54 protein-coding genes and 2 tRNA genes (2 of these 56 cut by a window edge) are annotated in these 57671 nt (G+C 49.2%); 26 read left to right on the top strand and 30 right to left on the bottom strand.

Annotated features, from left to right (window positions below):
• Nucleotides 1-1247, bottom strand: the 5' portion of a protein-coding gene (locus DQW12_RS08335; protein ID WP_157957883.1) for an FAD-dependent oxidoreductase. Its footprint begins 13 nt before the window's first position; the window shows 1247 of its 1260 coding nt (coding positions 1-1247); its start codon is at nucleotides 1245-1247; its stop codon lies off the left edge, out of view.
• A gap of 98 nt (nucleotides 1248-1345) precedes the next feature.
• Here DQW12_RS08335 and DQW12_RS08330 point away from each other — a divergent pair, with 98 nt between their 5' ends.
• From DQW12_RS08330 to lipA, 22 genes are all read left to right on the top strand, one after another.
• A complete protein-coding gene (locus tag DQW12_RS08330) occupies nucleotides 1346-2275 on the top strand; it encodes a DMT family transporter (protein WP_232819930.1) in 930 nt (309 codons plus the stop codon).
• Between the two features lie 41 nt (nucleotides 2276-2316).
• Nucleotides 2317-3756, top strand: a complete 1440-nt coding sequence (gene miaB, locus DQW12_RS08325) for a tRNA (N6-isopentenyl adenosine(37)-C2)-methylthiotransferase MiaB (RefSeq protein ID WP_113907403.1) — start codon at nucleotides 2317-2319, stop codon at nucleotides 3754-3756.
• A gap of 45 nt (nucleotides 3757-3801) precedes the next feature.
• On the top strand, nucleotides 3802-4818 hold the full coding sequence (locus tag DQW12_RS08320; protein ID WP_113907402.1) for a PhoH family protein: 1017 nt from the start codon (nucleotides 3802-3804) through the stop codon (nucleotides 4816-4818).
• Entirely contained in the window at nucleotides 4808-5299 is a 492-nt protein-coding gene (ybeY, locus tag DQW12_RS08315) for an rRNA maturation RNase YbeY (protein ID WP_113907503.1), read from the top strand. The genes DQW12_RS08320 and ybeY overlap by 11 nt, the downstream gene beginning before the upstream one ends.
• Before the next feature lie 15 nt (nucleotides 5300-5314).
• Nucleotides 5315-6184, top strand: coding sequence for a CNNM family magnesium/cobalt transport protein CorC (gene corC / locus DQW12_RS08310; protein ID WP_113907401.1), 870 nt, complete (start codon nucleotides 5315-5317; stop codon nucleotides 6182-6184).
• The gene (gene lnt / locus DQW12_RS08305) at nucleotides 6171-7706 is read left to right on the top strand and encodes an apolipoprotein N-acyltransferase (protein WP_113907400.1); all 1536 of its coding nucleotides are present in this window, start codon (nucleotides 6171-6173) and stop codon (nucleotides 7704-7706) included. The genes corC and lnt overlap by 14 nt, the downstream gene beginning before the upstream one ends.
• 59 nt (nucleotides 7707-7765) lie before the next feature.
• Entirely contained in the window at nucleotides 7766-7975 is a 210-nt protein-coding gene (locus DQW12_RS08300) for a hypothetical protein (RefSeq protein WP_113907399.1), read from the top strand.
• Nucleotides 7976-8027: 52 nt separating this feature from the next.
• Complete coding sequence (leuS, locus tag DQW12_RS08295; protein WP_113907398.1) at nucleotides 8028-10640, top strand: leucine--tRNA ligase; 2613 nt, start codon at nucleotides 8028-8030, stop codon at nucleotides 10638-10640.
• Nucleotides 10640-11134 carry an LPS-assembly lipoprotein LptE gene (locus tag DQW12_RS08290; protein WP_113907397.1) on the top strand — a complete coding sequence of 165 codons (495 nt, stop codon included), beginning with the start codon at nucleotides 10640-10642 and terminating at the stop codon, nucleotides 11132-11134. The genes leuS and DQW12_RS08290 overlap by 1 nt, the downstream gene beginning before the upstream one ends.
• 1 nt (nucleotide 11135) lies before the next feature.
• Nucleotides 11136-12179, top strand: coding sequence for a DNA polymerase III subunit delta (gene holA, locus DQW12_RS08285; protein ID WP_113907396.1), 1044 nt, complete (start codon nucleotides 11136-11138; stop codon nucleotides 12177-12179).
• Nucleotides 12172-12822: a nicotinate (nicotinamide) nucleotide adenylyltransferase gene (gene nadD, locus DQW12_RS08280; RefSeq protein WP_113907395.1), complete on the top strand. Its 651-nt coding sequence runs from the start codon at nucleotides 12172-12174 to the stop codon at nucleotides 12820-12822. Before holA ends, nadD begins: the two co-directional genes overlap by 8 nt.
• A 52-nt stretch (nucleotides 12823-12874) precedes the next feature.
• Nucleotides 12875-13198: a ribosome silencing factor gene (rsfS, locus tag DQW12_RS08275; protein WP_113907394.1), complete on the top strand. Its 324-nt coding sequence runs from the start codon at nucleotides 12875-12877 to the stop codon at nucleotides 13196-13198.
• A 3-nt stretch (nucleotides 13199-13201) separates the two neighbouring features.
• Nucleotides 13202-13672, top strand: coding sequence for a 23S rRNA (pseudouridine(1915)-N(3))-methyltransferase RlmH (rlmH, locus tag DQW12_RS08270; protein WP_113907393.1), 471 nt, complete (start codon nucleotides 13202-13204; stop codon nucleotides 13670-13672).
• A gap of 2 nt (nucleotides 13673-13674) precedes the next feature.
• Nucleotides 13675-15603: a penicillin-binding protein 2 gene (mrdA, locus tag DQW12_RS08265; RefSeq protein WP_113907392.1), complete on the top strand. Its 1929-nt coding sequence runs from the start codon at nucleotides 13675-13677 to the stop codon at nucleotides 15601-15603.
• Entirely contained in the window at nucleotides 15590-16705 is a 1116-nt protein-coding gene (rodA, locus tag DQW12_RS08260) for a rod shape-determining protein RodA (protein WP_113907391.1), read from the top strand. Before mrdA ends, rodA begins: the two co-directional genes overlap by 14 nt.
• 40 nt (nucleotides 16706-16745) lie before the next feature.
• Nucleotides 16746-17723: a lytic murein transglycosylase B gene (gene mltB, locus DQW12_RS08255; protein ID WP_113907390.1), complete on the top strand. Its 978-nt coding sequence runs from the start codon at nucleotides 16746-16748 to the stop codon at nucleotides 17721-17723.
• Complete coding sequence (locus tag DQW12_RS08250) at nucleotides 17720-18547, top strand: septal ring lytic transglycosylase RlpA family protein (protein ID WP_113907389.1); 828 nt, start codon at nucleotides 17720-17722, stop codon at nucleotides 18545-18547. Before mltB ends, DQW12_RS08250 begins: the two co-directional genes overlap by 4 nt.
• A gap of 52 nt (nucleotides 18548-18599) precedes the next feature.
• Complete coding sequence (locus DQW12_RS08245) at nucleotides 18600-19763, top strand: D-alanyl-D-alanine carboxypeptidase family protein (RefSeq protein ID WP_113907388.1); 1164 nt, start codon at nucleotides 18600-18602, stop codon at nucleotides 19761-19763.
• Nucleotides 19760-20611 carry a D-amino acid aminotransferase gene (locus DQW12_RS08240; protein WP_113907387.1) on the top strand — a complete coding sequence of 284 codons (852 nt, stop codon included), beginning with the start codon at nucleotides 19760-19762 and terminating at the stop codon, nucleotides 20609-20611. The genes DQW12_RS08245 and DQW12_RS08240 overlap by 4 nt, the downstream gene beginning before the upstream one ends.
• A 22-nt stretch (nucleotides 20612-20633) precedes the next feature.
• Nucleotides 20634-20897, top strand: a complete 264-nt coding sequence (ybeD, locus tag DQW12_RS08235; protein ID WP_113907386.1) for a DUF493 family protein YbeD — start codon at nucleotides 20634-20636, stop codon at nucleotides 20895-20897.
• A gap of 62 nt (nucleotides 20898-20959) precedes the next feature.
• Complete coding sequence (gene lipB / locus DQW12_RS08230) at nucleotides 20960-21622, top strand: lipoyl(octanoyl) transferase LipB (protein WP_113907385.1); 663 nt, start codon at nucleotides 20960-20962, stop codon at nucleotides 21620-21622.
• Nucleotides 21606-22571, top strand: coding sequence for a lipoyl synthase (gene lipA / locus DQW12_RS08225; RefSeq protein WP_113907384.1), 966 nt, complete (start codon nucleotides 21606-21608; stop codon nucleotides 22569-22571). The genes lipB and lipA overlap by 17 nt, the downstream gene beginning before the upstream one ends.
• 46 nt (nucleotides 22572-22617) lie before the next feature.
• Here lipA and DQW12_RS08220 read toward each other — a convergent pair whose 3' ends face one another.
• The 19 genes from DQW12_RS08220 to rlmE all read right to left on the bottom strand — a co-directional run bounded on the left by DQW12_RS08220 (nucleotide 22618) and on the right by rlmE (nucleotide 41286).
• Nucleotides 22618-23202 carry a CBS domain-containing protein gene (locus DQW12_RS08220; protein WP_113907383.1) on the bottom strand — a complete coding sequence of 195 codons (585 nt, stop codon included), beginning with the start codon at nucleotides 23200-23202 and terminating at the stop codon, nucleotides 22618-22620.
• Nucleotides 23203-23239: 37 nt separating this feature from the next.
• The gene (locus DQW12_RS08215) at nucleotides 23240-23572 is read right to left on the bottom strand and encodes a hypothetical protein (protein WP_113907382.1); all 333 of its coding nucleotides are present in this window, start codon (nucleotides 23570-23572) and stop codon (nucleotides 23240-23242) included.
• A 91-nt stretch (nucleotides 23573-23663) separates the two neighbouring features.
• Nucleotides 23664-24917 (bottom strand): SEL1-like repeat protein, encoded by a 1254-nt coding sequence (locus DQW12_RS08210; protein ID WP_113907381.1) that lies wholly within the window; start codon nucleotides 24915-24917, stop codon nucleotides 23664-23666.
• Between the two features lie 12 nt (nucleotides 24918-24929).
• On the bottom strand, nucleotides 24930-25868 hold the full coding sequence (gene nlpI / locus DQW12_RS08205) for a lipoprotein NlpI (protein ID WP_157957882.1): 939 nt from the start codon (nucleotides 25866-25868) through the stop codon (nucleotides 24930-24932).
• A gap of 194 nt (nucleotides 25869-26062) precedes the next feature.
• On the bottom strand, nucleotides 26063-28177 hold the full coding sequence (pnp, locus tag DQW12_RS08200; protein ID WP_113907379.1) for a polyribonucleotide nucleotidyltransferase: 2115 nt from the start codon (nucleotides 28175-28177) through the stop codon (nucleotides 26063-26065).
• Between the two features lie 179 nt (nucleotides 28178-28356).
• Complete coding sequence (gene rpsO / locus DQW12_RS08195; protein WP_113907378.1) at nucleotides 28357-28626, bottom strand: 30S ribosomal protein S15; 270 nt, start codon at nucleotides 28624-28626, stop codon at nucleotides 28357-28359.
• Nucleotides 28627-28725: 99 nt separating this feature from the next.
• Nucleotides 28726-29655 (bottom strand): tRNA pseudouridine(55) synthase TruB, encoded by a 930-nt coding sequence (truB, locus tag DQW12_RS08190; RefSeq protein ID WP_113907377.1) that lies wholly within the window; start codon nucleotides 29653-29655, stop codon nucleotides 28726-28728.
• Nucleotides 29656-30060: a 30S ribosome-binding factor RbfA gene (gene rbfA / locus DQW12_RS08185; RefSeq protein ID WP_113907376.1), complete on the bottom strand. Its 405-nt coding sequence runs from the start codon at nucleotides 30058-30060 to the stop codon at nucleotides 29656-29658.
• Between the two features lie 67 nt (nucleotides 30061-30127).
• Nucleotides 30128-32794 (bottom strand): translation initiation factor IF-2, encoded by a 2667-nt coding sequence (gene infB, locus DQW12_RS08180; RefSeq protein ID WP_113907375.1) that lies wholly within the window; start codon nucleotides 32792-32794, stop codon nucleotides 30128-30130.
• Nucleotides 32795-32806: 12 nt separating this feature from the next.
• Nucleotides 32807-34312 (bottom strand): transcription termination factor NusA, encoded by a 1506-nt coding sequence (gene nusA / locus DQW12_RS08175; RefSeq protein WP_113907374.1) that lies wholly within the window; start codon nucleotides 34310-34312, stop codon nucleotides 32807-32809.
• A gap of 24 nt (nucleotides 34313-34336) precedes the next feature.
• On the bottom strand, nucleotides 34337-34795 hold the full coding sequence (rimP, locus tag DQW12_RS08170) for a ribosome maturation factor RimP (RefSeq protein WP_113907502.1): 459 nt from the start codon (nucleotides 34793-34795) through the stop codon (nucleotides 34337-34339).
• Nucleotides 34796-34965: 170 nt separating this feature from the next.
• Nucleotides 34966-35042, bottom strand: a tRNA-Met gene (locus DQW12_RS08165).
• A gap of 92 nt (nucleotides 35043-35134) precedes the next feature.
• Nucleotides 35135-35221: transfer RNA gene (locus DQW12_RS08160), tRNA-Leu, on the bottom strand.
• A gap of 48 nt (nucleotides 35222-35269) precedes the next feature.
• The gene (secG, locus tag DQW12_RS08155; RefSeq protein ID WP_113907373.1) at nucleotides 35270-35575 is read right to left on the bottom strand and encodes a preprotein translocase subunit SecG; all 306 of its coding nucleotides are present in this window, start codon (nucleotides 35573-35575) and stop codon (nucleotides 35270-35272) included.
• 3 nt (nucleotides 35576-35578) lie between these two features.
• Nucleotides 35579-36307 carry a triose-phosphate isomerase gene (gene tpiA / locus DQW12_RS08150; protein ID WP_113907372.1) on the bottom strand — a complete coding sequence of 243 codons (729 nt, stop codon included), beginning with the start codon at nucleotides 36305-36307 and terminating at the stop codon, nucleotides 35579-35581.
• A gap of 103 nt (nucleotides 36308-36410) precedes the next feature.
• Complete coding sequence (gene glmM, locus DQW12_RS08145) at nucleotides 36411-37748, bottom strand: phosphoglucosamine mutase (protein WP_113907371.1); 1338 nt, start codon at nucleotides 37746-37748, stop codon at nucleotides 36411-36413.
• 4 nt (nucleotides 37749-37752) lie between these two features.
• Entirely contained in the window at nucleotides 37753-38565 is an 813-nt protein-coding gene (gene folP / locus DQW12_RS08140) for a dihydropteroate synthase (protein ID WP_157957881.1), read from the bottom strand.
• A 105-nt stretch (nucleotides 38566-38670) separates the two neighbouring features.
• Nucleotides 38671-40617, bottom strand: a complete 1947-nt coding sequence (ftsH, locus tag DQW12_RS08135; protein WP_113907370.1) for an ATP-dependent zinc metalloprotease FtsH — start codon at nucleotides 40615-40617, stop codon at nucleotides 38671-38673.
• A gap of 39 nt (nucleotides 40618-40656) precedes the next feature.
• The gene (rlmE, locus tag DQW12_RS08130) at nucleotides 40657-41286 is read right to left on the bottom strand and encodes a 23S rRNA (uridine(2552)-2'-O)-methyltransferase RlmE (protein WP_113907369.1); all 630 of its coding nucleotides are present in this window, start codon (nucleotides 41284-41286) and stop codon (nucleotides 40657-40659) included.
• Between the two features lie 119 nt (nucleotides 41287-41405).
• Between rlmE and yhbY the strand changes: the two genes are divergently transcribed.
• A complete protein-coding gene (gene yhbY, locus DQW12_RS08125; RefSeq protein WP_113907368.1) occupies nucleotides 41406-41702 on the top strand; it encodes a ribosome assembly RNA-binding protein YhbY in 297 nt (98 codons plus the stop codon).
• Nucleotides 41703-41786: 84 nt separating this feature from the next.
• On the opposite strand, the gene DQW12_RS08120 is transcribed toward yhbY, so the two are convergent.
• Nucleotides 41787-42335, bottom strand: coding sequence for a hypothetical protein (locus DQW12_RS08120; protein WP_113907367.1), 549 nt, complete (start codon nucleotides 42333-42335; stop codon nucleotides 41787-41789).
• A gap of 66 nt (nucleotides 42336-42401) precedes the next feature.
• On the opposite strand from DQW12_RS08120, the gene DQW12_RS08115 reads away from it, so the two are divergent.
• Nucleotides 42402-42686: a helix-turn-helix domain-containing protein gene (locus DQW12_RS08115; RefSeq protein WP_113907366.1), complete on the top strand. Its 285-nt coding sequence runs from the start codon at nucleotides 42402-42404 to the stop codon at nucleotides 42684-42686.
• A gap of 63 nt (nucleotides 42687-42749) precedes the next feature.
• Here DQW12_RS08115 and greA read toward each other — a convergent pair whose 3' ends face one another.
• The 9 genes from greA to grpE form a co-directional block, all read right to left on the bottom strand.
• Nucleotides 42750-43226: a transcription elongation factor GreA gene (gene greA, locus DQW12_RS08110; RefSeq protein WP_113907365.1), complete on the bottom strand. Its 477-nt coding sequence runs from the start codon at nucleotides 43224-43226 to the stop codon at nucleotides 42750-42752.
• The gene (gene carB / locus DQW12_RS08105) at nucleotides 43223-46450 is read right to left on the bottom strand and encodes a carbamoyl-phosphate synthase large subunit (protein ID WP_113907364.1); all 3228 of its coding nucleotides are present in this window, start codon (nucleotides 46448-46450) and stop codon (nucleotides 43223-43225) included. Before carB ends, greA begins: the two co-directional genes overlap by 4 nt.
• 15 nt (nucleotides 46451-46465) lie before the next feature.
• Nucleotides 46466-47653: a glutamine-hydrolyzing carbamoyl-phosphate synthase small subunit gene (carA, locus tag DQW12_RS08100; protein WP_113907363.1), complete on the bottom strand. Its 1188-nt coding sequence runs from the start codon at nucleotides 47651-47653 to the stop codon at nucleotides 46466-46468.
• A gap of 177 nt (nucleotides 47654-47830) precedes the next feature.
• A complete protein-coding gene (gene dapB, locus DQW12_RS08095; protein WP_113907362.1) occupies nucleotides 47831-48694 on the bottom strand; it encodes a 4-hydroxy-tetrahydrodipicolinate reductase in 864 nt (287 codons plus the stop codon).
• Between the two features lie 45 nt (nucleotides 48695-48739).
• The gene (locus DQW12_RS08090) at nucleotides 48740-49966 is read right to left on the bottom strand and encodes a dicarboxylate/amino acid:cation symporter (RefSeq protein WP_113907361.1); all 1227 of its coding nucleotides are present in this window, start codon (nucleotides 49964-49966) and stop codon (nucleotides 48740-48742) included.
• A gap of 119 nt (nucleotides 49967-50085) precedes the next feature.
• On the bottom strand, nucleotides 50086-50916 hold the full coding sequence (locus DQW12_RS08085; RefSeq protein WP_232819929.1) for a M48 family metallopeptidase: 831 nt from the start codon (nucleotides 50914-50916) through the stop codon (nucleotides 50086-50088).
• Between the two features lie 30 nt (nucleotides 50917-50946).
• Nucleotides 50947-52092: a molecular chaperone DnaJ gene (gene dnaJ, locus DQW12_RS08080; protein WP_113907359.1), complete on the bottom strand. Its 1146-nt coding sequence runs from the start codon at nucleotides 52090-52092 to the stop codon at nucleotides 50947-50949.
• Between the two features lie 90 nt (nucleotides 52093-52182).
• Nucleotides 52183-54105: a molecular chaperone DnaK gene (gene dnaK / locus DQW12_RS08075; protein WP_113907358.1), complete on the bottom strand. Its 1923-nt coding sequence runs from the start codon at nucleotides 54103-54105 to the stop codon at nucleotides 52183-52185.
• A 107-nt stretch (nucleotides 54106-54212) separates the two neighbouring features.
• Entirely contained in the window at nucleotides 54213-54839 is a 627-nt protein-coding gene (grpE, locus tag DQW12_RS08070; RefSeq protein ID WP_113907357.1) for a nucleotide exchange factor GrpE, read from the bottom strand.
• Nucleotides 54840-55058: 219 nt separating this feature from the next.
• Here grpE and nadK point away from each other — a divergent pair, with 219 nt between their 5' ends.
• Both nadK and recN read left to right on the top strand, forming a co-directional pair.
• Nucleotides 55059-55979 carry an NAD(+) kinase gene (gene nadK / locus DQW12_RS08065; protein ID WP_113907356.1) on the top strand — a complete coding sequence of 307 codons (921 nt, stop codon included), beginning with the start codon at nucleotides 55059-55061 and terminating at the stop codon, nucleotides 55977-55979.
• Between the two features lie 77 nt (nucleotides 55980-56056).
• Nucleotides 56057-57671, top strand: partial view of a DNA repair protein RecN gene (gene recN, locus DQW12_RS08060; RefSeq protein WP_113907355.1) — the 5' portion only. It continues 47 nt past the right edge of the window; only the first 1615 of its 1662 coding nucleotides appear in the window; it begins with the start codon at nucleotides 56057-56059; its stop codon lies off the right edge, out of view.

Below are 57671 nucleotides of genomic sequence, written 5' to 3'. Positions count from 1 at the left end.
ACGCCACTGGCATAAGCCGTCATAACGCTTTTCCCCAAACTAAATTTTCGCAACGCATTGAGCAACACGCGCCGCGCAGTTGTCACTGCCATGTTTTGGCTATGAAATCCCCAACCAATGGCGTCCATACTGTGGGCCATGAGTTCGTTGTCTGCTCGGCGCTGCATGGTGAATTGTTTCAAGCCGCGCGCAATATCTGGTTCGCTTGCCGTGTTCGCGTGAAAAACCTTGAGCAACGCACGAACGTCGCGAAAACCAAGGTTAACGCCCTGCCCCGCCATGGGGTGAATACTGTGCGCAGCGTCACCGAGTAAAACGGTAGTGCCTCGCACATAGGCGAGCGCGCTTTGCCGAACTAACGGGAAATGCCCAACATTCTCAATTTGAAACGGCCCAACATGGCGCAAGAATCTATGTTCAAGTTCGGTTTGCATTCTGTTGCTATGACTCTTGTCAGCACCTGATTGCCCGACCCAAGCTTTCATTTGGTCTGTTTTGGCATACAAAATAAGGCATGCGTGGCGATTATCTAGCGGCAATAGCGCATGAATTTCGGTTTCGTCGAAGCGCTCCCACGTACGCGCCGCTACTTGTTCTTCAGTTTTCACAATACTGAGTACGCAGCTTTCGCCGTAATCTCGGCCAGCGACCCCGATGCCCGCTTTACTGCGCACCATTGAACGGGCTCCGTCGCAGCCGATAACCCAGCGAAACCCTATTTCGATGCCACTTTGAGTGGTCGCTCGCTGCTCTGCCGGTTCTAGTTCAACAAGAGGTGACTCGATTAAACGTATTGAGGGGTGCGCCTGCAACTGTTCATAAAGCGCATATTGCAGCACTTTATTTTCAATCATATAGCCCAACGGGGCACTACCCGACCGTTCTGACGCCGTACCGAGTTCCAGCCATTGTTCACTACTGTCGGCAACAGCGAGTTGATAAAAAGGGTGCGCGCGCATCGCGCGTATACTCGACCAAACACCGAGTGCTTCTAAAAAGTTAATGTTGTCGGCCGTTACCGCAGAAATGCGCAGGTCGTAGGGCGGCGAGGCGCTATCTATCGCCTCGCCTTTAGAATCTGACCATGGATTGCTGGGCGGATAAGGTTCAATTACCAAAACCTTATAACCGGCTTGCGCAAGGCCTAAAGCACAGGCTCCACCCACCATACCACCACCGACAACCAGAATATCAGCGCTCTGTTCTGGCATTTTTTCTGACATTTTTTTTGATATAGCTAAGCTCATTACACCACTCTTCACTATTCTGCCGCAGCTTTTATGTCGCCTCGACTCTACAGTCTTCATTATGCCGAAAGAAAGCAAGCATGATAAGCTAAGCTTCTGTGAAACGCCTTGAGCAAAAACAACCCATGCCGCATTTCAAGAACCCCATAGTTATTGCCTCTGCTCTGGTGCTTATCGCCGAATTGTGTTTTGCGGGTGTCAGCGCTTTAGTAAAACATGCGTCGCAAACCTTGCCCTATGAGCACCTTGTCTTCTTTCGCAACCTGTTTGCCTTTATTTTACTGCTGCCGTGGCTTTATCGGCGCCGCACTACTGCGTTTAAAACCGAGCAGCTACCACTGCATTTATTGCGCGCTGTGGTGGGCATTGCCGCCATGTACTTATTCTTTCTGGTTATTGCAACCATTCCTCTTGCACAAGCTACACTCGTGCTTTTAATGGCTCCCTTTATTATTCCCATCATTAGTTATTTTTGGCTGAAAGAAAGCATTTCTCAGCGCGTTATATTTTCTATTGCGTTAGGCTTTTCTGGCGCGCTCATCTTCCTTAACCCGCTCGCGCAAAGCATTCACCCCATGGTGGTTGTGGCGCTAGTTGCTGCTGTATTTGCCGCTTGGACAAAAACGATGATTCGAAAGCTTTCAACTACCGAGTCACCGAGTAAAATAGTATTCTATTTTTCATTTTTTGCTTCTGTTCTTTCTGCCTTGCCCATGCTCATTCGTTGGCAGCCTATCGCCCCTTCAGCATGGGGAGCGATCCTCGGTATTGGCTTACTTGCTGTTGTCGGCCAACTTGCCATGACCCGCGCATTTAGCATTGCACCTCCTTCGCAAGTGGGCGTATTTACCTACAGCTCTGTTATTTTTGCTGCACTTTTAGGGTATTTAATTTGGGGCGAAGCCATTACCTTTACCATGGTACTGGGCAGCGCAATTATCTTCGTGGCCGGTTACCTTGCTCTGCGCCGAACACGCAACCCGGTAAACTCATTATCAGGTGTGGTATCGGGGGGTAGAACGCGTTAAAATAACCGCCCTTTTTAGAACCTAGAAGTGAAGTGGAGCGCATGGCGAAGAAGGTTTATATAAAAACGTGGGGCTGCCAAATGAACGAGTACGACTCGGGCAAAATGGCAGATTTACTACACGCACAACTCGGATACGAGCCCGCTGCTGAGGCAGAAGAGGCTGATTTGATCCTGCTCAACACCTGCTCTATTCGCGAAAAGGCCCAAGAAAAAGTTTTCCATCAGCTTGGCCGTTGGAAGTTACTCAAGAACGACAAGCCTGACTTGGTTATTGGTGTTGGTGGCTGCGTGGCCTCGCAAGAAGGTGCGGCTATTCGCGAGCGTGCGCCTTTTGTTGACTTGGTATTTGGCCCGCAAACCCTGCACCGCTTACCTGCAATGCTTGCAGAACTGTCGGCAGGAAAAGGCTCGGTTATTGACATTTCGTTCCCTGAAATTGAGAAATTCGACCGCTTACCAGAACCTGTAGCCGACGGCCCAAGTGCGTTCGTGTCTATTATGGAAGGGTGCAGCAAATATTGTACCTTCTGTGTTGTGCCTTACACCCGTGGCGAAGAAGTAAGCCGCCCCGTCGACGATGTGCTTTTTGAGATTGCCCAATTAGCCGACCAAGGTGTGCGCGAAGTGAACCTGCTTGGCCAAAACGTGAATGCGTTCCGCGGTGAAAACTTTGACGGTAGCGTTTGTTCCTTTGCCGAACTGCTGCACCTTATTGCCGCTATCGACGGTATTGACCGCATTCGCTACACCACATCGCACCCGGTGGAATTTACCGACGACATTATTGCCGCCTACGAAACTATTCCGGAATTGGTTAGCCACCTTCACTTGCCCGTGCAAAGTGGTTCCGACCGCATTCTCGCGTTAATGAAACGGGGCCATACGGCGCTTGAGTATAAGTCGCAAATTCGCAAATTAAAGAAGGTACGCCCCACTATTGCCATGTCTTCCGACTTTATTATTGGGTTTCCGGGTGAAACAGACGACGATTTCCAGAAAACCATGGATTTAATTCAAGCCATCGATTTTGACATGAGCTTTAGCTTTATTTATAGCGCTCGCCCAGGAACCCCAGCGGCAGATTTACCCGACGACGTGAGCGAAGAAACGAAAAAGCAACGCCTGCAAATTTTGCAGCAGCGCATTAATCAACAAGCACAGCGCCATGCGCGGCAAATGCTCAACACGGAACAACGCATTTTGGTTATTGGTCCTTCCAAGAAAAACCCAATGGAACTTGCTGGCCGTACTGAGAATAACCGTGTTGTTAATTTCGAAGGCCGCCCCGACATGATCGGAAAGTTTGTCGACGTTCGTATTACCGAAGCCTTACCAAACTCGCTGCGCGGTGAACTGATACGCGAAGAGAAAGACATGGGCTTGCGGGTGGCGACGTCGCCGCAAGACATTCTTGCTAAGCATCAAGAGCCCGACAACAGCCCAGAAAACAACAAAGGTGTAATGCACTTTGTGCCTTAAAGAACCTATGCCCTCACTCATTGCATTCATATTGTTGGAGCTATTTTGAGTCATTCCCCAGAAACTTTTGAGCTTTATTTGGAGCCAGCCGACAGCAAACGGCTGGCCAACCTTTGTGGCCCGTTCGACGACAACATTCGCCATTTAGAGCGGCGTTTAGGGGTAGAAATTAGCTACCGCGACAACCATTTTCAAATTATTGGGCACCCGGCCGGTATTCTTGCCAGTAGCCAGATTTTGCGTGACCTTTATGTAGATACCGCGCCGGTACGTGGGCGCTTACCCGCTATCGAACCCGACCAAGTGCACATGGCCATTCAAGAGAGCAAAGCGCTCGAAGTAGACGAAGCGCCTGACGACGACAAACATACCACGATTAAAACCAAACGGGGTTTGGTAAAGCCACGCAATAAAAACCAGCAAGACTATGTGCGGGCGATTTTAGGTCACGATATTAATTTTGGTATTGGCCCTGCCGGCACAGGTAAAACCTATCTTGCGGTAGCCGCTGCAGTAGACGCGCTGGAGCGGCAAGAGATTCGCCGCATTCTGCTCACCCGCCCTGCCGTAGAAGCCGGCGAAAAACTTGGCTTTTTACCGGGCGACCTCGCACAAAAAGTAGATCCGTACTTACGCCCGCTCTACGATGCATTATTTGAAATGCTGGGTTTTGAAAAAGTTGAAAAGCTCATTGAACGCAACGTAATTGAAGTGGCGCCGCTCGCCTATATGCGCGGGCGTACGCTGAACGACGCGTTTATAATTTTGGACGAAAGCCAAAACACAACGCCTGAACAAATGAAAATGTTCTTAACGCGTATTGGTTTTAACTCCAAGGCTGTTATTACCGGTGACATTACGCAAGTGGATTTACCCCGAGGCCAGCGCTCTGGACTACGCCAAGCCATTGAAATTTTACACGAAGTGAACGACATAAGTTTCACTTTCTTCAATGCCGCCGACGTTGTACGCCACCCTGTGGTGCAGCGTGTCGTACAAGCCTACGAGGCCTTCGATAAAAAGAAAAAACTACAAAATGGAAGTACCGCCAATGAGGCTTGAACTTGACCTGCAAATTGCAGCCGAAGGCAAGGCTATTCCGGCGCAGTCCGACTTTGAACTTTGGGTAAAAGCGGCGCTTGCCACTAGCACCATGGAGCAAGCTGAACTTACGATTCGTGTTGTTGCACCAGAAGAAAGTCAAAGTTTGAATTTCGATTATCGGCAGAAAGACAAACCAACCAATGTGTTGTCTTTTCCTTACGAGCCTTTTGCGCCGATAGCGAATGAAGCCATGAGCACCGCGCTAGAACTCCCTTTGCTGGGCGATTTAGTGATCTGCGCCGAGATCGTTGAAACCGAAGCGCAACAGCAAAATAAACCGATTCAACATCATTGGGCACATTTGGTGATACATGGAGTATTGCATTTAATCGGCTATGACCATATAACGGACACAGAGGCTGAAGAAATGGAAAATCTAGAACGCGCCATTTTAGCGGGCCTTGGTATTCAAGACCCTTATTTAGAGCAAACTAACTAGGAGCATGATCACCGCATGAGCGATGACAACCCCCCGTCGGGTAATCATAAAAAAACATCTTGGGCAATGCGTTTATTGCAAAATTTTACCGCCGAGCCGAATACCCGTGAAGAATTAGTCGATATGATTCAAGACGCTGAAAGCCGCGACTTGATTGACATTGATACTAAGGAAATGATTGAAGGAGTGCTCGATGTCGCCGAGTTAAAAGTGCGCGACATTATGATTCCGCGCTCACAAATGGTCACTATCGACAAAAACCAGTCTGTTGAAGAATTCCTCCCTATTGTGATTGAAACGCAGCATTCGCGTTATCCGGTGGTAAGCGAAAACAAAGACCATATTGAAGGGATTTTGCTCGCCAAAGATCTACTCGCCTATGGTTTCAAAATGATTGAAGAGCCCTTCTTGCTCGAAAAAGTTATGCGTCCCGCAGTGATAGTGCCGGAAAGTAAACGGGTAGACGCATTACTCAAAGAGTTTCGCTCGAAGCGTTACCACATGGCCATTGTAGTAGACGAATATGGCGGGGTGTCGGGCTTAGTAACAATCGAAGACGTGTTAGAAGAAATTGTTGGGGAAATTGAAGACGAAACCGACGAAGACGAAGTACGCGCGAATATTCGCCGCGTAAGTGCTACCCGTTGCATGGTAAAAGCCCTCACCCCCATCGAAGACTTCAACGAGTTCTTCCACACAGAATTCTCCGACGAAGAAATTGATACTATTGGCGGTATGGTGGCGCAAGCCTTTGGCCATGTTCCAGAAATAGGCGAGTCTGTTGAAATTGGTCAATTCCAGTTTAAAGTAACTGCGGCGGATCGCCGGCGTATACAACAACTACAAGTTACGGAGCTCGCAAAAGCCGAAAATGCGCCGCATTAGTTTTCGTAACCCCACTGTGCGCTATGCTGTGGCCGCCTTAAGCGGCGCAGCTATGGTGCTTGCATACGCGCCCTTTTCACTCGGCGCACTCGCGCCTGTAGCCATAGCACTGCTGCTGTTACTGCTATCCTATAGTCAAACGGGTAAACAGGCCCTGTTCACTGGTTTCTTGTTTGGTTTAGGTTGGTTTGGAACAGGCATTAGCTGGGTTTTCGTGAGCATTGACCGTTTCGGTGGCATGCCCTTTCTCGCTTCGCTCGCCGTAATGTTTATTCTGGTAGCCTATTTAGCGCTGTTTCCAGCGCTTGCGGCCGGTTTATGGTTTCGTTTGCGCCGTTTCAACAAGCGTGCAGCACTGCTCAGCTTCCCAATAATTTGGTTGCTTTGTGAACTTGCGCGCGGTTGGTTCTTAACAGGCTTTCCATGGCTCACCCTCGGTTATACGCAAACCGACACTACCTTGGGTCAACTCGCTCCCCATGTGGGTGAGGTGGGCATTAGTGTGGCCGTGTTACTCACTGCCATTGGCTTTGCCTATACTGTGCTCTCCAAACGTTTAGAATGGCTTAGTTTACCGATCGCGGTTTATGCGCTGGCGTGGTTTAGCCCAATGTTAAATCCAATGCAGCTCACTGGCGAAACGGTTAGCGCAGCGCTTGTTCAGGGCAATATCAAACAAGACTTAAAATGGGACCCAGAGCAAGAGTGGCCCAATTTTATTGCTTATCAAGACTTAAGCCGGCCGCACTATGCCAACCACGACATTGTAATTTGGCCTGAGTCGGCGATTACCTTTATAGAGCCCTTTGCCCAAGGGCCTCTCGCCGACCTCGACCACAGGGCGCGCACGCACAACACAACCATTGTCAGTGGTGTTATTGATTATCAACCCGAAGCGCGTGATTTTTACAACACTATCGCAGTATTTGGTGACACCAACGCACCCTATGCTTGGAACAATAACAATCGCTATCAAAAACATAATTTGTTGCCCATTGGCGAATTCGTGCCCTTTGAGGATCTGCTGCGGCCGCTCGCGCCGCTGTTTAATCTTCCTATGTCGAGCTTTAGCCGCGGCAACGCAGTACAACCGAACTTGCAAGTGAATGGGCACCAGCTTGCTGCTAATATTTGTTACGAGGTGGCCTATTCAGGCTATTTGCGCACGCAAATTAACCCAGAAACAGACCTTTTATTAACGATTAGTAATGACAGTTGGTTTGGTGATTCGCATGGTCCGCATCAACACCTTGAAATAGCGCGCATGCGTGCAATGGAGTTTGGCCGACCTTTATTGCGCGCCACCAATAATGGTATTACCGCAGCAGTAGATGAACGTGGCTATTCACTTGGCCGCATTGCGCAATTTGAACCGGGTGTGCTCAGTGTTGAGGTAGCGTTAGTCGCGGGTACAACCTACTACACCCGTTTAGGTACATGGCCTGCAGCACTTTTTGCTATGCTATTAGCACTGTACGCAGTCAGCCCGCGCTTTGTCACAAGAAAGCCTCCTCAGGCGTAGTCAACAGCACGGAAAGTGGATACACTAAACACTATTCATTGAAGCAAGGAAATGAGCCCATGATCGATCTACTACACGCTATTTTATTTACCGCTATGGTTGCCGCTGGAGGTTTAGGTCTCGCCAGTGTAATCATGACTTTTATACCGGTGATTACCGAGACTATGAGCGCCGATGAAGTGGCGAAGGAGCGCGTTGAATACGCTTTCTTTGGCTTCGCGGGAATTGTGATAGCCTTGGTTATGATCCTTGCCATGGCGCTTTCTTAAGCGCCATTTTTTCCTTTGAATTTTTCTACCGACACCAGCAGGTTGTATGTCGATGACCAAACATAATGAAGCACGCTTTCTCGAAGAACAGTACCAACCAACCGTTGTAGAACAACAAGTTCAGCAACGTTGGGAAAAAGACCACGTATTTAATGTGACCGAAGACTCAAGCAAAGAGAAATTTTATTGCTTGTCTATGTTCCCTTACCCCAGTGGCAAGCTACACATGGGGCATGTTCGTAACTATACGTTGTCTGACGTGGTGTCACGGTATCAGCGTTTGCAAGGCAAAAATGTGCTTCACCCGATTGGCTGGGATGCTTTTGGCTTACCCGCCGAAAACGCCGCTATTCAGAACAATACGGCACCGGCCAACTGGACTTATAAAAATATTTCCGACATGCGTAGCCAGTTAAAAACCCTTGGCTTTGGTTATGATTGGCAACGCGAAATAGCAACCTGCCACCCTGAATATTATCGCTGGGAACAGTGGTTCTTTACTCGCCTTTTCGAAAAAGGCTTGGTTTACAAAAAGAATGCTACGGTGAACTGGGATCCAGTAGACCAAACCGTGTTAGCCAACGAGCAAGTTATCGACGGCCGCGGTTGGCGCTCGGGAGCTCCGGTAGAACAAAGAGAAATTCCCCAGTGGTTTGTTCGCATTACCGCGTATGCGGAAGAATTATTGAACGACTTAGACCAGCTTGAAGGCTGGCCTGAGCAGGTCAAAGCCATGCAGCGAAACTGGATTGGCCGCTCTGAGGGGGTTGAAATTAGCTTCCAAGTGGAAGCCGCCGATTTAAGTAGCATTAACGTTTATACCACCCGCCCAGACACCCTCTATGGGGTGACTTACATGGCGGTTGCGGCACAACATCCATTAGCCTTGCAAGCGGCACAAAATAACTCAGCTGTTGCCGAGTTTGTGGAAAGTTGCAAACAGCAAAAAGTAGCAGAAGCCGACCTTGCAACAATGGAAAAACGCGGCATTGCAACTGGCTTTTCTGCGAAGCACCCATTAACCGGTGAACTCGTTCCAATTTGGATTGCCAACTTTGTACTTATGGATTACGGCACGGGTGCCGTTATGGCGGTTCCTGCTCACGACCAACGCGACTGGGAGTTTGCCAGTACCTACGGTTTACCCATTGTACCGGTGATTAAACCACTCGAAGGCGAGCACGACTTTTCTCTGGCGGCTTACACCGACAATGGCCATTTGGTGAATTCAGGTGACTTCAATGGGCTCGATACTGAGCAAGGCTTTAACGCCATTGCTGACAAGTTGGAAAGCTTAGGGGTTGGCGAACGCCAAGTGAACTATCGCTTACGCGACTGGGGTGTTTCGCGCCAGCGCTATTGGGGCGCGCCTATTCCCATGCTGAACTTGGCCAATGGTGAATCAGTACCAGTACCCGACGACCAATTGCCGGTGCGCTTGCCTGAAGACGTGGTAATGGACGGCGTTACCTCACCGATAAAGTCGAACCCTGAATGGCGAGAAGCGAGCTGGCATGGGCAAGCAGCAGAGCATGAAACCGATACCTTCGACACCTTTATGGAGTCTTCTTGGTACTATGCGCGCTATTGTTCTCCGCGCTATGAAAACGGCATGCTCGACCCTGAAAAGGCAAACTACTGGCTTCCGGTTGATCAGTACATTGGTGGTATTGAACACGCTATTTTGCATTTACTCTATGCGCGGTTCTTCCACAAGCTTTTACGCGACACGGGGTTGGTGGAGTCTGACGAACCCTTTAAGCAATTGCTCTGCCAAGGTATGGTCCTTGCCGACAGCTTTTACCGAGAAGACGAGAAAGGCGGTAAGCAATGGTTTTCACCCCTAGACGTTGAACTACAACGTGACGAAAAAGGTGGTATTAAAAAAGCCATTTTAAAAACCGACGGTAAACCTGTAATTCACGGCGGCACCACCAAAATGTCGAAGTCGAAGAACAATGGTATCGACCCACAAACTATGGTTGACCGCTTCGGTGCCGATACGGTGCGTTTATTTATGATGTTTGCTGCACCACCTGAGCTTACCCTTGAGTGGTCGGACTCGGGTGTGGAAGGTGCGCACCGCTTTTTGAAGCGTTTGTGGCGTTTAGTGTACGAATTCCAAGACCACGCTGGCAAACATACGCTGGATCTAACGCATTTAACGAACGAACAGAAATCATTACGTAGAGAGTTACACCGCACTATTGCCAAAGTAACCGACGACATGGGCCGTCGGCAAAACTTTAACACCGCCATTGCGGCCGTTATGGAGCTGAGTAATCACCTGCAAAAAGCTGCTCTTGAAAACGACAACGATCGGGCCGTAATGCAAGAAGCGCTCAATGCCATAGTGGTGTTGTTATTCCCTATTACACCGCATGTGTGTGAACGGTTATGGCAAGCCTTAGGACACAGCAGCGACATTAACTTTGAGCAATGGCCGAGCGTTGACCAGTCTGCTTTAGTTGAAGACGAAAAGCTCATTGTAGTGCAAGTGAATGGTAAGGTTCGCGCGCGTATTACCGTAGCGGCCGACACCACCAAGGAAGACATTGAGCAAAATGCATTTGCACAAGAAAATGTGGCAAGTCACTTGGACGGCAAAACGGTTCGCAAAGTTATTTACGTACCCGGCAAGCTGCTCAACATTGTGGTGAGTTAATGCACATTAGCCGATGGGTTAAATACATAGTGGTACTGCAGTGCTTGTTTACTTTGCAAGCCTGCGGTTTTCACTTTCGCGGCGACTACCAAGTTCCGGAGCACCTTACCCAAGTGTCTGTGAACGCAAGTTTGCACAATCAAGTAGCAAGTATTTTGCAAGATGCGCTGCATTTACGTAGCGTTGAAGTGGTGCCACAAAACAGGGGTATTCCACACATAGAAATTGGCGAAGATCAACTTGATCGACGCATTCTTAGCCTTCTTCCCAGTGGGCAAGTTGCCGAATATGAACTCATTTATACGCTACCGGTGGCCTTTGTGAATGAACAAGGTGAGCGCACCACACAACGTATTCAATTAACCCGAGATTACCAAGACGATCCGAATTTTGCGCTGGCAAAAACGCGTGAACTCGAGCTTATTGTGAGCGAAATGCGCGACACAGCTGTGCAGCGGCTGCTTATTCTCATGAATCAGTATTTGAGAGAGTAACATGCAGGTTCAAACGAATAAGTTAACCGAGCATTTAAGCCAAGCCCTAAAGCCTTGCTATTTAGTGTTTGGCGACGAGCCCTTCCTCTGCCAACAAGCCTTGGACGAAATTCGCAAAGCAGCTAAGCAACAAGGGTTTGAAGAGCGTATTCAGCTTACCCAAGACAAACAATTTGACTGGAATGAGTTGCATAGCCAAGGCCAAACGCAGTCACTTTTTTCTAGCCAGCAATTAATCGAGCTTGAACTGCCCGACGCAAGCCCTGGGCGCGACGGGGGTGCCGCATTGCAGAGTTTTATCGCCTCTCAGTCACCCGACCAATGCCTGCTTGTTTTTGGACCGCGCATAAATAAAACAACCCAATCCACGAAATGGTTTAAGGCACTCGAAAAGCATGGCGTGTTTGTTCCCATTTACACGCCCGACCGCGATCGCTTACCAAATTATATTCAACAGCGGGCACGGGTTCACAATGTGCAACTTGATAACTCAGCGCTTGCACAATTGAGCCTCTGGTATGAAGGAAACTTACTCGCTCTTGAACAAGCGCTTATGAAGCTAAGTTTACAAGAACCCAACCGCTTAGCACCGTGGACTGCCCACGAGATTGAACAAAACGCTTCCGACCAAAGCCGCTACGACATTTTTATGCTGCGCGACACCTTGGTGACCGGCCAGCTTGAGCGTTATTTACATAGCTTAGAGCGCCTGCATGAAATGGGCACAGAGCCAGTGCTAATGCTGTGGGCCCTGCATAAGTTACAAAGTATTCTTGACCAGCTTGCTCGCACTTTGGCGCATGGTGGCTCGACTAAAACGGTGTTTAATCAGGAACGTATTTGGCAACACCAAGGTGAATTCGAACGGCTGGCCCGCGCCTACACGCCGCAAATGAATATGCACCTCAGCACTTTGCTAGAGCGTGCGGAAATGGCGATAAAAAGAGCGTCGGGTGAAAATATTATGGTACTTTTCGCCCACTTTGGTATTAGTCTATTGCGCAGCCAACAACTTGAAGCGTTAAAGCCATACCGTTATGCCTGATCAGCAAACAACACCGCCGCAGCGCATCGCTATTTTAGGCGGCACTTTTGATCCCGTGCATAAAGGCCACATTCAGCCCCTGCTTGAAATTGCAGCCCAATTTGATTGGCAACACATTCGATTGGTACCCACCTGCACTCCGCCGCATCGCGCGCAGCCGCAAGCGTCGAATGAACATCGCATTGCTATGCTGCAACAAGTTGCGCAGCAAGATCCTCGTTTACAGGTCGACACCTGGGAAATTAAGCAAGGTAAACCTTCGCGAACTTGGCCGACGCTACAGCATTTCCGGCAACAGTTTCCGCACAGTAAGCTCTACTTTGTTATTGGCATGGACAGTTATGTTACCCTCAACCAATGGCTTCATTGGCAGCAGCTCACCGAGCTTGCCGAGCTTGTCGTGCTGCCTAGACCCGGTTATTTAGCCTCACAAGCGCCCGAGCCAGTACAGGACTGGTTTGCCAAACCCGAGCAAAAAGCCAAAATACATTTTGTGTCGCCAACGGCCGTTGCCTGTTCGGCAACGGAGTTGCGTGCCGCTCTCTCAGCGCGGGACCACGAGCGCGCTTTAAGTTTAGGCCTCTTTGATGAAACTTTTCGTTATATTGAGGCACATAACTTATATCCTAAGCTGCCCACGTAGGGAACTCGTGGTAAACTTAGCGGTCATAGCCCCATAACGGAGAACATGTACATTGCAAGCAGAAGCATTACGCGACTTTATTATAGATAAAGCAGATGACCTCAAAGCACGTGACATTCGTGTTATCGATATTCGTGAAAAAACCGATGTAACCGACTTTTTAGTGGTCTGTTCGGGTAATTCGAAAACCCATGTACGCAGTATTGCCAATCATGTGGCAACCGAAGCCAAACATGTTGACAACGCCCCGCTCGGCACCGAAGGCGAAACTGACGGTGAGTGGGTGTTAGTTGATTTTGGCGACGTTGTATTGCATGTAATGCAAGACGATACTCGCGACTTTTATCAACTCGAGAAGCTTTGGGGACACCCGTAACCTATGCGTTTTCAATTGATTGCAGTCGGACAAAAAATGCCCAAATGGGTCACCGAAGGCTTTCAGGAATACAGTAAACGGTTACCACCCGACATGCCGCTTGAACTTGTTGAAATTGCAGCAGGGAAACGCGGCAAAAATGCCGACATACAGCGCATAACAGATAAAGAGGGTGAACAAATGCTCAGCGCAGTAGCGCGTTCTGCTCGTATTGTTACCCTAGAGGTTGAAGGTAAACCCTGGACCACCCACAAACTCGCGCAACGTATGCAAGCATGGCAGCTCGACGGACGCGACGTAGCGTTTCTTGTGGGCGGGCCGGAAGGTTTGTCGCAAGCGTGCCAGCAAGCCAGCGAAGAAAAATGGTCGTTGTCGGCACTTACCTTGCCTCATCCGCTTGTGCGAATTGTTTTAGCAGAGGCCTTATTTAGAGCCTGGAGTTTAAATAACAACCACCCTTACCATCGCGAATAATAATGAGTAGAAAACGCGTTCCAATAAGAAATCATCAGGCAGAAGCTGAACTTTTCTTTCGGCGGGCTGTTTTCTGTGTGGTTGTGGTTGCGCTGGTATTCGTTGTGCTATTGGCGAATCTCTATAATCTTCAGGTGTCTGGGTTTCAAGAATATCAAACACGCTCAAACAGTAACCGTATTATGGTACTGCCCGTCGCCCCAAACCGTGGGCTTATTTACGACCGTAACGGCGAACTCTTAGCTGAGAATATTCCCGTATTCAGCATTGAGGTAGTGCCCGAAGAAAGCACCAACCTGAGAGCCTCACTTGAACACGTTGCCGAGTTGCTTGAGCTGCCCGAAACCGCGGTAGATCGTTTCTACACTCAGCTTCGCCGCTCTCGTCGGTTTCCACAAGTGACCTTTGCCGACAATCTTACGGAAGATCAAGTCGCACGCTTTTCGGTAGCACAGCATCAATTTACAGGGTTTTCGCTCGAGGCTCGTTTACAGCGCAATTATCCGCTTGGAGAGCTCTTCACCCACACTATTGGCTATGTTGGGCGAATTAATCAGCAAGACGTGGACCGCTTACGAGAGCAAGAGCGCTATCAGAACTATGCAGCCACGCGCACCATCGGCAAGCTAGGCATTGAGCGCTATTATGAAGAAATACTGCACGGCGAAGTGGGATACCAAACGGTTGAAGTAAACAATCGTGGACGCGTAGTACGCACCTTAGATTTTCATCCGCCTAAGCCGGGCCGCGACCTCTACTTAGAACTCGATATCGGTTTACAACGCGTAGCGCACCAACAACTTGACGGCCGCCGCGGGGCTATTGTGGTACTCGACGCTAACACGGGTGGCGTGCTCGCTATGGTGTCGAATCCAAGTTACGACCCGAATTGGTTTGTCAGTGGCATTTCGAGCAACCAATATCGCGAATTACTCAATAATACCGACACACCGCTAATTAACCGAGCAACACAGGGCCGCTATCCACCCGCTTCCACGGTGAAACCTCATCTTGGGCTGCTGGGTTTAGAAGACGGAATTGTAACCGCCAGCACGCGTATTTGGGACCCCGGTTGGTTTGAAATTTCAGGTGTAGAGCGCCGGTTTCGCGACTGGCGTCAGCACGGCCACGGCTGGGTTGATATCGATAAAGCGATAGTGGAGTCGTGCAATACCTACTATTACGACTTAGCACTCCAGCTCGGTATTGATCGTATTCATGAGTTTATGAGTGAGTTTGGCTTTGGCCAGCGCACTGGCATTGACTTACATGAAGAGAACACGGCTCTGTTGCCTAGCCGCGACTGGAAACGTGGTCGTTTTGCAGAATCATGGTATGCGGGTGAAACCATTACCGTTGGCATTGGCCAAAGTTATTGGACCACCACCCCACTACAGTTGGCAACCTCTACGCAAACCATTGCCACCAAAGGGCGGCGCATGAATCCGCGATTAATGCGCGCTATCTACGATAACCAAGAGTTCGAATTTAATAATCCGTTAGAAAAGTCACCCTTGTCGGTCAGTGACCCTGAGCACTGGAATACTATTCACACGGCAATGGAGCGCGTGATTACCACCATTCATGGTACGGGACATACTGCTTTCCTTGGCGCACCTTACACCTCAGCGGGCAAAACCGGTACAGCCCAAGTTGCCGGATTGTCAGACGATCCCGAGGCAGAACGCCTTGAGCTAGAAGATATTGCCGAGCACTTACGCGACAACGCCACTTATGTAGGTTACGCGCCGGCCACAGACCCTGAAATAGTGATTGCTCTAGCCATTGAAAATGTGGGGGGCGGCGGCCGCAATGCGGCACCCGTTGCCCGTGCAATTATGGATTACTATTTTTTACTCGGGCGTGAGCAGAATCGGCCGCGAAGCGTTATTCATAATTCAAGCCTAGAGGAGTCGTATGCTAACGAATGAAGAACGCGTTCGCCATCCGTGGTTAGCGAAGCTCCACATTGACGGCCCCCTCTTTCTGGCCTTAATGGCCCTTTCGGTCATAAGCCTCTTCGTCATCTATAGTGCCGGCGGACAAGACAGTGGTCTCGTAATTCGGCAGTTGGTGCGTATTGGTGTTTCTTTTGGGGTTCTGTTTGTGGTTGCCCAAATAAACCCTATGCGCTACCGCGGTTGGGCCGTTTTCATCTACTTGGTGGGTATCGCTTTACTGGTTGCCGTATTGTTTTTCGGCGTGAGTGGTAAAGGTGCGCAGCGCTGGCTCGACATTGGTATAACCCGCATTCAACCCTCGGAAATACTAAAGTTAGCAGTGCCCTTTATGTTGGCGTGGTACTGCGCACGCGGTGCACTACCGATTCGTTTTACTGAAGTGCTCGGTGGTTTGATACTCATTGCCATACCCGTTGCACTCATTGCCCAGCAACCCGACTTAGGTACATCAATACTAGTCGGTGCCTCGGGGATCTTTGTACTCTTTCTGGCGGGTATGAGTTGGCGCGTAGTCACTGCTGGCGGCGTGCTCGCAGCAGCCTCCATTCCCGTTTTATGGTTTTTCGGTCTGCACGACTATCAACGCCAACGTGTGCTTACTTTTCTTAATCCTGAAAGCGATCCCTTGGGTGCCGGTTATCATATTATCCAATCCAAAATAGCCATTGGTTCAGGTGGAATAGAAGGTAAAGGATGGCTACAAGGCACACAATCACAACTTGAGTTTCTGCCGGAGCGCCATACAGATTTTATTTTTTCTGTATTCAGTGAAGAATTCGGTTTATTTGGTGTGGTTCTGCTGTTAGCGCTTTACGGTTTTATTATTGTGCGGGGCTTACTTATTTCAGTGCGCGCGCAAAGTATGTTCGGGCGTTTACTTGGCGGTAGCTTAACCCTCACATTCTTCGTTTATGCACTGGTGAATATTGGCATGGTGTCAGGCTTGCTGCCGGTAGTTGGAGTGCCTTTGCCGCTCATTAGTTATGGCGGAACGTCGATGGTTACGATGATGGCCGGATTTGGTATTTTAATGGCCCTCGCTACCCATCGGCGGTTGGTTGTTAGCCATTAAGTGTTTTGCTACACACGCACCTAAAAATAGAGAGAGCGTTATGAAAATAAGAATGTCCACCTTACTCAGTTCCTTGTTACTCGTGAGTAGCCCTGCATTGCAGGCCTCTGATGGCCCCGACCAAGCTTTTTTTAATGACCTCCAGCAAAAACATAATATTAGCCGTGAACGGGCTGAGGCATTACTCAGCCAAGCACAGAAAAGTAACGACGTATTAGAAGCTATTGCGCGCCCATGGGAGGCGAAACCTTGGCATGAGTATTACCCTATTTTTCTTACTGAACGCCGAGTCGAACAAGGCATAGAGTTTTGGCAAACGCACAAACAAGCGTTGGAGCGGGCAGAAAAAACCTACGGTGTGCCAGCCGAAATCATTGTCGCGATCATTGGTGTGGAAACCTCTTACGGCAACTTCCTTGGGCGCCATCGAGTGCTCGACGCGCTCTACTCTCTGGCATTTTACTACCCGCCTCGCGCTACCTTTTTTAAAAGCGAACTCGGTCATTTTTTAGCCTTGGTGGAAGAAGAACAATTGCCCGCAACAGAATTGATGGGCTCTTATGCCGGTGCCATGGGCTATGGCCAATTTATTTCCTCGAGCTACCGCGCATATGCCGTTGATTTTGACGGTGACGGGGTGCGCGATTTGCTCTCCAACCCAATCGACGCCATTGGTAGCGTTGCCAACTACTTTGCCCGCCACCGCTGGCAAGCTGGTGAGCCGGTGGCTGTGCCCGCTTGGCCTGGTCGTGAAGCAAATCTTACTGAGTTAATTTCTACGCGTGGTCAACAACTCACGCATACGGTTGCGGAACTGCAAAATGCTGGTATTTACTTTGTAACGGAAGCTGCCGGCGATACCCCCGCTCGACTCTTTAAATTCGACGAGCCCGCTGGGAACGCCTCATATTATGTGGCCTTGCCAAATTTTTACAGCATTACTCGTTACAATCATAGCCCACTTTACGCTATGGTTGTGTATCAACTTTCACAACGGTTACAACGTAAAGCACCATGAAAGAAGCGCTCGCTTTAGTCGCCCTCATACTTAGCTTAAGTGCCTGTTCAGGCACGTCTAGCCGTTACAGTATGAAGCACGACGCAACTCCCAGCCGGTCGCCTACCTCCGTGGAAATGCAAGACCCGATTCCACGGTTCGAGCCTTATAGCCGCCAAGGCAACGCGCCTTATCAGCTATTTGGCCAACATTACGACATTATTCGTAACGTTGAAGGCTACCAAGAAACCGGCATCGCCTCTTGGTATGGGCGTAAATTCCATGGCCACCTCACCTCAAACGGCGAGTATTTTGACATGTTTAGCATGACCGCGGCGCACAAAACACTGCCGTTACCAAGCTACGTTCGGGTTACCAATACCGCCAATGGTAAACAAGCGATTGTTCGCGTAAATGACCGCGGTCCCTTCCATCGCGGTCGCATTATAGATCTTTCCTACGCGGCAGCTTACCGCCTTGGCGTTGTAGCAACAGGCACCGCTCCTGTTCATATTGAAGTGATTACTCAAATACAACCGCCACTTTTAGCACGAAGTAACGAAAGCACCCCTGAACAAGAGGCCTCACAACTCTATATTCAATTGGCAGCAGCACAGAGTAGAGAAAATTTGGTCGCCCTTGTGCAACCGTTGAAAGATAATTACCAACTCAATGCAACCCTCGACGAGAGCAATGGTCTACATAGACTATTCGTTGGCCCTTTCGACGAATTAGAGGCAGCACAGTGGTTAAGTACACTCAGAAATAATGGCTACTCAGGTGCATTTCGGGTACAGCGTACTAACGAAGCATCGTCATTTTCTGATACAATAGACGACCGTTAATGATCGCTCCTCAGCCTTCTTTTTTCTTTTTAAACGAGAGAGTTTCTTACCCATGAAAAAGCGCGTATTGAATCAACTTTTCGCCGGTAGTGTATTTGCACTCAGTTTATTTTCCTTTACCGCAACGGCCGTAGTTCCGCCGGCTCCGTCTATAAATGCGCGCAGTTATATTCTAATGGACTACACCACAGGCGAAATTATAGCCGCCAGTAACGAACACGAGCCTCATGGCCCAGCAAGCCTTACCAAAGTAATGACCGGCTACATTATTGGTAAAGAACTCGAGCGCGGCACTATTAGCCTAACCGACCCGGTAACCATCAGCGAACGTGCTTGGGCGCGCAACTTCCCGGGCTCGTCGTTAATGTTTATTGAAGTCGGCCGTGAAGTTCCCGTATCAGAATTGCAAAAGGGCATTATTATTTCCTCAGGTAATGACGCGTCGGTAGCGATGGCTGAGCATATTGCTGGGGGCGAAGGTGCTTTTGCCGACCTTATGAATGCCCATGCGCAAAGTATTGGCATGCAAAACACCCTCTTTCGTAATCCGCATGGTTTACCTGCTGAAGGGCAAGTCACTACCGCATTTGACATGGCGCTGCTTACCCAAGCTCTTATTAAAGAGCTACCGAGTGCTTATGCCTTACACAGCGAACGCGAATACACCTATAACAACATTCGCCAGTACAACCGCAATTCCCTGTTGTGGGACCGCAGCCTGAACGTAGACGGGGTAAAAACGGGCCACACCGCGGAGTCCGGATACAGCCTCATTACTTCGGCAACACAAGACGGTATGCGCTTGATTACCGTGGTTATGGGTACACAAAGCGAAGTCGCGCGCGCTGCTGAATCAAAAAAATTACTCAATTACGGGTTTCGTTTCTATGAAACAGTTACCGCTTACGAAGCGGGCGAGAGCTTTGTGTCGCAGCGCATTTGGGGCGGGAGTATCGATCAAGTCGAACTTGGCGTGCAAGACGCTGTTGTGGTGACTTTACCAAAAGGACAGCGCGATCGCCTAGAAGCGAATTTTGTACTCGACAAACCCCTCGAAGCACCGCTCGCGTTGGGCGAAACCGTTGGTCGTGTTTATTTAACACTTGAAGGTGAAGATATTGCGACCTTCCCCTTGGTTACCCAACAAGCCGTAGAGCGCGGCGGTTTCTTCAAACGTATTATGGACAACATTAAGCAGAGATTTAGCGACGAATGAGTTTAGTTTACCTCAACGGGCAATGGCAGCGCCCTGAAGAAGCCGCGGTTTCAGTGTTCGACCGCGGTTTTTTGTTTGCCGACGGTATTTACGAAGTCGTGCCCTTTTACCAAGGTTACCCGCTCGAATTCGAGGCCCATTTCGCACGGCTCGAGAACAGCCTGCAGGCGATCAATATTCCGAACCCGCACACGCAAACCGAGTGGCTCAGTATTTGCCAAACGCTCGCAGAGGGCATTGCGAATGCGAATGCCATTATTTACATTCAAGTGACTCGCGGCGCTGAATATCCTCGCCAACATTTACCGTCGAACTCGCTCACGCCGACGGTAATGGCCACAGCCTCAGCCTGGACGCCTCCAGAAACCACTGCGCCGCCTGTGCGTGTTGAGCTTATGGACGATATTCGCTGGTTACGCTGCGATATTAAAAGCATTAGCTTACTGGGCAATATTTTGCTTAAGCAGCAAGCTGCTCAGTGTGGTGCCTTTGAGCCTATCTTGCAGCGTGCAGGGCGCATTACCGAAGGTGCGTCATGCAACTACTTTATGGTAAAAAACGGCGTGCTCTTTACCCCACCAAAAGACAATCTCATTCTACCCGGCATCACCCGCGATTGGGTTTTAAGTCTTGCGCATCAATGCGGTATACCGGTTGAAGAGCAGGCGTTCTCTGTCGACGACCTTATGCAAGCCGATGAATGTTTCCTTACCAGCTCTACTCGCGAAGTTCAGCCGGTTGGATTTATTGGGGAAACCGCCATTGCAAATGCTAAACTAGGCCCCATAACTGAGCAGTTGGCGCAAGCTTTTCGCATGAGCCGCCCACAAGGCCCAGCGTTAGCATAGGCCGTAGCAAAGAGATTAAGTAATGAATACTAAATTTGACGAATTACTCGACTTCCCGTGTGAGTTTACCTACAAAATAATGGCAATTGCCCGCCACGACCTTGCAGACGACGTGGTGTCTGTGGTGCAGCAACATGCACCCGGCGATTACACCACTGAAACTAAAGCTTCGAGTAAAGGTAACTACCATAGCGTAACTATTCGCGTGGTCGTGCAAGACAAAGATCACGTAGAAACGCTGTATGCTCGCCTTGCTACCATCGACGGCGTACGTCACGTTTTATAACGCAAATACCCGCACTTTTCGCTGGGTGTTGTTACCGCTTTGTTCAGGTATAATTGCACACTATGAATGAACTCGTTATTCGCCAATTAGGCCGTATGGATTACGTACCTGTATGGGAAGCCATGCAGGGCTTTACCGACACGCGCGACGAACATAGTCAGGATGAACTCTGGATCGTCGAGCACCCGCCGGTATTCACTCAGGGCCAAGCCGGCAAAGCAGAGCATCTCCTAGCGCCAGGCGACATACCAGTGGTTCCGGTAGATAGAGGTGGCCAAGTAACCTACCATGGGCCCGGCCAGCTCGTGGTGTATTTCATGATTGACATTCGCCGTCGTAAACTCGGCGTGCGCGATCTTGTTACCGCGATAGAAGAAACTGTGGTGCGAAGCTTAGCGCCGTACGGTATTCAATCGGCTCCTCGCGCAGACGCGCCGGGAGTTTATATTGGTGAAGAAAAGGTTTGTTCACTCGGTTTACGTATTCGCAAAGGCTGCTCTTTTCATGGCCTCGCCTTAAATGTGAATATGGACTTGTCACCTTTTTTGCGCATTAACCCTTGTGGATATGCAGGCATGGTAATGACGCAAACCAGTGCACACCAAGGTCCCGAACATATTAACGAAGCCGCAGAGCTTATTGTACAGCACTTTGCTGAACAACTCGCTTATGCAAAAACGATCAATCAAACAGGACTCGCATCCGATTATGTCAAAGCCAGTTAGAATTGAACCCGGCGTAAAACTGCGCGACGCAGACAAAATGGCACTTATTCCCGTTCAAGTTGTGCCAACAGAACGCGAAGAAATGCTGCGCAAACCCGAATGGTTGAAAGTGCGCTTACCTGCCTCAACTGAACGTATTGACCACATAAAAAAGGCAATGCGTAAACACGGTTTACATTCAGTATGTGAAGAAGCCTCGTGCCCTAATTTGCCCGAATGTTTTAACCATGGCACTGCTACCTTTATGATCTTAGGCGCTATTTGTACCCGTCGTTGTCCATTCTGCGACGTCGCCCACGGTCGCCCATTGCCAGTTGACCCACAAGAAGCAGTAAAACTCGGTGAAACTATTGCCGACATGGGGGTGAATTATGTAGTGGTCACCTCGGTAGACCGCGACGACTTGCGCGACGGCGGAGCGCAGCACTTTGCCGACTGCATTCGTGAGATTCGTAGCCGCAGTGAAGGGATAAAAATAGAAGTTCTAGTGCCTGATTTTCGCGGCCGCATGCAAATTGCATTGGATATATTGGAAGCCGAGGCGCCGGATGTATTCAATCATAACCTTGAAACGGTTCCGCGTATGTACCGTGCCGCTCGTCCCGGCGCCAACTATCAATGGTCGCTCGATTTGCTCAAGCTCTACAAAGAGCGCCGCCCAGATGTACGCACTAAGTCTGGGTTAATGGTGGGTCTCGGGGAAACCAATGAAGAGATTCTCGAAGTTATGGAAGATCTCCGTAGGCACAATGTCGACATGTTAACCATCGGCCAGTATTTACAGCCGAGCCGCCATCACATTCCAGTAAAACGTTATGTTACCCCCGACGAGTTTGCCATGTTTAAGCGCGAAGCAGACAAAATGGGCTTTACACAAGCCGCGTCAGGTCCTTTAGTGCGCTCTTCGTACCACGCCGACCTACAAGCCGCCGGCATTGAAGTGAAATAAGCTTCACAAAGGCCTCACGGTAAACCGTGAGGCTTTTTTTTGCCCTTCACTCTAACGCTTCGGGGTGACGCACAGCATGCACAATTTCAGCAAACGACTGACCAATTAAGCTGATGTGTATCGACTCTCCGGTTTTTTCCGCTATGGTTAACGCAGCGATAAAACCAACCCACTCGTCGTTTTCGGTAACACCAATAAAATCTGAGTTACAACGCTGCAGGGTAAGTGCAATGTCGCCAATTTTGGCTTGTTCCAAGGCCTTTTTGCTCACCGACGGCAAGCGCGCCAACGGTATCATTAACTGCTCAGCTTCCAATTCGTTATGCGCAACACCCAACTCCTTGGCTAAGCGCACCGTTTTGCCGTTGTAGAGACTGTGCTTATTAACAATCCCGAGCACTTCACCGTTACGGTCCATCACCAAAGCATGGCGCCGCTGTGCCGCAGACAAAAGTGCGTCCAATTCCGGCAACTTCAGGTGGCGCTTTACAAACAAAGCGTCTTTAAAGGTTATGTTTTCTAAAACTACGTTGGCAGGATCACTAAAGCTGAAAAACGATACCGCTTTTACTAAAGGCGATTTGACAGCCGAAGAGCCTAGCTCAACAGCTAAAGAATGAAATTTTGACATGAGAATACTCCTAAGATTAAAAGAAAATGTTTTTCACTTAGAAGTAAATGGGTGGACCTCGAATAAGGTGTGCGGCGAGTGAAACAAACTCCCAGTCTAGCTCTGCAATACTGAAACGAACCGAGTGTTGTATTGCTTGCACTAACAGCTGCAGTGCTGCAGCGGTTGCAGCATTGTCGTTTGCTGGGCTGTCGCCGGAACATGCGCTTACGGCGCTTTCATTAGCAGCCGACTGCGTTGCAGGTAGAAAGTAAGATGTGCGGTCTACATGAGCAAATAACGCCTGTTCATTCGAATGATACGCAGCACTATGGCCGCTAAAAAGCGCCAAGAGTAGCAATAACGTGATCGTGAATGAGCGTAGCACCATAACTTCCTTTCCGTTTCCTTTCCCTTAAAAGAAATACGCCCTCTTGGCGAAAAACTCAATAGCTGGAGAAAAATATAATTGAAATTGGCAACTATGGCATTTGTTCCGCCATACTCTGTAACATCCATTGCAGATATAAATCGGGTACAAAACGACTTTCTGAACGCTCCATAAAGGTAGCTTCGCTGAAAGGTCGCCAGGCTTGCGCACCGGTATTTTCACAGGTACCGGTGGGATATAAACCCACCCGACGCGGCTCTGCAGAACCTAAACGCCAATACGGCACTCCACCAATCAGTATCGGCGACGCTATTGTGGTGTTCAGTTCACTGGCCCAAGGTAAACGCGCTTGAATGCGTTCGAGTTCAGGGCTGCTCACTAAGCTACTCTCTGTCGTGATCACATTCCACGAGGGAAATACAAAGTCATCCGCGCAAAATCGCTCTGCTACGTCACGTTGCATCGGGTATTCGTCTGCCAAGCCTAAGGCATGCCCAAGCTCATGTAACAGCACTCGCCACGTCGCTTTTTCATTCAAGTATATAGTGCGATTTCGCGTGTTTGCACTTCCTTGCTCTGTCACCACAATATTTACATGCGTAGTCGAAAACTCCTCGTGAGCAACACAATAAGCCCTGCCACTACTGGGCTCACAATGGTTTAGCGGCTCTTGCGTCCGAGTGGCGCAGAGTACGAGCCCACGCGCTTGCATAAACCCGCTCATTTCGGCCAACCATTGATAGATAGCCAACAGGCCTTGATTTCGCTCGAACTGAAAATGCAGACGAAAATCGCAATACCCTGCTGTAGCTCGAAAAATATCGGCACCAGCACGGCGTTGAGCCCACTCGCTGGTATTTGGCGCAACACTGCGCCAGTGTGGGAGAAGCGACGGCTCACCCAGCCCTATCAGCAGCTCGGCGAGTTGGCTTTGCTGGGCAGGTGCGAGGGTTTGTTGTAGTTCGTTTACACTATTATCAAAGAAAGGAGCAAGCTCCGCGCGAGCGAGTTGGTACTGTTCAGGAAAGCCATGAGCGAGTTCAATCGTTGCTGCCAAACTCTGTGCAGCAGCGTGTTGTAGCCATTCATAACGGCGCTGAGGCACCAGTTCAATCAGTTCAAACGCAGCGTCACTAAAGCCGCCTTGGAGCGCACGTTGAAACCAAATTACCGCTTCATGATTGTTATTCTGTTGCCGTGCCCTTTTGGCAACGGCGAACATGGCTTGCGTATACCCTTGTTCTGCAGCAATGCGTTTGCTTAACCATGAATGGCCTAACGTTGGACCGCTCGACGTGATCAACAGGCCTAAACCAAGTACAACGAACCACGTTACAACACGCATTGTCACTTTAACTTACGGCACGCTTTTTTGATCCGCTTCCCGCAAACGGTAAAGTTCCGCTCGGGCAACGCGGTGCTCAACGAACGAATACACATTGGTCATGAGCACCAACTTAAAATAATTAAGTGCTTGCTCGGTATCACCCTGCATCGCCGCCTTCTTGCCTAAGTAAAAATAGGCCTCACACAAACGCTCCACTAACTCTTGATGTGTTTCAATGCCCTGAAAGGCAGCAGAAATGAGCTGATTTTCAGATATATCGCCAGCAAGAAAACGCAAAATACCGCCCCCCCAGGTGCGCGCTGGAACGGCTTGCATTTGCTGCCGAAGTTGCTCCGAGGCGCGCCCAGAGTCGAGCTCAAAAGCCGCAAAATATTGCCACGCGATACGGTAAGCGTCGCTCGGATCTTGAAAATAGAAATCCGCAAAATCGGTAAACGCCATGTCGAATTGACCGTCATAATACGAGGTTAAGCCACGGTTCAAATACACAAAATCATGTTCCGGGCTTAATTCAATTACGCTGTCGAATGCCTCATACGCGTTGCTGTAATTACCATTTTGCATGTAATAAATGCCAACATAGTGCCACGCATCTGCCATAGCCGGTTCAAGGGCGAGTGCCTTATTCATCTCTAATAAAGCAAGGGTATTTAGACCTAATGCGTCGTACAGCACACCCCGACGATAATAAAGAGTGGCCCGCTGTTCGTCGTTAACTTCATCGCTTTCCATCAGCTCATTTATTTGTGCAATTTCTGCTTGCTGACTCTGCGACGGCAAGGCCGGTTCGACAATAGCAAGATCCGCTCGCCGCTGAGCTTGCCCTTCTCCCCCCGTTCTGCCCTGTTGGCCTTGCTCCCGGCTACCTTGTTCATTACCGGAATCGGAGGGGGTAAGCTGACAGCCAACAAGGAAACTCAATAAAGCGATGTACACAAATATTTTCAAAACTAAACTCCACCAACAACTGCTCTGCACTTTTCCTATTACACCACAGTGATCGCCGCTTTCCTAGAATCAACTGTTCGGATGCCACAGACTACGTCAAAACCAACAAAAAACGCCCTGAGCTTCTGCAAAGGGCGTTTTTAAAATCACTGCTATTTTTAAACAGCAGCTAAGTGAGCATTAAACGAATGAAATTATTCGCTATCACTCTCTGCTGAGCTTTCAGCCTTAGGTGCAGCTTCTTTCATACTCAAGCGAACGCGACCTTGGCGATCAATCTCAAGAACTTTCACCGCTACGGTTTGGCCTACTTCTAGGTAATCGCTCACATTCTCTACACGCTCTTCAGCGATTTGAGAAATGTGAACTAAGCCGTCTTTACCCGGTAAAATGGTTACAAAGGCACCAAAATCAACAATGCGAGCTACTTTACCTTCGTAAATACGACCCACTTCAACTTCAGCAGTTAAAGCTTCGATTTTCGCAACTGCAGCTTTCGCATCAGCTTCATCTGTGGCGGCAATCTTAATCGTACCGTCGTCGGTAATTTCGATATTGGTGTTGGTCGATTCCGTAAGTTCACGAATGACTGCACCACCTTTACCAATTACGTCACGGATTTTTTCAGGGTTAATTTTCATAATATGGAAGCGCGGTGCAAATGAAGACACTTCTTCGCGTGCGCCGCTAATGGCTTCGTCCATTACCTTAAGAATATGTAAGCGAGCGGCTTTGGCTTGTGCTAATGCTTGCTCCATAATGTCTTTGGTAATCCCTTCGATTTTAATGTCCATTTGCAGAGCAGTAACACCTTCGGTGCTTCCCGCAACTTTAAAGTCCATATCACCGAGGTGATCTTCATCGCCTAAGATGTCAGAAAGAACAACAAACTTATCGCCTTCTTTCACCAAGCCCATGGCAATACCTGCCACTGAAGACTTGATCGGCACACCCGCGTCCATCAGCGCTAACGAGGTACCACAAACAGAAGCCATAGAGCTTGAGCCGTTTGATTCAGTGATTTCTGAAACCACACGAATGGTATACGGGAATTCTTCTGGCGAGGGCATAACTGCCAACACACCGCGCTTAGCTAAACGACCATGACCAATTTCACGACGCTTAGGTGAGCCCACCATGCCGGTTTCGCCTACACAATACGGAGGGAAGTTGTAATGCAGCATGAAGTTGTCTTTACGCGCGCCCATTACTTCGTCGATATTCTGTGCGTCACGCTCAGTACCTAACGTTGCCACCACAAGCGCTTGGGTTTCCCCACGCGTAAACAAAGCTGAACCGTGGGTACGTGGAAGTACGCCCGTAGCAACGTGCAGACCACGAACCATATCCGGTTCACGACCATCGATACGAGGCTCACCGGCAATAATCCGACTGCGCACTACGTCTGACTCGATATCATGGAAAATATCAGAGGCTTCTTTTTCATTGAGCTCTGCATCGTCTGCTTTCAAAGCTTCAAGCATTTCGTTACGAACAACGCTCAGCGCGTCACGGCGTTCTGCTTTATCTGCAATGCTGTATGCCTGACCGATTTTTTCCGCAGCAAAGGCACGAATTTTTTCGATCAAAGGTTCGTTTTTCGCCGCTGCCTGCCAATCCCACTTCGGGGTGTTCACTTCAGCTGCCAATTCGTTAATCGCGCTGATTACGGTTTGCATTTGCTCATGGCCATACATAACCGCGCCAAGCATTACGTCTTCGCTGAGTAGGTTCGCTTCCGACTCAACCATTAATACCGCGGCCTCAGTACCTGCAACCACAAGATCAAGATCTGAACTGGTTAATTCAGTTTGTGACGGGTTGAGCACATATTCATTGTTGATTACACCAACGCGCGCTGCACCAATAGGGCCATTAAATGGAATACCAGAGATAGAAAGCGCAGCCGAAGCACCAATCAGTGCCACGATATCTGGAGAAATTTCTGGGTTGACTGAAACTACAGTTGCAATCACCTGAACTTCGTTAAAGAAACCTTCTGGGAACAGTGGACGAATTGGACGGTCGATTAAACGACTGGTCAGGGTTTCGCCTTCACTTGGGCGGCCTTCACGCTTGAAGAAACCACCTGGAATTTTACCAGCCGCGTAGGTACGCTCTTGGTAGTTCACAGTCAACGGGAAGAAGTCTTGGTCTGGTTTGGCTTCTTTTTTGCCAACCACAGTAACCAGCACCGAGGTGTCACCCATGCTTGCCATAACAGCTGCTGTGGCCTGACGCGCAATTGCACCAGTTTCAAGAGTAACGGTATGTTGACCATACTGAAATTGTTTAATAATAGGATTCACTTTTCTTTTCCTTCACTTACTTACATTCACTTACTTATATTCACTATTGATATAAGTTGCCCACCCGGGCTCACTGACATACTTGCTTATTTTGCCGTTCGCAGTATAACGAATAATCGCGAACAACAGAATCTTAAAAACAAAAAGGGGCCAAAGGCCCCTTCTGTATGAAATGCTTCTTAACGACGCAATTCCAAACGCTTGATCAACTCTAAGTAGCGGTCTTGGTCTTTACGCTTCAAGTAGTCGAGAAGCTTACGACGTTGACTTACCATGCGCAGTAGACCGCGACGTGAGTGGTGGTCGTGCTTGTGCTCTTTGAAGTGATCTTGCAAATGCAAAATCTGAGCAGTTAGCAATGCAACCTGCACTTCAGGTGAACCTGTGTCGCCTTCGGCACGTGCGTAGTCTTGTACGATTTGAGCTTTTTGAGCAGCTGTTAGTGACATAATTGTTACTCCAGTTAAATGAACCTTAGCCGATCACTACTTCAGCCAAAGTAAAGAGGGGCGCATTATACGAGCCCACACCTTTATTTACAAGCACTTCTAGCCATAAATAACAACCCGAGCGGGCCAATATTGGCCGTCTGAGTCACGATATTTCGCCATCCCCCAAAAGCAGTTTGCGTCGTCGTACACACGTAGCCGCTCCGCAGGTGGTGATTCGTTTTCGGCCAGCTGAAAAGGTTGACCATGGCGAAAACCTTTGCACTCTTGTTCTGTCAAGGTTACCGCCGGCAACGACAACGCTGGTGTGTCGAGCGGCAGCAACAGTGCGTCTAGTTCTGTCGGCGCGGCCAACGATTCTACCCGTGCTTCAAGGTCGCTAAGGGTTATCATAGCGTTAGTTGGATAATGGGTCACCGCAGTTCTGCGTAGCACTTTTACATGCGCCCCACACCCCAGCACTTGCCCGAGATCATCCACTAAACTACGAATATAGGTACCTTTTGAGCAATCCACATCAAGGGTTACTTCATCGCCAGAAAAAGCCACCAAGCGCAGGCTGAAAATGGTAATGCTTCGCGCTTCACGCGGAACCGTTTTACCGGCCCGCGCATATTCGTAGAGCGGTTTGCCTTGATACTTTAACGCGGAAAACATCGAAGGAACTTGCTGAATTGGGCCACGAAACTGCTCTAATGCTGCCAACAACTCGGCTTCGGACACAGCCACCGGCCGGGTTTCGACAATGGTTCCGTCGGCGTCACTGGTGTCTGTACGTTGCCCCAACTTAGCGACGACTCGATAGCTCTTGTTAGCGTCGAGCAGCAACTGCGAGAACTTAGTGGCTTCCCCTAAGCAAACGGGCAGCATACCTGTCGCCAGCGGATCGAGCGCACCGGTGTGCCCTGCTCGATTAGCATTGAATAACCGTCGAACCACTTGTACGACTCTGTTCGAGGTTACCCCTTGCGGCTTATCGATTAAAATCATGCCGTGCACGTCACGACCGTTCTTACGCCTACGACCCATTTAATCGTCCTGCGGGGTATCGTTATTGTCGCCGTGCTCGCTCTTCTTGCGCTCGTCTTCTGCGCGCACTTGTTTTACCAATGCCGACATGCGCATGCCGTCCATAGTTGAGCGGTCATGGACAAACTTCAAGTTGGGCGTAACTCGGGCTTTTAAACGCTTGCCTAGCAACGAGCGAATATATCCCGACGCATCATTTAATACGTCTAATGCTTCCTTAACCGCCTCTTCATCGTCCTGTAAAAAGGTTACAAAAACCTTCGCGTACGACAAATCGCGAGACACTTCTGCATCGGACACTGTTGGCATGACCACGCGTGGGTCTTTAATTTCGCGCTGTAGAATTAAAGCTACTTCACGTTGCAGTTGCTGGGAAAAACGGTCAACCCGTTTAAAATCAGCCATAGCGCTCTCCTTTATAGAAAAAACCGATCGATGCCAAGCACCGATCGGTTCAATAAGTACCAAGAACTTACAGAGTACGTTCTACCTGAACCGTCTCGAATACTTCGATTTGGTCGCCTACTTTAACGTCGTTGTAGTTCTTCACCCCGATACCACATTCCATACCGTTGCGAACTTCCTGTACGTCGTCTTTAAAGCGGCGTAACGACTCAAGCTCACCTTCGTAAATAACCACGTTTTCGCGCAATACACGAATAGGGGCTGAACGTTTAACGATACCTTCGGTAACCATACAACCGGCAATCGCACCAAGTTTCGGCGACTTAAACACGTCACGAACTTCGGCCAAGCCAATGATTTCTTGTCTAAACTCAGGCGACAACATACCCGTCATGGCTTGCTTAATTTCGTCGATTAGGTCGTAAATAACACTGTAGTAACGAAGTTCAATATTTTCGTTCTCAACTACTTTACGTGCAGCCGAGTCGGCCCGAACGTTAAAGCCGATAACGATTGCATTTGAAGCACCGGCGAGTGAAATATCGGTTTCCGTAATTCCACCTACACCGCTACCAACAATATTTACCTTCACTTCGTCTGTAGACAACTTACCCAGCGACTCGGTAATTGCTTCAAGCGAGCCCTGCACGTCAGACTTCAATACAATGTTCAATTCAGAAACATCGCCTTCTGCCATATTGCTAAACATGTTCTCGAGTTTGGCTTTTTGCTGGCGTGCAAGTTTCACGTCGCGGTATTTACCTTGGCGATAATTCGACACTTCGCGCGCTTTACGCTCGTCTTTCACCACAGTTACTTCGTCACCCGCAGAAGGAACACCCGACAATCCGAGAATTTCTACTGGAATTGACGGACCGGCTTCCGACACATCGCGCCCAAGCTCGTCGCGCATGGCACGAATACGACCGTATTCTAAACCACACAGAACAATGTCACCTTTACGCAAAGTACCTGACTGCACCAAAATTGTCGCAACTGGACCGCGGCCTTTGTCGAGACGCGATTCAATAACCAACCCGTGCGCCATACCTGCATGGTCTGCCGTTAAATCAAGCAATTCAGCTTGTAACAATATCGCTTCTAGTAAGCCGTCAATATTGAGGCCTGCTTTCGCAGAAACATGAACGAACTGCGTGTCGCCGCCCCACTCTTCAGACAACACACCGTGTTGCGACAATTCAGACTTCACACGATCAGGATCAGCTTCTGGCTTATCCATTTTGTTCACTGCAACCACCAACGGAACACCCGCAGCTTTCGCGTGCTGAATAGCTTCAATGGTTTGTGGCATCACACCGTCGTCGGCTGCAACCACTAGAATAACCACGTCGGTTGCACTTGCACCACGAGCACGCATAGAGGTAAACGCAGCGTGACCCGGCGTGTCAAGGAAGGTAATCATGCCATGACCTGTGTCTACGTGGTATGCACCAATGTGCTGGGTAATACCACCTGCTTCACCGTCGGCAACCTTGGTTTTCCGAATGTAATCGAGTAACGAGGTTTTACCATGGTCGACGTGGCCCATTACGGTCACGACAGGCGCACGTGGCGTTTGTTCACCACTTTCACCACGGTCACTCAATACCGACTCTTCTAATGCGTTGTCGTTCACCACTACTGGTGTGTGGCCCATTTCTTCAACCACTAACGACGCCGTTTCTTGGTCGAGCACTTGGTTGATGGTTACCATTTCACCCAGCTTCATCATCGACTTAATCACTTCAGACGCTTTAATCGACATACGGTTAGCAAGTTCTGCAACTGTAATCGTTTCGGTAATCCGAACTTCCTTAGTTACCGGCGCTGCTGGTTTATTAAACCCGTGCTGCAACGACTGTGGCGCTTTCATTTTGCCGCCCTTACGGCGACGTTCACGGCGCGGTTGCTCTTCGTCTTCTTTGGTTTTCTTTTGCTTTGTTTTCTTGCGGCGAGCACGACGTTCTTCTTCCGTGTCTTGCTGCTCTTCCGCGTATTTCGCAGTTTCAGACGTAGTGAAGTGAACGTCTTCTTCTTCCGCTTTCTTGCGGCGAAGTTCTTCTTCTTCCCAACGTGCTTGGTTTTCTTCGGCTAAGCGACGCGCTTCTTCAGCTTGTTTCTTTGCCTCTTCCTCGGCTTTCTTAGCCAGCTCAGCTTCCTGCACTTTACGCAGTTTTTCTTCTTCCGCGCGCGCTGCTTCAATAGCCGCGCGTTCTTCAGGAGACTTGGCAGCCGCTGCTGCAGCCTTCGCTTTTGCAGCTTCTTGCGCCTTGCGTTTTTCTTCACGAACACGACGCGCTTCTTCTTCCTTACGCTCTGCTTCCGCTTTCGCTTTTAATCGCGCTTCTTCTTCCGCTTTAGCTTGTTCCGCGGCCTCACGCTCGGCTGCTAAACGCGCTTCTTCCTCAGCGGCGAGTTCTTCTGCAGACGGACGTTTTACATAAGTACGCTTTTTCCGCACTTCTACTTGAACTGCCTTCGCCTTGCCTGGGCCCGCGCCCACACTCAGCGTGCTACGACTCTTGCGTTTTAAAGTCATACGTTCTGGCGTAGACGGCGCACCATCACCACCGTGCGCACGATTCAAGTGCGCAAGCAATTGCGCTTTTTCGTCTTCAGTAACCGAGTCGTCGGCACCTTTCTTTTGAATGCCCGCGTCACTCAATTGTTTCAGCAAGCGATCAACGGAGGTACCGATATCACTGGCAAGTTTTTCTACTTTGACTTCTGCCATTTAACTCTCACCTCACTTGTTTTCTTCTTCACTGAACCAGCAGATGTTACGCGCTTGCATAATCAATTCGCCTGCTTTCTCAGCTGTTAATGATTCGATCTCTTCAAGATCGTCGATACCCTGCTCTGCAAGGTCTTCAAGGGTACGAACACCCTTTGCCGCGAGTTCGAACGCTAAATGACGCTCAAGCCCTTCTAAATTCAACAATGACTCGTCTGGCTCCGCCCCTTCTAAGCTTTCTTCACTTGCCAAAGCTTTCGTGGTTAAGTAATCACGAGCACGCGCACGAAGCTCTTCAACCGTGTCTTCGTCCAAACCGTCGATTGCGAGTAATTCAGCTACTGGAACATAAGCAACTTCTTCCAGTGACGAGAAACCTTCGTCAATCAGTAAGCCGGCGAAGTCTTCCTCTATATCCAACCCTTCAGTGAATAAGCTCATTAAGCGTTGCGACTCTGCTTCATTACGCGCATTGAAATCGGTAACCGTCATTACATTCAATACCCAGCCAGTCAGCTGACTCGCTAAACGAATGTTTTGCCCATTGCGACCAATCGCTTGCGCAAGGTTGCCCTCTTCAACGGCAATTTCCATGGTGTGCGTTTCTTCGTCCATTACGATAGAAACCACTTCCGCTGGTGCCATAGCATTAATCACGAACTGTGCAGGGTTGTCGTCCCACAACACAATATCAACGCGCTCACCGCCGAGCTCGCCGGAAACCGCCTGAACACGCGCACCGCGCATACCAACGCAGGCACCCACGGGGTCAATACGGCGATCGTTCGACTTCACCGCAATTTTTGCGCGAGAGCCAGGATCGCGAGCTGCGCCCTTAATCTCAATCATCTCTTCGCCAATTTCTGGCACTTCAATACGGAACAATTCAACTAAGAAGTCTGGGTTGGTTCTGCTTACAAATAACTGTGCGCCACGCGCTTCAGGGCGAATATCAAACAATAACCCGCGTACACGGTCACCCGGTCGCACGGTTTCACGTGGTAACATTTCGTCGCGGAAAATCACCGCCTCTGCGTTATTGCCAAGGTCTAGAATAACGTTGTCACGCGACGTTTTCTTTACAATACCGCTGATTAACGAACCAATTTGGTCTTGGTATTGTTCAACCACTTGTGCACGTTCGGCTTCGCGAACCTTTTGGAAAATAACTTGCTTCGCTGTTTGCGTGGTAATGCGGTCAAAGGCAATCGAGTCGATTTGCTCTTCCACATAGTCGCCCACTTGCACAGATTCGTCGTCATACTGAGCAGCCGACACCGAAATTTGCGTGAGTGGATCTTCCATAACGCCTTCAGGATCTTCCACCACTAACCAACGGCGGAAAGTGTCGAACTCACCGGTATTACGGTCAATCGCTACCCGTACATCAATGTCGGCACCATGTTTTTTACGCGTTGCGGTTGCAATCGCAATTTCTAGTGCTTCAAAAATTTTTTCTCGCGGCACCGCTTTCTCGTTAGAAACGGCCTCTGCAACTAGCAAAATTTCTTTATTCATGCCTTTGCCTCACCCACCTAAGGTTCAATCAAATTTAGGAACTAAGTGCGCTTTCTTTACCTGTTGAAAGCTCACTCTGAACGGCTGTTGGTCAATCGTAAAACTAAGGATGTCACCTTCTACGGAATCCAACTTACCGGTAAATTTACGTCGGTTCTCAACAGGTACCTGAAGTTGTACCGCAATATCTTCGCCCACCAACGCTTCGTAATGTGCTAATTTAAAAAGTGGACGGTCCATACCCGGAGATGAAACTTCGAGGTTATATTCTGAGCTGATCGGGTCTTCAACGTCGAGTACCGCACTCACTTGTCGGCTCACCAACGCGCAATCTTCTATAACCACACCATTCTCATGGTCAATAAACAACCGTAACGTGGAATGGCGGCCTGCACTTATATATTCAATACCAAGCAATTCGAACCCTGCAGCTTCCACTGCTGGCTCTAAAATAGCTGTTAATCTTTCTACCAATGTTGCCAAGGCAACCTCCAAAAACAAAAAAAGGGCGTATCGCCCAGTTCTTAGGTCAAGCTTGAAGCGTCGGGAGCCTAGATAGCAAAAAGCCCCGGCACTGTCGGGGCTTAATAATGCTGCTTAGCCTGTCGACCCGAATTCAGCACGTTAAGTTTTACTCAACTCTGAATTCGAACTGGTTGCGGGGGCAGGATTTGAACCTACGACCTTCGGGTTATGAGCCCGACGAGCTACCAGACTGCTCCACCCCGCGTCCGAATGCCTTTATTATACCGAGATGACCTTTGAATGCAACCGCAAAGCGGCTATTTCTCTGGGTTTCTTGCGTTATAACAAAGATTTAATTGGTGCCGAAGACGAGACTTGAACTCGTACGCTCAGAAGAGCACCACCCCCTCAAGATGGCGTGTCTACCAATTCCACCACTTCGGCAAATTCTTACTATTTAAAACTTTTTTCTTATCTTAATTTTCTTAACTGTTAGTTACCTGGTGGCAACTCTGGCATTACAGGCTCTTCAACACTAGTCGGATCAAAAATGTCATCAACGTTACCCGACTGAGCAGCCATATTACCGAGCATAAGGCTCAGCAAAAAGAAGCTTACTGCCAAAATAGCGGTTAAGCGCGTAAGGAAATTGCCCGATCCGCCAGAACCAAATACGGTATTCGACGCGCCAGCACCAAAAGAGGCACCCATTTCCGCACCTTTACCCTTTTGCAGGAGGATGAGCGCAATAAGCGACACCGCTACAAGCAAATAGATAACCAATAATACTTCATACATACGTTATTTATCCTGTACTGCCTTGCAAATGGCCTCGAACTGCTCAACATCTAAACTCGCGCCACCAATAAGGCCACCGTCGATATCTTGCTGTTCAAATAACTCGCCTGCGTTAGCAGGTTTTACGCTACCTCCATAGAGGAGCTGAATACTTTCGGCTAAGCTCGCATTACGCTGCTTTAACCATCCGCGAATCAAGGCATGAATCTCTTGCGCTTGGTCCGGGCTTGCCGTTTCGCCTGTGCCAATAGCCCATACGGGTTCATAGGCAATCACCAACCGGCTTAAATCTGCTTGTGCCAACCCTGCTTCGAGTTGCGCAATAATTACTGACGCTTCGGCTCCGGCCTGTCGTTGTTCAAGAGTTTCCCCTACACACAACACCGGAATGACTCCCGCGTTTTGCGCTGCTTCCACTTTTCGCGCAACGAGTGCATCGCTTTCGTGAAACAGCGCGCGTCGCTCAGAATGCCCAATTAAAACATAATCAGCACCCGCGCTTGCCAACATGTCGGCAGACAATTCGCCTGTGAAGGCGCCGCTTTGTTCTGCACTACAATTTTGCGCACCTAATACCAAGTGTGGGAATAAGCGCTTGCAGTCAGAGAGAAAAACAGCGGGCGGACAGATAGCGACTTTTGAAGCCAGTGATGACCAACGCTCTGCAAATGCTTTTGCGAGTTCTAAATCACCATTTAACTTCCAGTTTGCTATAACCAGTGGTTGGCGCACAAGGGCCTCCTGTCCTGTTCTCTAAGCGGCGCAGATAGTATCGAACATTCTGAACGGATACAAGCACCCATGTTAAGTTTTTAAGAAAATAGCGTGCAACTGGTTATTCTGCGCTCACTGCTTCCACTTCTTGGGCTATTTGTTGCGCATAGGCCCTCACCACACTTGCATCTTGGCCTTCCACCATAACACGAATAAGGGGCTCGGTACCGGACTTACGGAGTAACACGCGGCCCTTTTTGCCTAATGCTCGCTCAACCTCAGAAACCGCCGAGCGTACATTGTCTGCAACAAGTGGATCGGTGCCTGCTTGAAAGCGCACATTCACTAACACTTGCGGAAACATGGTCATGCCGCTTAACAGTTCACGGGCCGAGCAATTCGCGCGCTCCATTGCTATTAGAAATTGCAATGCTGCAAGTATACCGTCGCCGGTCGTGTGATATTTCAGATTAATGATATGCCCTGAATTTTCGCCACCAAGCATCCAACGACGTGACGCTAAGCCTTCCATAACATGGCGGTCGCCAACCGAGGTGCGAATAAAAGGCACACCAAGCTTTTCAAGTGCGAGCTCTAAACCCATGTTCGACATGAGCGTTCCGGCTACACCGCCTTCCAGTTCGCCGTCACTCAGCGACTGCTTGGCAATAGCATAAACAATTTCGTCACCGCCAATAACTTGCCCTTTCGCGTCGACAATCATAAGCCGGTCGCCATCGCCATCGAATGCTAAACCAAGTTCACATTGGTGATCTCGAACAGCTTTGGCGAGAGCATCGGTGTGAGTTGCGCCGCATTCTTTATTAATATTCAGGCCGTCTGGCTTGGTTGCAACTTCCACAACTTCTGCGCCAAGTTCGCGAAATACCGCTGGAGCAATGTGGTAGGTAGCACCGTTTGCGCAATCTACAGCTATTTTACGCCCCGCTAACGACAGTGACGATGGGAATATACTCTTGCAAAATTCAATATAACGACCCGGGGCGTCTTGAATGCGGGCGGCACGGCCGAGTTTTTCAGAAGGCACACAATCCATTGGCTGATCCAGCATGGCTTCAATTGCCGCCTCAGTTTCGTCCGACAACTTGTGCCCAGTGTCTGAGAAGAACTTTATGCCGTTGTCATAATAGGGATTGTGCGACGCACTAATCACAATGCCTGCAGCGGCTCGAAAGGTACTGGTTAAATACGCAATGGCAGGTGTTGGCATTGGGCCAAGAAATTCGACATTCACTCCTGCCGCCGAAAATCCAGCTTCTAAAGCCGACTCCAGCATATAACCAGAAATACGAGTATCTTTTCCAATCAGTACCTTTTTATTTCCCTGCGCCGCAAACACTTTGCCGGCAGCCCAGCCTAATTTAAGCACAAAGTCTGGGGTAATCGGTTGCTCACCAACGTGTCCACGAATTCCATCTGTTCCAAAATACTTACCCATGGGGCTATAACTCTCCTGTCATCATGGCAGCGACTATACTCACTGCATCTTTCGTTTCTGCTACATCGTGAACGCGAATAATACGTGCACCTTTGCTCGCTGCCAAGGTTGCAGCAGCAATACTAGCCGCCAATCGTTGTTCCACCGGCTTGCCTGTTACTTGCCCAAGCATGGATTTTCGCGACATACCAACTAATAAGGGTAACTCCAATTCATGCAACGCCTGTAACCGCTGCAAAAGCTCATAATTATGCCGTACGCTTTTGCCAAAACCAAAGCCAGGATCGAGTAAAATGCGTTCTCGAGAAATGCCCGCATCGGTGCAAGCACGCACCCGTGCAGCAAGGAAGTCTTTCACCTCTACCACTACGTCGCCATACTCTGGCTTGTGTTGCATGGTTCGAGGCTGTCCTTGCATGTGCATAAGGCAAACCAATGCGTTCGTCGCAGCCGCCGCCTCTAATGCACCAGGCTCCTGCAGCGCCCGTACGTCGTTGATCATGCGCGCACCGGCGTTCACCGCCTCGGCCATTACCTTGGGTTTACTGGTGTCGATAGATACCGGTGTAGCGAAGCGAGCAACGCAGCGCTCAATTACTGGAATTACCCGCTCAAGCTCTTCCTGTTCACTCACATTGGGAGCACCCGGCCGGGTCGACTCACCACCAATATCGAGCCAGTCGGCACCCTCGGCTACCATCTGCTCAGCTTGCTTAAGAGCAGAGTCGATATTGTTAAATTTGCCACCATCGGAAAAAGAGTCTGGGGTTACGTTTAAAATGCCCATAACTTCCACGTTAAACTGCGACACTGGCATACGTTCTGTCCTCGTTATTCTATTTCACTATTTCAAGGCGCTAGTTTACAAAGCGACTAGACAAAAAAATACCCCGCGAACGGGGCATTTTTAGCTTAACGCAATTTAGCTTGCGGGCGACTCACCTGGCTTGTCCAAGTTTAGTGGTTTACCTGCAGGCTTTTCGTCACTTGCGGTATTACCACCAGTACCGCCCTTCGAGGAGTTATCGTTATTGTCGTGCCAGTTTTCCGGCTCACGTACTTCCCGACGCTCCATTAAGTCGTCAATTTGACCGGCATCAATGGTTTCATATTTCATTAACGCGTCTTTCATTGAGTGCAAAATGTCGATGTTATCTTCGAGTATTTTCTTCGCGCGATTGTAGTTGCGGTCGATAATTTCCCGAATTTCAGCGTCGATGGCCTTCATGGTTTCATCAGACATTTGCTTATTCTGTGCCACTGACCGGCCAAGGAATACTTGCCCTTCGTCTTCTGCGTACAATAGCGGCCCCATTTTTGTTGATAAGCCCCACTGAGTAACCATTTTGCGCGCAATTTCAGTGGCGCGCTCAATATCGTTCGACGCGCCAGTCGTTACTTTTTCCTCGCCATAAATAATTTGCTCAGCTAAACGGCCACCATAGAGGCTCGACAACATACTTTCCAAATGTTGCTTGCTGTGGCTCCAACGGTCCTGCTCTGGCAAATACATGGTAACACCCAGCGCGCGGCCACGAGGAATGATGGACACTTTATAAACTGGGTCATGATCCGGTACCAATCGACCAATAATAGCGTGGCCCGCTTCATGGTAGGCCGTCATTTCTTTTTCTGCTTCGGTCATTACCATCGACTTGCGCTCAGCGCCCATCAATATTTTGTCTTTCGCTTTTTCAAATTCCGCCATAGACACCATACGGCGGTTGTCCCGCGCAGCAAAAAGTGCAGCTTCGTTTACCAAGTTGGCCAGATCTGCACCGGAGAAGCCGGGAGTACCACGAGCAATCAGCGCAGGCTCAACATCGTCGGCTAAAGGCACTTTACGCATGTGCACTTTCAAAATTTGCTCACGGCCACGTACGTCTGGCAGGCCAACAGTTACTTGGCGGTCAAAACGACCGGGCCGTAACAATGCGGGGTCAAGCACGTCTGGGCGGTTTGTTGCGGCAATAACAATAATACCTTCGTTGCCTTCAAAGCCGTCCATCTCAACCAGCATTTGGTTCAAAGTTTGCTCACGCTCGTCGTGCCCACCCCCAAGGCCTGCGCCCCGTTGGCGACCTACCGCGTCAATTTCGTCGATGAAAATAATACATGGCGCTGCTTTTTTCGCTTGTTCGAACATATCGCGCACACGCGAAGCACCCACACCCACAAACATTTCAACGAAGTCAGAACCCGAAATAGTAAAGAAAGGAACCTTTGCTTCACCCGCAACCGCTTTTGCAAGCAACGTTTTACCCGTTCCCGGCGGTCCAACCATAAGCACGCCTTTCGGAATGTGGCCACCTAAACGCTGGAATTTTGAAGGATCGCGTAAAAAGTCGACGAGTTCTGCAACTTCTTCTTTCGCTTCTTCACAGCCTGCTACGTCGGCTAACGTTGTTTTCACTTGGTCTTCGCTCATGAGGCGCGCTTTACTCTTACCAAAGGACATTGCGCCTTTACCACCACCGCCTTGCATTTGACGCATGAAGAAGATCCACACGGCAATAAGCAGTAACATGGGGAACCATGAAATAAAAATAGTACCGAGTAGCGAGCGCTTTTGCGGCTCCACAAACTGCACCTGAACATTCCCTTGCGTGAGCAGTTCATTTAACAGATCGGGATCTTGGTTCGGCATAATGGTACGAATTTGTTCACCACTACGCTTAGTTCCGGTAATCAGCCGCTCTGACTCATTAATGGTGACTTCACGAATATCGCCACGATTCACATCGCTTACAAATTGCGAATATGCGTAAGACCGAGAATCGGAACTACTCGGATTAAAGCCCTGGAATACACTCATTAGCACTACAGCAATGACCAACCAGAGAATGAGATTCTTAGCCATATCGCTCAATGTCGTTACCTCTCAATACTAAAATATCGTTACAGACTACTATAATTTGAAGCCCGTAGCCACCAGATACACCTCGCGTGAGCGAGCTCTCGATGAGTCTGGCTTACGCACTTTTACCTGTTTGAACATACTTCGAACATCTTTTAAAAATGCGTCAAAACCTTCACCTTGAAATACTTTGACGGCAAAAGCGCCATTTGGTTTCAATACTTGCCGACACATGTCGAGGGCAAGCTCAACCAAATACATTGACCGGGGAATATCAACGGCTTCATTACCGCTCATATTCGGCGCCATGTCCGACAATACTACATCAACGTTGGCGCCGCCGATTCGGTTCAATAATGCTTTCAAAACTGTTTCTTCCCGAAAGTCGCCTTGTAAAAATTCCACTCCGGGTAGCGAGTCCATGTCGAGAATATCACAAGCAATCACTTCGCCCTTTCCGTCTTGCAAAGCCGCCACATACTGCGACCAGCCTCCGGGAGCAGCACCTAAGTCAACGACAATCTGGCCCGGTTTTAATAGCCGATCCCGCTTTTGAATTTCTTCAAGTTTGAACACCGCGCGTGAACGGTAACCCGCTTTCTGTGCTTTTTGCACATACGGATCGTCAAAATGTTCTTTTAACCATCGGCGACTACTCGCCGAACGCTTTTTTCCACCCACAAATAATCCCCTTTACGCCGCACTTAACTGAACGTGCTGGCTCAACGTACTAGATGGGGGTAGAATACCGTAAATTCAACGTCGACGGCAGTCGATAACAGCGTAAAATCGGAAAACAAATGCAATTAACGAACAAACAGAAACAGTTTCTCAAAGGCGAAGCGCATGCCCTTAAACCTGTAGTACAGCTCGGTGGCAATGGCCTTACCGAAGGTGTGTTAGCGGAAATAGAGCTTGCCATTGAACATCACGAGCTTATTAAAGTAAAAGTACCAGAAGAAGATCGTGATCTCAGAGCCGCTATTTTAACCACAATAGCGACCCATACCGGAGCGGGCTTGGTACAAACTATTGGTAAAATCGGTGTTTTTTATCGCCCAGCGAAAGAACCGAAAATACGTTTACCCCGGGGCTAATACTAGGGCGAATTTGTTCCCGCGCCTACTTCCCGCAGGTTTACATAGGCGCTACGCTTACCGAATTCCCTCGTTCACAATAAATTATGGCGTTGAGTGCTCATTTGAGTGCTCTACGTTTCTTTCAATTCGCTGCAAATGATTGAGAATTACGTCAACAAGGTCGCGCCGCTTCAACAATTCACCGTCGTCAATCAACCACATTTCTATGAGTAACTCGGCCGCAATCTGAGAGTCTCCAAGGCTTGTGCGTTTCAGTATGGTTTGCGCCGCTAAGCTAGCCGCTACCGCTCGTTGCTTGTAACTATTGTCGTTTTCGCCTTTGTTGTAATTAGCAGAACCCTCACCAAGCACCAATTCCGGTGGCACTTTTAACATTTCCTTCGGGCGGAAAAAAGCGTCAACGGAAAGCCCACGCGCGAAAAAGGCTTCTGCAATTTGCTTCACCGGCACCGTGTCATTGCGCTTCCAATTATTGTAACTCGACGGGCTAACATTGAGCCAGCGAAGTATATCTGCGCGCTTATTGCTTCCCACTAAAATGGCTAAACGCGCCATTGCATCGTCTAGAGTTAACGCTTGTGGCTTGATTTCAGGCCTTCCCTGTGGCTTACTTTGCTTATTAATATTCATTTGAATAACCACCCTTTTCAAATGACTTATTTTTGAATTAAAATTGAACTCATATTAAGGGAAAATATGGATAAGAAGCAAATCAAAATGGAACTTGGCCAACGCGGTTATGATCTGAGTATGCTTGCGGAAGCAATTAACAAAAGCCCTTCCCTAGTGTCTAAGGTGCTTTCCCGCCAAGCACGTTCAAAGCGCGTTGCCGAAGCCGTTGCAAGCGTACTCGAGAAGAACATCGCCGAGGTGTTTCCAGACGTGCCGGAGTACCAACATCAAATACCCGCAAAATCGCGGGAGCGCGCTGCGCGCGTAGAAGAGTTGCGCGCCAAATTACAAGTCGACACAAACGACTAGCCAGCACCAACAAAAAACGGTGCAAAGAGCACCGTTTTTCACTATCGAGCTGGAATGTAAAGCTTACCGGTGAGCCACACTCACAATTTCGTACTCTACATCGCCACTTGGTGTTCCTACTATTGCGACGTCGTCGACACTCTTACCAATAAATGCACGTGCTAAAGGTGAGTTCACCGAAATTAAATTTTGCTTAATGTCGGCTTCATCGTCGCCCACTATCTTATAGGTTACTTCCTCATCGGTTTTCGTGTTATACGCAGTCACGGTCGCACCAAATATAACGCGGCCTGTTTCCGGTAACTTGCTCACATCAATAATTTGCGCATTCGACAGCTTCGCTTCAATTTCTTGAATACGACCTTCGCAAAAACTTTGTTGCTCACGGGCTGCGTGATACTCAGCATTTTCTTTCAAGTCGCCATGCTCTCGGGCATCGGCGATAGCTTGGATGATTTTCGGTCGTTCTTCGCTCTTTAAGCGTTTAAGTTCAGCGCGAAGGGCCTCGGCCCCCGCTACTGTCATTGGAATTTGATTCATGCGTCTAATACTCGTTTGTGTAAATCCTGAACAGAGCTCACACGAGCTCTGTCGTCGACGGTATGGGCCTTCACCGTAGCAAAACCTGCATTTAAGGTGATGGTGTATATAACATTATTCAAGAGCGCTTCACGGCGAATATAAACCGAATCGGTGATTGCTTGGCGCCCTTCCACTGTGTTCACAATATAGCTATATTCGCCGTTTTTAATCGCATCTACAATGTTGGGTCGCCCTTCTTGCAACTTGTTCACCACAGAACACTGAATTCCGGCGTCTTTCAGTGCCGACGCGGTTCCGCGTGTCGCCTCTACAGTAAAGCCAAGCGATATCAGTCCACGGGCAAGGTCTATCACCTTGCGCTTGTCACCGGGCCGCACAGACAACAAGGCCTTACCTTTGCGCGGTAACGCCTGACCACAAGCCAAATTCGCTTTCGCATAGGCTTCTTCAAAGCTCTCACCAACACCCATGACTTCGCCCGTAGAACGCATTTCCGGTCCGCGAATAGGGTCAACGCCTTGGAATTTCGCAAATGGAACCACTACTTCTTTTACGGAGTAATAAGGTGGAATGACTTCTTCAGTAATACCCTGCTGCCGCAAGCTTTGGCCGGCCATAACCCGCGCAGCCACCTTCGCTAATGGGACCCCTGTAGCTTTCGACACAAAGGGCACCGTACGCGCGGCACGCGGGTTCACTTCAATCAGATAAATTTCATTGTTCTGAATAGCGAACTGGGTATTCATTAAACCACGCACATTTAGCTCAAAAGCGAGTTTACGAACCTGCTCACGGAGCTCATTTTGAATCACGTCGCTGAGTGAATATGGAGGCAATGAACAGGCGGAGTCGCCAGAATGCACACCCGCTTGTTCAATATGCTGCATAATACCACCAATCAGCACATCTTTACCGTCGCAAATAGCGTCAATATCTACTTCAATGGCGTCATCGAGGAAGCGATCGAGTAATACGGGAGCGTCATTCGACACTTTCACTGCTTCGTTGAGGTATCGTCGCAGATCCGGTTCATCGTAAACAATCTCCATTGCTCGCCCGCCCAGTACATAAGAAGGGCGAACAACCAGTGGAAAACCAATCCGACGCGACTCTAAAATAGCTTGGTCGTAATTGGTTACAGTGGCGTTTTCTGGCTGCTTTAAACCCAGCCGAACCACTGCATTTTGGAAACGCTCACGGTCTTCTGCACGGTCAATCGCGTCGGGTGAGGTACCAATAATAGGTACGCCGTTGGCCTCTAACGCGCGGGCTAATTTTAGCGGTGTTTGCCCGCCGTATTGAACGATCACGCCTTTCGGCTTCTCAATACGAACAATTTCCAGTACGTCTTCTAAGGTAATCGGTTCAAAATATAAACGATCAGAGGTGTCATAATCTGTCGATACGGTTTCTGGATTACAGTTCACCATAATGGTTTCGTAACCGTCTTCCCGCATGGCTAACGCAGCATGCACACAGCAGTAGTCAAACTCAATACCTTGTCCAATCCGGTTCGGCCCACCGCCGATCACCATGATTTTTTCTCGATCGGACGGACGCGCTTCGCACTCTTCATCGTAGGTAGAATACATATAGGCGGTTTCAGACGCGAACTCGGCAGCACAGGTATCAACCCGTTTGTACACAGGGAAAATTGAGAACTGTTCACGGAGTTTACGTATTTCTTGTTCGCCTACGTCGAGAATGTTCGCTAATCGTTCGTCGGCAAAGCCCTTGCGCTTCAAATAACGCAGCGCATGCGCGTCTAAGCCGGCTAAACCTAACTCTCTTACTTCAGCTTCGAGCGCTACAATTTCTTCAATTTGCACCAAATACCAATGGTCAATTTTGGTCAGTTCATAAACTTCCGCAACGGTCATGCCGAACCGAAACGCGTCGCCAATGTACCAAATACGCTCAGCACCCGGCTCTTTCAGCTCTCGAATAATTTTCGCACGCGCTTCATCTTCGTCACTCAAGTCTACAATAGGATCAAAACCAGAAGCGCCGAGCTCTAGGCCGCGCAGTGCTTTTTGCATCGACTCTTGGAAGTTCCGACCAATCGCCATAACTTCACCAACCGATTTCATTTGTGTGGTTAAACGGTCGTTTGCACCGGCGAATTTTTCGAAGTTAAAGCGAGGGATCTTGGTCACCACATAATCGAGCGCGGGCTCAAAAGACGCAGGTGTAACGCCACCGGTAATTTCGTTTTCTAATTCGTCTAGGGTGTACCCGACCGCAAGCTTGGCAGCAACTTTGGCAATTGGAAAACCGGTAGCTTTAGACGCCAACGCAGACGAGCGGCTCACCCGCGGGTTCATTTCAATAATCACCATGCGGCCGGTTTCTGGGCAAATACCGAACTGAACGTTAGAACCGCCGGTTTCAACACCAATTTCACGCAATACCGCCATCGAGGCGTCACGCATAATCTGGTACTCTTTGTCGCTCAACGTTTGTGCCGGTGCTACGGTAATAGAGTCGCCGGTATGAATGCCCATGGGGTCAAAGTTTTCAATGGCACAAACAATAATGCAGTTGTCATTTTTGTCGCGCACCACTTCCATTTCGTATTCTTTCCAGCCAATCAACGATTTATCGATCAACAATTCGTTGGTACGTGAAAGGGCCAAACCACGGCGACAAATCTCTTCAAACTCTTCTCGGTTATACGCAATACCGCCGCCGCTGCCGCCCATGGTAAACGAAGGGCGAATAATACAGGGATAACCGACCCGTTCCAGCACGTCAAAAGCTGCGTCCATACTGGTGGCGATTTCTGCTTGTGGTGTTTCTAATCCGATCGCTTTCATTGCCTTGTCGAATCGGTCACGGTTCTCCGCTTTGTCGATGGCGTCGGCGGTTGCGCCAATCATTTCCACACCGTATTTTTCCAACACGCCGTGCTGATCAAGTTCAAGTGCACAGTTCAATGCTGTTTGTCCGCCCATGGTCGGCAAAATAGCGTCCGGCTTTTCAATGGCAATAATTTTTTCTACCACTTCCCAATGAATAGGTTCAATGTAAGTGGCGTCGGCCATTTCTGGGTCGGTCATAATGGTGGCAGGATTTGAGTTCACCAAGATTACTCGGTATCCCTCTTCACGCAGCGCTTTGCACGCTTGCGCACCCGAATAGTCGAATTCACACGCCTGACCAATCACGATAGGGCCAGCGCCAATAATCAAAATGCTTTTTATGTCTGTACGTTTTGGCATAGTTCGGCTAATTCCTTACGAGTTGACCTGCGCATGTTGACCTGCAGAGGAGTGAGCGTGCATAAGTTCAATAAAGTGATCAAACAAGGCCGCCGCGTCGTGCGGGCCAGGGCTAGCTTCTGGGTGGCCTTGGAAACCAAACGCTGGCTTGTCGGTCCGGTGAATGCCTTGCAATGAACCGTCAAACAGCGATTTATGCGTTGCTTGCAACTGTGTGGGTAACGTCGCTTCGTCAACGGCAAAACCATGGTTTTGGCTCGTAATCATAACCGTACCTTGGGCTAAATCGACCACTGGATGGTTCGCACCATGATGGCCAAATTTCATTTTGCTGGTTTTCGCGCCCGAGGCTAAAGCCAATAACTGGTGCCCTAAGCAAATTCCGAAAAGCGGCAAATTCTTGTCGAGGAACGTTTTAATAGCCTTAATGGCGTAATCACAAGGTTCTGGATCGCCCGGGCCATTCGACAAAAACACACCGTCTGGGTTCATAGCCAGCACGTCGCTTGCCGGCGTTTGCGCGGGCACAACCGTTACTTTACAGCCGCGGTCTACCAGCATGCGGAGAATGTTGTATTTCGCCCCAAAATCGTATGCAACCACATGAAATTGATGCTCAGTCGGAACCTCAAAGCCAACCCCTAGCTGCCATGCGCCTTCTTTCCAAACAAAAGACTCATTGCAGGTTGCAACTTTGGCCAGGTCCATGCCGGCCAAGCCTGCAAAACCCCGGGCTGCGGCTAAAGCGTCTTCTACCGGTGCTTGTTGATCATGACTGTAGGTCATCACACAACCACTTTGCGCGCCAGTTTCGCGCAAACGCAAGGTAAGGCGGCGAGTATCGATATCGGCAATACCCACTACGCCGTTTGCCTTAAGGTAATCGGGTAAACTTTGCTGACTGCGAAAGTTACTGGCAATCGGCGAACAGTCTCGAATGACAAGCGCCTTCGCCCACACCCGGTCAGACTCACGATCTTCTGGAGTGGTGCCGTAATTGCCAATATGGGGATAAGTGAGGGTAACGAGTTGTTCTGCGTACGAGGGGTCGGTAAGAATTTCTTGGTAGCCGGTCATGGCCGTATTGAAAACCACTTCACCAACAGCCTGTCCATCAGCGCCAATGGCGCTTCCATGAAAAACAGTACCGTCAGCGAGAACCAAAATAGCTTTGCGTGCTGTCTTGCTCGCTTTAATGCTCAAGGGAACCTCCGAACATAAAAAAACGGGCAAGTTGCGTCTACTTCCCCGTTTTAACACCGTATCTTATGCAAGTTGCGTCACCTATGACTCTAACAAAAAACTCAGCAGAATCATAAAACTCAACACTTACACAGTGAGCTTGCCGGCGTTCGGCAAATTGTTACTATTTTACGAAAATTATGCTCTGCCGTCCACCCTCAGCACGTCGGTCATAGTATAAAAACCTGCGCTTTTTCCTTGCATTTGTTCATTCACTAAGCTTTGTTCACTCACTAAGCTTTGCCCACTCACCAACCAAAGCGCTGCGCGCAACGCGCCGTTGGCAAAGGTGGCCCGCGAAGCCACGCGGTGAGTAAGTTCAAGGCGTTCACTACCGGTAACCAAATAAACAGTATGTTCACCCACAATGTCGCCGGCCCTTAACGTCGCAAAACCTATCGACCCCTGCTGATAAGGTTCGCTATTATTGCGGTTATATTCGGCCACTTCGCTTATGGATTGCCCGCGTCCACGAGCCGCTGCGTCACCTAACAAAAGCGCCGTGCCACTGGGCGCGTCTTTCTTCGCCGTATGGTGCGCTTCCAGAATTTCAATGTCCGCCTCAAGGCCAAGCATTGCACTCGCCTGTTCAACCAGCATGGACAAAATATTAATACCGACACTGGTATTGGCTGCATACACCAAGGGAATTTGCTGAGCAACACGGTGTAACATCGCCTCTGTTGACGCGCTTAAACCTGTTGCACAAATGACCGCCGGGATTTGCAGTTTACTGTACTGCTGTACACGATCGCTCAACCCCTCGGGTAGAGCGAAGTCGACTATAACGTGGGCCCCATTAAAATCAGAAAAATCACTCTTTAGCACCACATTACAAGCCGCTTCACCCAGCAATACGGCCGCGTCTATACCCACACTAGCAGAGTTTTCATGCGTTAATGCCGCCACGAGTTCCGCCGACGGATGAGAAAGAAGCGCACGAATGACCTCACGCCCCATGCGGCCTGATGCACCAACTACCGCTACTTTTATTTTTGCCATGCTTTAACCGCTCTCAATATCAGTTACAGATGTGGTGGCACTATATCAATTCTGGGCTCTTGCTTCATCGTTTTCCAGTAAGCCTTCTTGGTAAGCTATCACGCGGCTTACCACCATATCGCCCGTTACATTGGTTGCCGTTCGCATCATATCAATAATGCGATCAATTGCGGCTATAAAAGCAATACCTTCGAGCGGCAATCCTACAACAGATAGAGTAACCGTAAGCATAACTAAAGCCGACCCCGGCACACCAGCGGTGCCTAACGAGGCCAAAGTTGCGGTGAATACAATCAGAAGATACTGCTCCCAACCCAGCGTTATACCGTACAATTGAGCAATAAATACGGCGGCAATAGCGGGGTAAATACCTCCGCATCCGTCCATATTAATGGTGGCGCCAAGCGGCAGTGAGAAACTTGCATACTTGGGTGATACCGCTAATTTTTCGGTGGTGGTTTTGAGTGTCGACGGTAAGGTTCCATAACTGCTCGATGTTGAATACGCTATGAGTTGGGTAGGAAAAACCGCCTTGAAGAACCTCACCACGCTCATGCCACCAAAAAAGCGAATTAAACTGCCATAAACAAGTACAATATGAAGCAAGCAAGCCAGATAAATAGCAAAAATAAACATGGCTAAGGGTTTCAGTACATCGAGACCAAAATTACCCATCACCCACGCCATTAAGCCAAATACGCCAATTGGCGTGAGCTCTAACACCCAGCGGGTCAGTTGAAACATCACCTCGCGGGCCGACTCAAAGCCACGTTTAAGGGGGACTACTTGAGATCCGAGCGTATTTAGCGCAAGCCCAACTAACACTGCGAACACAATAATTTGCAGTACATTACCTTCCGCCAAAGCAGCAAACGGATTACGTGGAATAATATGCAATAACACTTGCGACACCGGCGGAATATCACGTGCAGCCTGCTCTACCGCGTTGAGCTCTTGGGCGGGCGAAAGGTCGATGAGCTGTGCCACTGAAAGGCCTATTAGGCTAGCCAAAAATGCAGTAAATACGAACAAAGCAACGGTTTTACCCGCCAAACGTGCAAAACCTTTTTCCGCTCCAAAGCTAAACATCGCACACACAATAGTAGTGAAAATAAGCGGGGCCACGAGCATTTGAATTGCGCGAATAAATAACTGGCCCAACGGCTCTAGGCTCACACCTATGTTGGGTGCAACTAAACCCAACCCAGCACCAATGATGAACGCACCGAGCACGCGTTGCCAAAACGGAATTTTAAACCATAGAGCCAGCATAACGGGACTTGCCTCAGTTAAAACAATTAGAAAAAGAAAGAGCCGCGTACCATAACCAGTACGCGGCTCTTCTCAAATTCGATTTTGTTCTGACTTATAGCACTTTGATTGCGCCGAAACTAACTGGCTTCGCGCGCCGCAAAGCTTGGCCGTTGGCAGTTCGGCAGCTCGCCTTGCTGGCGGCGTTCCTGGTAAAGCGGCATTACCGATGGAACGTGTGTTCCTAGGTCACGAATACGGCTTTCGGGGGCCGGGTGCGTTGACAGTAACTCAGGGCCACTACCGCCGCCTGCCGCCGCCATGTTCTGCCACAATTTAACGGCCTGCTCCGGTTCAAAACCCGCTTGCGCCATAAGTTCCAAACCGATTTGGTCTGCTTCCGACTCATGCTTACGGCTAAACGGCAACATAACCCCCACTTGCGCACCAAGCCCTAGCGCCGCCATTAACAGGGCTCGTTGATCGTTTGGACGATCCATAAGCAGAATTTCGGCGCCAATCAGTGCACCAGAAATTACAATGTTACTGCTCATCCGCTCGCCACCATGCTCCGCCATAACATGCCCAATTTCATGGCCCATTACCGCAGCTAATTGGTGTTGATTTTCGGCCAGCTTCATCATGCCCGTATAAACACCCATATAGCCGCCGGGTAGCGCCCAAGCATTGATGGTGTCTTCTTCAAACACTGCAACCTGCCAGTCGTAATCTCGATATTGTTCTGGTAGAACCGCAACAATAGCATCGGTAATGCACTGCGCATAAGCATTAAGCTCCGGGTCATCGGTTACTTTGCCTTCAGCTTTCATTTGCTGAAAAGACGCCCGACCCATTTCATTCAGCTGGCTACCACTCATGAAATTGAGGGTGGAGCGCCCGGTTGGCGATGTGCTGCATGCCGCAATGGCAATCGCACATGCAGTTGCCACTATGCCTTTAATAATATCCATTATTACGCTCTCCACCCAATCCAACATCAATTAATTTCCGGTTAAGTCGTCGAAAAACTTTTTCACGCCGTCAAAGAAACCACGCTCTTTTGGGCGATACTTCGCAGCTTCAGCGCCTTTACCCATTGAGTCTTCAAACTCTTGTAAAAGTTCCTTTTGCCGATTCGACAAATTCACCGGTGTTTCCAACACTGCTTTACAAACCAAGTCGCCTGTTACGCCGCTTCGTACCGATTTTACCCCTTTACCACGTAAACGGAACATTCTTCCCGTTTGCGTTTCTTGTGGAATCTTCAGTTTTACGCGTCCGTCGAGTGTCGGAACTTCCACTTCACCACCGAGTGCCGCTTGCGTAAAGCTAATCGGTACATCGCAGTATAAATTATTGCCGTCGCGACGGAAAATAGGGTGTTCCCGCACATGCACTTGCACATACAAGTCGCCTGCAGGCGCGCCATGTTCACCCGCTTCCCCTTCTCCCGCTAAGCGGATTCTGTCGCCGGTGTCCACCCCAGCTGGAATTTTCACACTCAGGGTTTTAGTTTTCTCAACTCGCCCTTCGCCATGACATGTGCGGCATGGATCTTTAATTACCGTTCCTCGGCCACTACATTTCGGGCAAGTTTGTTGAACAGCAAAGAAGCCTTGGCGCATTTGAATTTGGCCTTGGCCATGGCAATAATCGCAGGTTTCCGCTTTCGACCCTTTTTGTGCGCCACTGCCGTCACAATCATTACAGCTCGCTAACGTTGGAATTTTTAGTTCAGCTGTTTTGCCTCGTACCGCTTCTTCAAGTGACAGCTCGAGGTTATAGCGTAAGTCAGAACCACGCTGCGCACGCGAACGTTGGCGACCTCTGCCACCGCCAAAGATATCGCCGAACACGTCGCCAAAGATATCGGCAAAGTCTGCTCCACCGCCACCGAAACCACCCGGGCCACCTTGCGCTTGCTCAAACGCAGCATGACCATACTGGTCATAGGCTTGGCGTTTTTGCGGATCCACCAATACTTCGTATGCTTCCTTCACTTCTTTAAATTTAACTTCGAGCGCCTTATCACCCTTGGTTCGGTCGGGGTGATACTTCATTGCTAGACGCTTATACGCCTTTTTGATATCGCGTTCGTTGGCGTTTTTCTCAACACCAAGAACCTCGTAATAATCTGGTTTGGCCATAAGTTACGTCTTCTTTTCCGTTAAGCCTTAAACAAACGCACGGGCGTTACCAGCGGTAACGCCCGTGCGAGAAAGTTACCACAACAATAATTACTTCTTATCGTTGTCCTGAACTTCTTCAAACTCAGCGTCTACCACGTCGTCTGCTGCGTTCTCTGCAGGGCCTTGTTCGCCTGCCTCTGCACCACCTTGCTGAGCTTTCTGCTGGGCAATTTCCATGAGCTTGGCAGAAGCTTCCATCAAGGCTTGCGACTTGGCTTCAATTGCTTCTTTGTCGCTGTCTTTTATAGCAGCTTCCAAGTCGCTAATTGCCGCTTCAATCTTTTCTTTGTCTTCTGCTGGTAAGGCATCACCGGCTTCTTCCACTTGTTTACGCGTTGCATGCACAAGGCCATCAGCTTGGTTTCGTACCTGTACCATTTCTTCGAACTTGCGATCTTCTTCCGCGTTGAGCTCCGCGTCACGAATCATTTTTTCTACTTCATCGTCGCTCAAACCAGACGACGCTTTAATGGTAATCTTCTGTTCTTTGCCCGTGTCTTTGTCTTTTGCAGACACGTTCAAAATACCATCGGCGTCGATATCGAAGGTTACTTCGATTTGCGGTGTACCGCGTGGTGCAGAACGAATGCCTTCCAGATTAAACTGACCAAGCGACTTGTTGTCGGCGCTGCGCTTACGTTCACCCTGTAACACATGAATCGTTACCGCCGACTGGTTATCCTCTGCTGTTGAGAAGGTTTGCGACTTCTTGGTTGGAATTGTCGTGTTCTTCTCAATCAGGCTAGTCATTACACCGCCCATGGTTTCAATACCTAACGACAGCGGGCATACGTCGAGCAACAACACATCTTTCACGTCACCTTGTAAAACACCCGCTTGAACCGCTGCACCTACCGCTACGGCTTCGTCTGGGTTCACGTCTTTACGCGGCTCTTTGCCAAAAAAGTCGGTAACTATCTGCTGTACTTTCGGCATCCGCGTTTGCCCACCCACGAGAATAATATCGTGAATGTCGCCCACTTTCAGGCCAGCATCGGCTAAAGCTTGCTTCACCGGCTCTAGTGTTTTTTGCACCATATCTTCAACTAAAGACTCAAGCTTAGAACGTGTTAGCTTAATGGCTAAGTGTTTTGGGCCTGTTGAGTCTGCAGTGATATACGGCAAGTTCACTTCAGTTTGCTGGGCAGAAGAAAGTTCAATTTTCGCTTTCTCACCCGCTTCTTTTAAACGTTGCATTGCTAACGGATCTTTCGTTAGGTCTATGCCTTGGTCTTTCTTGAACTGCTCAACCAAGTAATTAATAACACGGTTGTCAAAGTCTTCACCACCAAGGTGCGTGTCACCGTTAGTCGCTAATACTTCAAAGGTGTGCTCGCCTTCCACTTCATCAATTTCAATAATTGAAATGTCGAAAGTACCGCCACCTAAGTCGTATACCGCTACAGTACGGTCACCCGACTTTTTGTCCATACCATAAGCTAAAGCAGCTGCGGTTGGTTCGTTAATAATGCGTTTTACTTCTAAACCGGCAATGCGACCCGCGTCTTTTGTTGCTTGGCGCTGCGCGTCATTGAAGTATGCAGGCACAGTGATAACCGCTTCGGTCACTTTTTCACCCAAGTAGTCTTCAGCTGTTTTCTTCATTTTTTTCAGCACTTCTGCTGAAATTTGCGGTGGCGCTTTTTGCTCACCTTTTGCTTCTACCCACGCGTCGCCATTTTCAGCTTTCACAATTTTGAACGGCATAATACCGATATCGCGCTGCACTTCTTCGTCTTGGTAACGACGACCAATTAAGCGCTTAATTGCAAATAAGGTGTTCGCGGGGTTGGTCACCGCTTGGCGCTTCGCAGGCGAACCGACCAAAGTCTCGCCGTCTTGGCTGAACGCTACTACGGATGGCGTAGTACGATCACCCTCAGCGTTTTCTAAAACACGCGCTTTGTCACCGTCCATAATGGCAACACATGAGTTGGTTGTACCTAAGTCAATACCGATAATCTTGCTCATAATTTTCTCCCGAACTGCTATATCTTACTGAGTTACCCTTTATTTGGGGGCGCTCAAATCTTTTTCAATGTTTAATTAAGAATTTCTCTTTTTTTAACACCCAGCCATTAGGCTTGCACGTCTACACCTTCAGTAGGTGCACGAGAAACCATTACCATTGCTGGGCGCAGTAAGCGGCCATTTAATAAATAACCTTTTTGCATAACCTGCAGCACAGTGTTCGCGGGTACATCTGCGCTTTCTTGCATTCCCATAGCTTGGTGTAATTGCGGGTCAAACGGCGAACCTTCCGGGTGTACCGCTTCCATACCAAACTTTTCAATGGTGGTCATGAAGCCCTTGTAAGTCATTTCGATACCCTCCGCGATTGCCTTGGTAGACTCATCGTTGGGGTCAATTGCAGCCAAGCCTCGCTCTAGGTTATCAATCACGCTCAATAATTCACCTGCAAACTTTTCCAAAGCAAAATTGCGCGCCTTCTCAACCTCTTGGGCTGAGCGGCGGCGAACATTTTCTGCTTCCGCAGCTATTCTTAGCGCTTTGTCTTTTTCTGTTGCGGCTTCTTGCTGCGCGTGCGCTAACGCGGCTTGTAACTCAGCCACTTGCAGCTCTAGTGGCTTATCACTCGACGTCTCGTTTTGGGGTTCGGCTTGTTCCGATGCCACCGACTCCACTTCGTTCGTTGTCGCCTCTTGCGTTTGCTTTTCGGCGTTCGGATCTACAGAATTGGTCATGCTTTTACTCCAGTCAATAAACCGCGAACCTCGGTTTGGCTTAGCCGCTATCGAGTTGCTCGCTCTTGTATGCGTTTGCTATGTCTGCGATATGGGGGCACGCGTTTACATTTCAATATTTATTTACTGCTTTTTATTGAAATTACCGTCCAAACTCCTTAGCTTTACAACAACCCGTACGGAATATCTTTGTCCTATCCAGCAGAACAAGGCGCCCTCATGACACAGCACTCCCAGCTTACTGCCGTGCAAAATTCTGAATTTAAAGTGATTGGTCTAGTGGGCATTCCAGCCACCGACGCCGCGCGCCATACCTTTCGCGATTTATGCAATGCCTTGGATAGCGCAGGATTCTCCGTTATTGCCGAAGACCGCGCATATCGACAATGTTTAGCCCTTCAGCTGCCGCAACACATGCGCGTAGGTACACTGCCAGAAATTGGCGCTCAAGCCGACCTTGCCATCGTGATTGGCGGCGACGGCAACATGCTCGGTGCCGCGCGCGAGCTTAGTTTGCACGACATCGGCGTGATTGGCGTGAACCGAGGAAGCTTAGGGTTCCTTACCGACTTAACACCTGACCAAGCCATTGAACAGCTAAGTGAAGTGTTAGCGGGCAAATATCACACCGAGATGCGCTTTTTACTGGATACCGAAATTACTGGCGAGAATCAGCAATCGTTGCGTGGTAATGCCATGAATGAAGTGGTGTTACACTCCGACAAAGTCGCTCACATGATTGAGTTTGAAGTGTTTGTCGACCAACATTTTGTGTTTAGCCAACGTAGCGATGGACTTATTATCGCAACCCCTACTGGGTCTACAGCCTATGCACTTTCGGCCGGGGGAAGTATTGTGCACCCTGCTTTAGCGGCGATAAATATTATTCCCATGTTTCCCCACACGTTGAGCAGCCGGCCCTTTGTGGTCTCTGCAGAAAGCACGATCAGTTTACGGGTTGCGCCCGACAATGAACCCTTACAAATAAGTTGCGACGGCCATAATTCATTAAAAGTAGCGCCCGGCGGCGTTATTCATGTTCGCCGGCAACATGAGCACCTACGTTTAATACACCCTCACTCTTACAACTATTTCAATGTGTTACGCAGTAAGCTTAGCTGGGGCTCGCGACTTTTCTAAATAATTTTTCGCCACACCTTGCGGTACTGGATAAATACTGTATATTTACTGTATATATAACCAGCTAGGAGGTTGTTGTGCTTACTCAATTATGCATCCGTAATTTTGCCATTGTTGATGACCTCATCGTCGACTTTAAGCATGGCATGAGTGCAATTACAGGCGAAACAGGGGCAGGAAAATCCATAGCCCTCGACGCGTTAAGTCTCTGTTTAGGTGCTCGCGCAGAGGCGAGTATGGTTCGCGAAGGGTCCACAAAAGCAGAAATATCAGCAAGCTTTTACCTTGAACGGCTACCGCGAGTACAAAGCTGGTTAGAAGACCGCGAATTGGACGCAGAAGGAGAATGCTTCTTACGCCGCACCATTAGTGCAGAAGGCCGTTCTAAAGCCTTCATTAATGGCGCTCCGGTGCCCGTGAGTTTACTCAAAGAAATCGGCTCCCTCTTGGTCTGCCTTCATGGTCAACACGACCATCATTTGCTCATGAAACCTGAATATCAACTTGCTTTGCTCGACCAATATGGCCAACACGAAGCTAAGCTAATTGAAGTGGGCGAAGCGTGGCGCTCATGGCAAGCTCTCGTGAAAGAGTTAAACACCCTAAAAGCAAACGAAACACAATTTTTAGCGCGTAAACAGCTCATTGAATATCAAGTCCAAGAGCTTACCGAATTTGCCCTCGCTGAAGGTGAATATGAGGCACTCGAAGCAGAGCATCGCAAACTCGCTAATACCAGCGGTTTAATGGATGATGCCGGATATGGGCTCAATTCACTTTACGATGGTGAGCATAATAACGCCTACAGTTTAGTTGAAAGCGTGGTAGAACGGTTACGGTCCAACATAGAATTAGATTCGAACATGCAACCTATTGTTGAGCTTCTCGATGAAGCGTCCGTTCGAATTGAAGAAGCCGTTCGTGAGCTTCGCCACTATCATGATCATCTAGAAGCAGATCCAGAGTCACTTGCCTTTGCCGAGCAACGCCTGAGCACCGCCTTACAGTTGGCTCGTAAACATCATATAACCCCAGCCCAACTGCCAGCGTTGCAAAAAGAACTTGAGGAAGAATTAGCCAGCCTTAGTTTGTCGTCTGATCGGTTAGAAACGCTCGATCAAGATATTACCAAGGCACAGCAGCAGTATTTTAGCCTTGCAGAGCAACTGAGTGCACTGCGCACTAAAACCGCAGCAGCGTTAAGTAAGCAAATTGCTACCACCATGAAGCAGCTCAACATGCCCGACGGGCAAATGCTAATTCGTGTGCAGGCCGATAATGCTTTTGCGTCTCTACAGGGTTTTGATCATGTAAGCTTCGACGTGTCCGTTAACGCGGGGCAAAAACCACAGCCTATGCAAAAGGTTGCTTCCGGTGGCGAGCTTTCTCGGATTAGCTTGGCAATTCAAGTGCTGACTGCACAGCGTGAAGGGTTGCCTACGCTTATCTTCGATGAAGTGGATGTAGGCGTAAGTGGACCAACAGCGGCCACTGTAGGTAAACTCATGCGCCAACTGGGCGACTCGAATCAAGTTATTTGTGTAACGCATTTACCGCAAGTTGCGGCTCGCGCTCACTATCAACTGCAAGTTCAAAAAACAACCCGTAGTGGGCGCACCTTTACCCAAATGCACGCTTTGAACGACAGTGATCGAGTAACGGAGTTAGCCCGTTTGCTTGGCGGTGACACTA

Source organism: Aliidiomarina celeris (genome assembly GCF_003316875.1).
Classification (GTDB): Bacteria; Pseudomonadota; Gammaproteobacteria; order Enterobacterales; family Alteromonadaceae; genus Aliidiomarina; species Aliidiomarina celeris.
This window is presented reverse-complemented; position numbering and strand designations above follow the sequence as displayed.

Coding starts and splice junctions, on each gene's coding strand:
- miaB (WP_113907403.1), top strand. CDS start 2,317: ATGGCGAAGAAGGTTTATATAAAAACGTGGGGCTGCCAAATGAACGAG.
- ybeY (WP_113907503.1), top strand. CDS start 4,808: ATGAGGCTTGAACTTGACCTGCAAATTGCAGCCGAAGGCAAGGCTATT.
- corC (WP_113907401.1), top strand. CDS start 5,315: ATGAGCGATGACAACCCCCCGTCGGGTAATCATAAAAAAACATCTTGG.
- lnt (WP_113907400.1), top strand. CDS start 6,171: ATGCGCCGCATTAGTTTTCGTAACCCCACTGTGCGCTATGCTGTGGCC.
- DQW12_RS08300 (WP_113907399.1), top strand. CDS start 7,766: ATGATCGATCTACTACACGCTATTTTATTTACCGCTATGGTTGCCGCT.
- leuS (WP_113907398.1), top strand. CDS start 8,028: ATGACCAAACATAATGAAGCACGCTTTCTCGAAGAACAGTACCAACCA.
- DQW12_RS08290 (WP_113907397.1), top strand. CDS start 10,640: ATGCACATTAGCCGATGGGTTAAATACATAGTGGTACTGCAGTGCTTG.
- holA (WP_113907396.1), top strand. CDS start 11,136: ATGCAGGTTCAAACGAATAAGTTAACCGAGCATTTAAGCCAAGCCCTA.
- nadD (WP_113907395.1), top strand. CDS start 12,172: ATGCCTGATCAGCAAACAACACCGCCGCAGCGCATCGCTATTTTAGGC.
- rlmH (WP_113907393.1), top strand. CDS start 13,202: ATGCGTTTTCAATTGATTGCAGTCGGACAAAAAATGCCCAAATGGGTC.
- mrdA (WP_113907392.1), top strand. CDS start 13,675: ATGAGTAGAAAACGCGTTCCAATAAGAAATCATCAGGCAGAAGCTGAA.
- rodA (WP_113907391.1), top strand. CDS start 15,590: ATGCTAACGAATGAAGAACGCGTTCGCCATCCGTGGTTAGCGAAGCTC.
- mltB (WP_113907390.1), top strand. CDS start 16,746: ATGAAAATAAGAATGTCCACCTTACTCAGTTCCTTGTTACTCGTGAGT.
- DQW12_RS08250 (WP_113907389.1), top strand. CDS start 17,720: ATGAAAGAAGCGCTCGCTTTAGTCGCCCTCATACTTAGCTTAAGTGCC.
- DQW12_RS08245 (WP_113907388.1), top strand. CDS start 18,600: ATGAAAAAGCGCGTATTGAATCAACTTTTCGCCGGTAGTGTATTTGCA.
- DQW12_RS08240 (WP_113907387.1), top strand. CDS start 19,760: ATGAGTTTAGTTTACCTCAACGGGCAATGGCAGCGCCCTGAAGAAGCC.
- ybeD (WP_113907386.1), top strand. CDS start 20,634: ATGAATACTAAATTTGACGAATTACTCGACTTCCCGTGTGAGTTTACC.
- lipB (WP_113907385.1), top strand. CDS start 20,960: ATGAATGAACTCGTTATTCGCCAATTAGGCCGTATGGATTACGTACCT.
- lipA (WP_113907384.1), top strand. CDS start 21,606: ATGTCAAAGCCAGTTAGAATTGAACCCGGCGTAAAACTGCGCGACGCA.
- DQW12_RS08220 (WP_113907383.1), bottom strand. CDS start 23,202: ATGTCAAAATTTCATTCTTTAGCTGTTGAGCTAGGCTCTTCGGCTGTC.
- DQW12_RS08215 (WP_113907382.1), bottom strand. CDS start 23,572: ATGGTGCTACGCTCATTCACGATCACGTTATTGCTACTCTTGGCGCTT.
- DQW12_RS08210 (WP_113907381.1), bottom strand. CDS start 24,917: ATGCGTGTTGTAACGTGGTTCGTTGTACTTGGTTTAGGCCTGTTGATC.
- rpsO (WP_113907378.1), bottom strand. CDS start 28,626: ATGTCACTAACAGCTGCTCAAAAAGCTCAAATCGTACAAGACTACGCA.
- truB (WP_113907377.1), bottom strand. CDS start 29,655: ATGGGTCGTAGGCGTAAGAACGGTCGTGACGTGCACGGCATGATTTTA.
- rbfA (WP_113907376.1), bottom strand. CDS start 30,060: ATGGCTGATTTTAAACGGGTTGACCGTTTTTCCCAGCAACTGCAACGT.
- infB (WP_113907375.1), bottom strand. CDS start 32,794: ATGGCAGAAGTCAAAGTAGAAAAACTTGCCAGTGATATCGGTACCTCC.
- nusA (WP_113907374.1), bottom strand. CDS start 34,312: ATGAATAAAGAAATTTTGCTAGTTGCAGAGGCCGTTTCTAACGAGAAA.
- secG (WP_113907373.1), bottom strand. CDS start 35,575: ATGTATGAAGTATTATTGGTTATCTATTTGCTTGTAGCGGTGTCGCTT.
- glmM (WP_113907371.1), bottom strand. CDS start 37,748: ATGGGTAAGTATTTTGGAACAGATGGAATTCGTGGACACGTTGGTGAG.
- folP (WP_157957881.1), bottom strand. CDS start 38,565: ATGCCAGTGTCGCAGTTTAACGTGGAAGTTATGGGCATTTTAAACGTA.
- yhbY (WP_113907368.1), top strand. CDS start 41,406: ATGCAATTAACGAACAAACAGAAACAGTTTCTCAAAGGCGAAGCGCAT.
- DQW12_RS08120 (WP_113907367.1), bottom strand. CDS start 42,335: ATGAATATTAATAAGCAAAGTAAGCCACAGGGAAGGCCTGAAATCAAG.
- DQW12_RS08115 (WP_113907366.1), top strand. CDS start 42,402: ATGGATAAGAAGCAAATCAAAATGGAACTTGGCCAACGCGGTTATGAT.
- greA (WP_113907365.1), bottom strand. CDS start 43,226: ATGAATCAAATTCCAATGACAGTAGCGGGGGCCGAGGCCCTTCGCGCT.
- carB (WP_113907364.1), bottom strand. CDS start 46,450: ATGCCAAAACGTACAGACATAAAAAGCATTTTGATTATTGGCGCTGGC.
- dapB (WP_113907362.1), bottom strand. CDS start 48,694: ATGGCAAAAATAAAAGTAGCGGTAGTTGGTGCATCAGGCCGCATGGGG.
- DQW12_RS08090 (WP_113907361.1), bottom strand. CDS start 49,966: ATGCTGGCTCTATGGTTTAAAATTCCGTTTTGGCAACGCGTGCTCGGT.
- DQW12_RS08085 (WP_232819929.1), bottom strand. CDS start 50,916: ATGGATATTATTAAAGGCATAGTGGCAACTGCATGTGCGATTGCCATT.
- dnaJ (WP_113907359.1), bottom strand. CDS start 52,092: ATGGCCAAACCAGATTATTACGAGGTTCTTGGTGTTGAGAAAAACGCC.
- dnaK (WP_113907358.1), bottom strand. CDS start 54,105: ATGAGCAAGATTATCGGTATTGACTTAGGTACAACCAACTCATGTGTT.
- grpE (WP_113907357.1), bottom strand. CDS start 54,839: ATGACCAATTCTGTAGATCCGAACGCCGAAAAGCAAACGCAAGAGGCG.
- nadK (WP_113907356.1), top strand. CDS start 55,059: ATGACACAGCACTCCCAGCTTACTGCCGTGCAAAATTCTGAATTTAAA.